Source organism: Pseudomonas sp. 02C 26, from assembly GCF_002843585.1.
Lineage (GTDB): Bacteria > Pseudomonadota > Gammaproteobacteria > Pseudomonadales > Pseudomonadaceae > Aquipseudomonas > Aquipseudomonas shirazensis.
In genome coordinates, this window is the sequence record NZ_CP025262.1 from 1,530,987 (window position 1) to 1,587,338 (window position 56,352).

The 56,352-nt window shown below is 62.3% G+C and carries 54 protein-coding genes (2 of these 54 running past the window's edge); 39 read left to right on the forward strand and 15 right to left on the reverse strand.

All coding sequences use genetic code 11. The annotated features are described in order from the left end of the window. The 7 genes in view from fliM to flhB are tightly spaced (at most 46 nt apart) and all read left to right on the forward strand, a layout consistent with a single transcriptional unit that may run on beyond the window. A protein-coding gene (gene fliM / locus CXQ80_RS07055; protein ID WP_101317862.1) for a flagellar motor switch protein FliM crosses the window boundary here: on the forward strand, nt 1–310 show its end. 659 nt of this gene lie to the left of the window's left edge; 310 of the gene's 969 nt are visible here — the last part of the coding sequence; its start codon lies off the left edge, out of view; it ends in the stop codon at nt 308–310. A gap of 46 nt (nt 311–356) precedes the next feature. Next, the gene (gene fliN / locus CXQ80_RS07060; RefSeq protein ID WP_101317864.1) at nt 357–815 is read left to right on the forward strand and encodes a flagellar motor switch protein FliN; all 459 of its coding nucleotides are present in this window, start codon (nt 357–359) and stop codon (nt 813–815) included. After that, nucleotides 816–1,271 (forward strand): flagellar biosynthetic protein FliO, encoded by a 456-nt coding sequence (fliO, locus tag CXQ80_RS07065; protein ID WP_101317866.1) that lies wholly within the window; start codon nt 816–818, stop codon nt 1,269–1,271. Then, nucleotides 1,271–2,026: a flagellar type III secretion system pore protein FliP gene (fliP, locus tag CXQ80_RS07070; protein ID WP_178080752.1), complete on the forward strand. Its 756-nt coding sequence runs from the start codon at nt 1,271–1,273 to the stop codon at nt 2,024–2,026. Before fliO ends, fliP begins: the two co-directional genes overlap by 1 nt. Before the next feature lie 21 nt (nt 2,027–2,047). After that, nucleotides 2,048–2,317 carry a flagellar biosynthesis protein FliQ gene (gene fliQ / locus CXQ80_RS07075; protein ID WP_101317868.1) on the forward strand — a complete coding sequence of 90 codons (270 nt, stop codon included), beginning with the start codon at nt 2,048–2,050 and terminating at the stop codon, nt 2,315–2,317. A 6-nt stretch (nt 2,318–2,323) separates the two neighbouring features. Continuing rightward, a complete protein-coding gene (gene fliR / locus CXQ80_RS07080; RefSeq protein WP_101317871.1) occupies nt 2,324–3,100 on the forward strand; it encodes a flagellar biosynthetic protein FliR in 777 nt (258 codons plus the stop codon). Nucleotides 3,101–3,102: 2 nt separating this feature from the next. After that, nucleotides 3,103–4,242: a flagellar biosynthesis protein FlhB gene (flhB, locus tag CXQ80_RS07085; protein ID WP_101317873.1), complete on the forward strand. Its 1,140-nt coding sequence runs from the start codon at nt 3,103–3,105 to the stop codon at nt 4,240–4,242. A gap of 180 nt (nt 4,243–4,422) precedes the next feature. On the opposite strand, the gene CXQ80_RS07090 is transcribed toward flhB, so the two are convergent. Next, nucleotides 4,423–4,689, reverse strand: coding sequence for a hypothetical protein (locus tag CXQ80_RS07090; protein WP_101317875.1), 267 nt, complete (start codon nt 4,687–4,689; stop codon nt 4,423–4,425). Between the two features lie 174 nt (nt 4,690–4,863). On the opposite strand from CXQ80_RS07090, the gene CXQ80_RS07100 reads away from it, so the two are divergent. Then, complete coding sequence (locus tag CXQ80_RS07100; protein ID WP_178080753.1) at nt 4,864–6,054, forward strand: D-alanine--D-alanine ligase family protein; 1,191 nt, start codon at nt 4,864–4,866, stop codon at nt 6,052–6,054. Here CXQ80_RS07100 and CXQ80_RS07105 read toward each other — a convergent pair. Further along, nucleotides 6,014–6,706 carry a GntR family transcriptional regulator gene (locus CXQ80_RS07105; RefSeq protein WP_256585706.1) on the reverse strand — a complete coding sequence of 231 codons (693 nt, stop codon included), beginning with the start codon at nt 6,704–6,706 and terminating at the stop codon, nt 6,014–6,016. The two genes, CXQ80_RS07100 and CXQ80_RS07105, sit on opposite strands and share 41 nt — an antisense overlap. Before the next feature lie 412 nt (nt 6,707–7,118). Between CXQ80_RS07105 and flhA the strand changes: the two genes are divergently transcribed. From flhA to CXQ80_RS07175, 14 genes are all read left to right on the forward strand, one after another. Further along, nucleotides 7,119–9,248 (forward strand): flagellar biosynthesis protein FlhA, encoded by a 2,130-nt coding sequence (gene flhA / locus CXQ80_RS07110; protein ID WP_101317879.1) that lies wholly within the window; start codon nt 7,119–7,121, stop codon nt 9,246–9,248. A gap of 11 nt (nt 9,249–9,259) precedes the next feature. Beyond that, nucleotides 9,260–10,570 carry a flagellar biosynthesis protein FlhF gene (gene flhF / locus CXQ80_RS07115; RefSeq protein ID WP_101317881.1) on the forward strand — a complete coding sequence of 437 codons (1,311 nt, stop codon included), beginning with the start codon at nt 9,260–9,262 and terminating at the stop codon, nt 10,568–10,570. Between the two features lie 92 nt (nt 10,571–10,662). Further along, nucleotides 10,663–11,496, forward strand: a complete 834-nt coding sequence (fleN, locus tag CXQ80_RS07120; protein ID WP_101317883.1) for a flagellar synthesis regulator FleN — start codon at nt 10,663–10,665, stop codon at nt 11,494–11,496. Further along, a complete protein-coding gene (gene fliA, locus CXQ80_RS07125; protein WP_101317885.1) occupies nt 11,493–12,233 on the forward strand; it encodes an RNA polymerase sigma factor FliA in 741 nt (246 codons plus the stop codon). Before fleN ends, fliA begins: the two co-directional genes overlap by 4 nt. Nucleotides 12,234–12,337: 104 nt before the next feature. Next, complete coding sequence (locus CXQ80_RS07130) at nt 12,338–12,712, forward strand: chemotaxis response regulator CheY (RefSeq protein WP_178080754.1); 375 nt, start codon at nt 12,338–12,340, stop codon at nt 12,710–12,712. A gap of 18 nt (nt 12,713–12,730) precedes the next feature. Continuing rightward, on the forward strand, nt 12,731–13,519 hold the full coding sequence (locus CXQ80_RS07135) for a protein phosphatase CheZ (RefSeq protein ID WP_101317889.1): 789 nt from the start codon (nt 12,731–12,733) through the stop codon (nt 13,517–13,519). A gap of 12 nt (nt 13,520–13,531) precedes the next feature. Further along, a complete protein-coding gene (locus CXQ80_RS07140) occupies nt 13,532–15,736 on the forward strand; it encodes a chemotaxis protein CheA (RefSeq protein WP_101317891.1) in 2,205 nt (734 codons plus the stop codon). Nucleotides 15,737–15,782: 46 nt separating this feature from the next. Further along, nucleotides 15,783–16,907: a chemotaxis response regulator protein-glutamate methylesterase gene (locus CXQ80_RS07145; RefSeq protein WP_101317893.1), complete on the forward strand. Its 1,125-nt coding sequence runs from the start codon at nt 15,783–15,785 to the stop codon at nt 16,905–16,907. Beyond that, a complete protein-coding gene (locus tag CXQ80_RS07150) occupies nt 16,907–17,647 on the forward strand; it encodes a flagellar motor protein (protein WP_101317895.1) in 741 nt (246 codons plus the stop codon). Before CXQ80_RS07145 ends, CXQ80_RS07150 begins: the two co-directional genes overlap by 1 nt. 3 nt (nt 17,648–17,650) lie before the next feature. Further along, nucleotides 17,651–18,508, forward strand: a complete 858-nt coding sequence (motD, locus tag CXQ80_RS07155) for a flagellar motor protein MotD (RefSeq protein ID WP_101317897.1) — start codon at nt 17,651–17,653, stop codon at nt 18,506–18,508. Nucleotides 18,509–18,586: 78 nt separating this feature from the next. Then, the gene (locus CXQ80_RS07160) at nt 18,587–19,375 is read left to right on the forward strand and encodes a ParA family protein (protein ID WP_101317899.1); all 789 of its coding nucleotides are present in this window, start codon (nt 18,587–18,589) and stop codon (nt 19,373–19,375) included. After that, nucleotides 19,375–20,280 carry a CheW domain-containing protein gene (locus CXQ80_RS07165; RefSeq protein ID WP_101317901.1) on the forward strand — a complete coding sequence of 302 codons (906 nt, stop codon included), beginning with the start codon at nt 19,375–19,377 and terminating at the stop codon, nt 20,278–20,280. Before CXQ80_RS07160 ends, CXQ80_RS07165 begins: the two co-directional genes overlap by 1 nt. A gap of 57 nt (nt 20,281–20,337) precedes the next feature. Then, entirely contained in the window at nt 20,338–20,817 is a 480-nt protein-coding gene (locus tag CXQ80_RS07170) for a chemotaxis protein CheW (protein ID WP_101317903.1), read from the forward strand. Nucleotide 20,818: 1 nt separating this feature from the next. Next, nucleotides 20,819–21,214, forward strand: a complete 396-nt coding sequence (locus CXQ80_RS07175) for a DUF2802 domain-containing protein (RefSeq protein ID WP_101317905.1) — start codon at nt 20,819–20,821, stop codon at nt 21,212–21,214. Between the two features lie 297 nt (nt 21,215–21,511). Here the strand turns inward: CXQ80_RS07175 and CXQ80_RS07180 are convergent, their stop codons facing one another. From CXQ80_RS07180 to CXQ80_RS07195, 4 genes are all read right to left on the reverse strand, one after another. After that, nucleotides 21,512–24,307 (reverse strand): dermonecrotic toxin domain-containing protein, encoded by a 2,796-nt coding sequence (locus tag CXQ80_RS07180; protein ID WP_101317907.1) that lies wholly within the window; start codon nt 24,305–24,307, stop codon nt 21,512–21,514. Between the two features lie 140 nt (nt 24,308–24,447). Beyond that, nucleotides 24,448–27,168 (reverse strand): dermonecrotic toxin domain-containing protein, encoded by a 2,721-nt coding sequence (locus CXQ80_RS07185; RefSeq protein ID WP_101317909.1) that lies wholly within the window; start codon nt 27,166–27,168, stop codon nt 24,448–24,450. Between the two features lie 59 nt (nt 27,169–27,227). Then, nucleotides 27,228–27,572: an EscU/YscU/HrcU family type III secretion system export apparatus switch protein gene (locus CXQ80_RS07190; protein ID WP_101317911.1), complete on the reverse strand. Its 345-nt coding sequence runs from the start codon at nt 27,570–27,572 to the stop codon at nt 27,228–27,230. Continuing rightward, the gene (locus tag CXQ80_RS07195; RefSeq protein WP_101317913.1) at nt 27,569–29,134 is read right to left on the reverse strand and encodes a flagellar hook-length control protein FliK; all 1,566 of its coding nucleotides are present in this window, start codon (nt 29,132–29,134) and stop codon (nt 27,569–27,571) included. Before CXQ80_RS07195 ends, CXQ80_RS07190 begins: the two co-directional genes overlap by 4 nt. A gap of 145 nt (nt 29,135–29,279) precedes the next feature. Here CXQ80_RS07195 and ccmA point away from each other — a divergent pair, with 145 nt between their 5' ends. From ccmA to CXQ80_RS07265, 14 genes are all read left to right on the forward strand, one after another. Then, complete coding sequence (ccmA, locus tag CXQ80_RS07200) at nt 29,280–29,912, forward strand: cytochrome c biogenesis heme-transporting ATPase CcmA (protein WP_101317915.1); 633 nt, start codon at nt 29,280–29,282, stop codon at nt 29,910–29,912. Next, nucleotides 29,909–30,577 carry a heme exporter protein CcmB gene (gene ccmB, locus CXQ80_RS07205; RefSeq protein WP_101322971.1) on the forward strand — a complete coding sequence of 223 codons (669 nt, stop codon included), beginning with the start codon at nt 29,909–29,911 and terminating at the stop codon, nt 30,575–30,577. The genes ccmA and ccmB overlap by 4 nt, the downstream gene beginning before the upstream one ends. A 56-nt stretch (nt 30,578–30,633) precedes the next feature. Next, nucleotides 30,634–31,401 carry a heme ABC transporter permease gene (locus CXQ80_RS07210; RefSeq protein ID WP_101317917.1) on the forward strand — a complete coding sequence of 256 codons (768 nt, stop codon included), beginning with the start codon at nt 30,634–30,636 and terminating at the stop codon, nt 31,399–31,401. Next, nucleotides 31,398–31,574, forward strand: coding sequence for a heme exporter protein CcmD (gene ccmD / locus CXQ80_RS07215; RefSeq protein ID WP_101317919.1), 177 nt, complete (start codon nt 31,398–31,400; stop codon nt 31,572–31,574). The genes CXQ80_RS07210 and ccmD overlap by 4 nt, the downstream gene beginning before the upstream one ends. Further along, nucleotides 31,571–32,026, forward strand: a complete 456-nt coding sequence (ccmE, locus tag CXQ80_RS07220; protein ID WP_101317921.1) for a cytochrome c maturation protein CcmE — start codon at nt 31,571–31,573, stop codon at nt 32,024–32,026. The genes ccmD and ccmE overlap by 4 nt, the downstream gene beginning before the upstream one ends. A gap of 11 nt (nt 32,027–32,037) precedes the next feature. Continuing rightward, a complete protein-coding gene (locus CXQ80_RS07225; protein WP_178080824.1) occupies nt 32,038–34,011 on the forward strand; it encodes a heme lyase CcmF/NrfE family subunit in 1,974 nt (657 codons plus the stop codon). Then, nucleotides 34,008–34,544, forward strand: coding sequence for a DsbE family thiol:disulfide interchange protein (locus CXQ80_RS07230; protein WP_101317926.1), 537 nt, complete (start codon nt 34,008–34,010; stop codon nt 34,542–34,544). The genes CXQ80_RS07225 and CXQ80_RS07230 overlap by 4 nt, the downstream gene beginning before the upstream one ends. Continuing rightward, the gene (locus CXQ80_RS07235) at nt 34,541–35,017 is read left to right on the forward strand and encodes a cytochrome c-type biogenesis protein (RefSeq protein WP_101317928.1); all 477 of its coding nucleotides are present in this window, start codon (nt 34,541–34,543) and stop codon (nt 35,015–35,017) included. The genes CXQ80_RS07230 and CXQ80_RS07235 overlap by 4 nt, the downstream gene beginning before the upstream one ends. Continuing rightward, on the forward strand, nt 35,010–36,206 hold the full coding sequence (gene ccmI / locus CXQ80_RS07240; RefSeq protein ID WP_101317930.1) for a c-type cytochrome biogenesis protein CcmI: 1,197 nt from the start codon (nt 35,010–35,012) through the stop codon (nt 36,204–36,206). Before CXQ80_RS07235 ends, ccmI begins: the two co-directional genes overlap by 8 nt. An 11-nt stretch (nt 36,207–36,217) precedes the next feature. After that, nucleotides 36,218–36,637 carry a hypothetical protein gene (locus tag CXQ80_RS07245; RefSeq protein WP_101317932.1) on the forward strand — a complete coding sequence of 140 codons (420 nt, stop codon included), beginning with the start codon at nt 36,218–36,220 and terminating at the stop codon, nt 36,635–36,637. A 117-nt stretch (nt 36,638–36,754) separates the two neighbouring features. After that, on the forward strand, nt 36,755–37,693 hold the full coding sequence (locus tag CXQ80_RS07250; protein ID WP_101317934.1) for a 2-hydroxyacid dehydrogenase: 939 nt from the start codon (nt 36,755–36,757) through the stop codon (nt 37,691–37,693). 39 nt (nt 37,694–37,732) lie between these two features. Next, nucleotides 37,733–38,521, forward strand: a complete 789-nt coding sequence (locus CXQ80_RS07255) for a PhzF family phenazine biosynthesis protein (protein ID WP_101317936.1) — start codon at nt 37,733–37,735, stop codon at nt 38,519–38,521. Nucleotides 38,522–38,549: 28 nt separating this feature from the next. Next, nucleotides 38,550–38,888: an FKBP-type peptidyl-prolyl cis-trans isomerase gene (locus CXQ80_RS07260; protein ID WP_101317938.1), complete on the forward strand. Its 339-nt coding sequence runs from the start codon at nt 38,550–38,552 to the stop codon at nt 38,886–38,888. A 164-nt stretch (nt 38,889–39,052) separates the two neighbouring features. Further along, nucleotides 39,053–39,712, forward strand: a complete 660-nt coding sequence (locus tag CXQ80_RS07265; protein WP_101317940.1) for a histidine phosphatase family protein — start codon at nt 39,053–39,055, stop codon at nt 39,710–39,712. A 15-nt stretch (nt 39,713–39,727) separates the two neighbouring features. On the opposite strand, the gene CXQ80_RS07270 is transcribed toward CXQ80_RS07265, so the two are convergent. The 3 genes from CXQ80_RS07270 to CXQ80_RS07280 form a co-directional block, all read right to left on the reverse strand. Then, nucleotides 39,728–40,456, reverse strand: coding sequence for an aspartate/glutamate racemase family protein (locus CXQ80_RS07270; protein WP_101317942.1), 729 nt, complete (start codon nt 40,454–40,456; stop codon nt 39,728–39,730). A gap of 16 nt (nt 40,457–40,472) precedes the next feature. Further along, nucleotides 40,473–42,005 carry an NCS1 family nucleobase:cation symporter-1 gene (locus CXQ80_RS07275; protein ID WP_101317944.1) on the reverse strand — a complete coding sequence of 511 codons (1,533 nt, stop codon included), beginning with the start codon at nt 42,003–42,005 and terminating at the stop codon, nt 40,473–40,475. Between the two features lie 470 nt (nt 42,006–42,475). After that, nucleotides 42,476–42,916: an Lrp/AsnC family transcriptional regulator gene (locus CXQ80_RS07280; RefSeq protein WP_101317946.1), complete on the reverse strand. Its 441-nt coding sequence runs from the start codon at nt 42,914–42,916 to the stop codon at nt 42,476–42,478. 132 nt (nt 42,917–43,048) lie between these two features. Between CXQ80_RS07280 and CXQ80_RS07285 the strand changes: the two genes are divergently transcribed. Together CXQ80_RS07285 and CXQ80_RS07290 are read left to right on the forward strand one after the other, a co-directional pair. Next, nucleotides 43,049–43,954, forward strand: a complete 906-nt coding sequence (locus tag CXQ80_RS07285) for a DMT family transporter (protein ID WP_101317948.1) — start codon at nt 43,049–43,051, stop codon at nt 43,952–43,954. 51 nt (nt 43,955–44,005) lie between these two features. Next, entirely contained in the window at nt 44,006–44,932 is a 927-nt protein-coding gene (locus CXQ80_RS07290) for a class I SAM-dependent methyltransferase (protein ID WP_101322972.1), read from the forward strand. A 42-nt stretch (nt 44,933–44,974) separates the two neighbouring features. Here CXQ80_RS07290 and CXQ80_RS07295 read toward each other — a convergent pair whose 3' ends face one another. Both CXQ80_RS07295 and CXQ80_RS07300 read right to left on the reverse strand, forming a co-directional pair. Further along, nucleotides 44,975–47,005, reverse strand: a complete 2,031-nt coding sequence (locus tag CXQ80_RS07295) for a mechanosensitive ion channel family protein (protein ID WP_101317950.1) — start codon at nt 47,003–47,005, stop codon at nt 44,975–44,977. Between the two features lie 126 nt (nt 47,006–47,131). Continuing rightward, entirely contained in the window at nt 47,132–48,130 is a 999-nt protein-coding gene (locus CXQ80_RS07300; RefSeq protein ID WP_101317952.1) for a sulfate ABC transporter substrate-binding protein, read from the reverse strand. A gap of 184 nt (nt 48,131–48,314) precedes the next feature. Here CXQ80_RS07300 and CXQ80_RS07305 point away from each other — a divergent pair, with 184 nt between their 5' ends. Next, nucleotides 48,315–52,802 carry an NEL-type E3 ubiquitin ligase domain-containing protein gene (locus tag CXQ80_RS07305; RefSeq protein ID WP_101317954.1) on the forward strand — a complete coding sequence of 1,496 codons (4,488 nt, stop codon included), beginning with the start codon at nt 48,315–48,317 and terminating at the stop codon, nt 52,800–52,802. On the opposite strand, the gene CXQ80_RS07310 is transcribed toward CXQ80_RS07305, so the two are convergent. From CXQ80_RS07310 to CXQ80_RS07325, 4 genes are all read right to left on the reverse strand, one after another. After that, nucleotides 52,775–53,599, reverse strand: coding sequence for an ion transporter (locus tag CXQ80_RS07310; protein WP_101317956.1), 825 nt, complete (start codon nt 53,597–53,599; stop codon nt 52,775–52,777). The genes CXQ80_RS07305 and CXQ80_RS07310 overlap by 28 nt on opposite strands. A gap of 45 nt (nt 53,600–53,644) precedes the next feature. Beyond that, nucleotides 53,645–54,523 (reverse strand): urea transporter, encoded by an 879-nt coding sequence (locus CXQ80_RS07315; protein WP_101317958.1) that lies wholly within the window; start codon nt 54,521–54,523, stop codon nt 53,645–53,647. A 161-nt stretch (nt 54,524–54,684) separates the two neighbouring features. Next, entirely contained in the window at nt 54,685–56,100 is a 1,416-nt protein-coding gene (pyk, locus tag CXQ80_RS07320) for a pyruvate kinase (protein ID WP_101317960.1), read from the reverse strand. After that, on the reverse strand, nt 56,097–56,352 hold the end of the coding sequence (locus CXQ80_RS07325; RefSeq protein ID WP_101317962.1) for a glycerate kinase. Its footprint extends 1,019 nt past the window's final position; the window shows 256 of its 1,275 coding nt (coding positions 1,020–1,275); its start codon lies beyond the right edge, outside the window; it ends in the stop codon at nt 56,097–56,099. The genes pyk and CXQ80_RS07325 overlap by 4 nt, the downstream gene beginning before the upstream one ends.

Sequence of the window (56,352 nt, forward strand, 5' to 3'; positions counted from 1 at the left end):
GATGATCGAGCCGGTGCGCGAGATGCTCGACGCGGGCTTCCAGTCCGACCTCGACGATCAGGACGAGCGCTGGGTCAAGGCCCTGCGCGAGGACGTGCTCGATGTCAGTGTGCCGGTCACCGCCACGGTTGCCCGCCGCCAGCTGAAACTGCGCGACATCCTGCACATGCAGCCGGGCGATGTGATCCCGGTTGAGCTGCCCGAGCACCTTGTGCTGCGCGCCAATGGCGTGCCGTCGTTCAAGGCGCGGCTGGGCTCGCACAAGGGCAATCTGGCCCTGCAGATCATCGATCCGATCGAGCGCCGCTGACGGCGTGCCGGTCGCAACCCCGAATTGAATGCTTGTCGAGGACACTATGGCTAACGAAAACGAAATCACCTCTGCCGAGGACCAGGCCCTGGCCGATGAATGGGCTGCCGCGCTGGAAGAAACCGGTGATGCCGGCCAGTCCGACATCGATGCACTGCTGGCCGCCGACAGTGGCGGCGCCGGGCGCCTGCCGATGGAGGAGTTCGCCAGCTCGCCCAAGCCCAATGAAAACGTCAGCCTCGAAGGGCCGAACCTGGATGTAATCCTCGACATCCCGGTGAGCATTTCGATGGAAGTCGGCAGCACCGACATCAACATCCGCAACCTGCTGCAGCTCAACCAGGGTTCGGTGATCGAGCTCGACCGCCTCGCCGGTGAGCCGTTGGATGTGCTGGTCAACGGCACCCTGATCGCCCATGGCGAAGTGGTTGTGGTCAACGAGAAGTTCGGCATCCGCCTGACCGACGTGATCAGCCCTAGCGAACGCATCAAGAAGCTGCGCTGAGTGAAGCCGGTGATACGCGCTGTGGCCGCTGTCGCCACGCTGCTGGTCAGCGAAGTGGTGGTTGCCTCGCAAGCGCCTGCTGCTGCCCCGGTTACCGCTGCGACGCCGCCAGGTGGTCTGGGCGGGCAACTGGCGCAGATGGTCTTTGGCTTGTTGCTGGTGGTCGGCCTGATCTTCGCGCTGGCCTGGCTGCTGCGGCGCATGCAGGGCGCCGCGCCGCGCGGTGGCCAGGTGATCGAGATCATCGGCAGTCGCACCATCGGCCCGCGTGACCGGCTGTTGCTGGTGCAGGTCGGCAAGGAACAGATCCTGCTCGGGCACAGCCCGGGCAGCATCAAGGCCTTGCATGTGCTGGCCGAGCCGGTCGAGGTGCCTGCCAGTGCCCGCCCGGCGACTCCAGAGTTCGCCCAGCGGCTGTTGGAGCTGATGGGCAAGGATCAGAAGGACACCAAGTGATGATCGGCGCCGTGCGCATGCTGTTGACCCTGGCGCTGCTGCTGGCCGCGCCGCTGGCCCTGGCCGCCGACCCGCTGTCGATCCCCGCCATTACCTTGTCCAGTGGCGCCGACGGCCAGCAGGAGTATTCGGTCAGCCTGCAGATCCTGATGATCATGACTGCGCTGAGTTTCATTCCAGCGTTCGTCATCCTCATGACCAGCTTCACCCGCATCATCATCGTCTTTTCGATCCTGCGCCAGGCCCTTGGCCTGCAGCAGACGCCATCCAACCAAGTGCTCACCGGCATGGCCTTGTTCCTGACCCTGTTCATCATGGCGCCGGTGTTCGACAAGGTGAACAAGGATGCCCTGCAGCCGTACCTGAGCGAGCAGATGACGGCTCAGCAGGCCATCGACAAGGCCCAGGGGCCGCTCAAGGACTTCATGTTGGCGCAGACCCGGCAGAGCGACCTGGATATGTTCGTGCGCTTGTCCAAGCGCACCGACATTGCCAGCCCCGAGCAGGCACCGCTGACCATTCTGGTACCGGCGTTCGTCACCTCGGAGCTGAAGACCGCATTCCAGATCGGTTTCATGATCTTCATCCCGTTTCTGATCATCGACATGGTGGTCGCCAGCGTGCTGATGGCGATGGGTATGATGATGCTGTCGCCGCTGATCATCTCGCTGCCGTTCAAGATCATGCTGTTTGTGCTGGTCGATGGCTGGGCACTGATCATGGGCACCCTGGCCGGTAGTTTCGGTGGCCTCTGACACCGTCAAGGAGAGCGTGGCATGACCCCTGAAGTTGCCGTTGACCTGTTCCGTGATGCGCTCTGGCTGACCGCCCTGATGGTTGCCGTGCTGGTAGTGCCGAGCCTGCTGGTCGGTCTGGTGGTAGCGATGTTCCAGGCTGCGACCCAGATCAACGAACAGACCCTGAGCTTTCTGCCGCGTCTGCTGGTGATGCTGGTGACGCTGATCGTGGTCGGGCCTTGGCTGGTGACCAAGTTCATGGAATACATGCTTGGTCTGTACACCAGCATCCCGCAGTTGATCGGTTAGCCGGCGATGCTGGAGCTTACCGACGCGCAGATCGGCACTTGGGTAGCGACCTTCATGCTGCCCTTGTTCCGCGTCACTGCGGTGCTGATGACCATGCCCATTTTCGGCACCAAGATGCTGCCGGCGCGGGTGCGCCTGTATGCCGCGCTGGCGATTACCGTGGCCATCGTGCCGGGGCTGCCGCCAATGCCGGAGTTCGACCCGCTGAGCCTGCGCGGGCTGATGCTGTGCGGTGAGCAGATCCTGGTGGGCGCGCTGTTCGGTTTCTCGTTGCAGATGCTGTTCCAGGCGTTTGTCATCGCCGGGCAAATTGTCGCGATCCAGATGGGTATGGCATTCGCCTCTATGGTCGACCCGGTCAACGGCGTCAACGTGGCGGTGGTCAGCCAGTTCATGACCATGCTGGTGAGCATCCTGTTTCTGCTGATGAACGGCCACCTGGTGGTGTTCGAGGTGCTCAGCGAAAGCTTTACTACCTTGCCGGTCGGCAATGCCCTGGTGGTCCAACACTTCTGGGAAATAGCCGGGCGTCTGAGTTGGGTATTTGGCGCTGGGGTGCTGTTGATTCTGCCGGTGGTCACCGCACTGCTGGTGGTCAACGTATCGTTTGGCGTAATGACCCGTGCGGCGCCGCAGTTGAACATCTTTTCGATCGGTTTTCCGCTGACCCTGGTGCTCGGCCTTGGCCTGTTCTGGGTCGGCCTGGCCGACATCCTCTCGCATTACCAGGCACTGGCCAGCGAAGCGCTGCAGTGGCTGCGTGATCTGGCACGGGCGCGCTGAGCATGGCAGAAAGCGAGAGCGGCCAGGACAAGACGGAAGACCCCACCGACAAGCGCAAGCGTGACTCGCGCAAGAAAGGTGAGATCGCCCGTTCCAAAGAGCTAAATACTGTGGCGGTGACCCTCGCCGGCGCCGGCGGCCTGCTGGTGTTCGGCGGCCATCTGGCTGACACCCTGATGGACCTGATGCGGATCAACTTCTCGGTGTCACGCGAGGTCCTGATCGACGAGCGCTCGATGGGTCTGTTTCTGCTGGCATCAGGCCAGAAGGCGCTGTGGGCGGCGCAGCCATTGTTGATCATGCTGTTCGTGATTGCCTTTGTATCGCCGATCATTCTGGGTGGCTTCATCTTCTCCGGCAGCCTGCTGCAACCCAAATTCAGCCGGATGAATCCTCTGGCCGGGATCAAGCGGATGTTCTCGCTGAACGCGCTGACCGAGCTGCTCAAAGCGATGGCCAAGTTTGTACTGATCCTGTTTGTGGGCTGGCTGGTGCTGCTCAATGACCGTATAGCGCTGTTGTCCATTGCCAACGAGTCGCTTGAGCAAGCGATCATCCACAGCGCGGTAGTGGTCGGCTGGAGTGCGTTGTGGGTCTCGGCGGGGCTGCTGCTGATCGCTGCGGCGGACGTGCCGTTCCAGCTCTGGCAAACGCAGAAAAAGCTCAAGATGACCAAGCAGGAAGTGCGCGACGAGCACAAGGACTCCGACGGTAAGCCCGAGGTCAAGCAGCGCATCCGGCAATTGCAGCGCGAGGTCTCGCAGCGGCGCATGATGGCGGCAATCCCTGACGCCGACGTGATCATCACCAACCCGACCCACTATGCCGTAGCCCTGCAATACGACCCGGAGAAGGGCGGGGCCGCGCCGTTGCTGCTGGCCAAAGGCAGCGACTTCATCGCCCTCAAGATCCGCGAGATCGGCGCCGCGCACAACGTGCAGATTCTCGAGTCGCCGGAGCTGGCGCGGGCGATCTACTACTCCACCGAGATCGAGCAGGAAATCCCTGCCGGCCTGTACCTGGCGGTAGCCCAGGTGCTGGCGTTCGTCTTCCAGGTCCGCCAGCACCGCGCCGGCAAGGGCAAGCGCCCTGATCCGCTGAACAAAGACCTGCCGATTCCGGACGATTTACGTCGGGATTAAAGTGCAGGTGTGGGGACGGAAAAGTAAACGAAACTGAGCGCCCCCAGTAGGTCGTTTAAAACTGTTGACATCCATCATTCTGTAACCTCTTTGCTGTGGCCCATTACAACATGCTGGCTACTTCGACGACTCCTGAGCTGCTCAGTTATATCGCGAAAGTTATGGGTGGCGATCGCTTGTTCACTTTTCAGCGAGCATGCGACTTGGTTGAAGATTGTTCAAGCGAATCACTAAATCATCAAACGCTATGCCGTGCTCTCGACATGCCTTTGGAAATAAGCTGTGGTTGGTTAGCCCAGGCAATGTATTGAGCTCGATTAGATGCGGATCTGAGTCATTAATAATGAAATCCGCACGGAAGTATTCGAGCTCCAAAATATCCGCCATGGCACTACAGTATCCAGTCAGTTTTTTATGAGTGTAGTCTTCGAGAGTGGTCCGCTGCACACCTGCAAGCGTTGAATAGGCTTACAGGATCACTGCTGTTCAGCGCTCTGCCTGACTTCGTGCCGCTGAGGCATTCGGGCGCAGATATGGCAATGGCTCGGATTTGTCGAGAAAAATCTCCACTTGTTGATTTGCGGCTACCCCTGACCGCTGGGTTTAGCTCAGAGCTCTGCAATGGCATGGACGACGATTCCTTTGGCCGGCAAGAAGCCGTTCTCTTTTTATTGGATATTGGATACAGTAGCCAAGAATATCGGCCTAGGAACCAAGAAGATGAAACAAAATGTAATCGCGCTGATTTTTGGGGGGAGGAGTTCGGAGCGCTCGGTTTCGCTGAAGTCGGCAGCTACAATTCATGCCGCGCTCATGGCGTTGGGGAAAGAAGTCCACTGCATAGGGATAGATGAGCAAGGCGTCTGGCGTTATCTAGGTCGATCCCACCTTTTTCCAGAAAGCTGGGAGCCGTCGGCTCCTATCGTCTCGCTGCGTCCTGGTTGCTGCTCCATTTTTCTGAGCAGCAGAGGCGCTATGGATGAGATCAATATCGACATACTTTTCCCGGCACTGCATGGCCGCTGGGGAGAAGATGGAACGATCCAAGGATTGGCAGCAATGTGCGGCATTCCCTGCGTGGGGTCCGGGGTGCTGGGCTCAGCCGCGTCGATGGACAAAGACATAACAAAGCGACTGCTCCAGTCCTGCGGCATTCGCGTAGCTCCATGGGTGTCTATGCGGTCAATGCATCCTTGGGATCGCCTAGTTGAGTGCCTGGGTAGCACGACACTTTTCATCAAGCCTGCCAACTCGGGTTCGTCCATTGGCATATCTCGGGTGACTGACGCTGCGGGATACGCCGAGGCTTATGCCTTGGCTGTGCAACATGATCGCAAGGTATTGGCAGAGGCTGAGATTGTGGGCAGAGAAATAGAATGCGGCTTGCTGGAGAGAAGCGACGGATTATTCGTCTCGTCACTGGGTGAAATCATTAAAAATGAAGGGCAAGCCTATTACGATTATGAGGCGAAGTATGACTGTCGTCGTGGTGCTGAGCTCCGCGTTCCAGCCCTGTTGCCTCTGGCCATCGCTGCGCGTATTCAGGAATGTTCCAAGCAAGTCTTCGAGTGTCTCGATTTGAAAGGCTTGGCAAGGGTGGACTTTTTTTTGACGGATGAAGGAGAGGTAATCCTCAATGAGGTCAATACCCTGCCTGGTTTCACAAGCGCCAGCATGTATCCGAGGATGCTGGAGTATTCCGGCCATCCGATGAGTCAGTTGGTCGAGGTTCTCTTGAGCAATGCCCGCTTGCCAGCAGACGGAGGGCGCTCTACGACAGGTCTGGCTGGCGGCGTTTCTCAAGGAATGTAACGATCGAATCTCGTCCTTCGGCCAGATGAGAAGCCAGGCATTTTTTTGCTGCCTCACGATCACCTCTAGAGCAGGCGCTCAAGATATTCTTGTGATCCTGCTGAGATTTATTGGTGTAGTCGAGATTGGTAAGCAAAAAACGAAGATGGCGATCGACAGAGTCGTGCAGCGTCTTTATCAATGCAAGCAGTCTTGGGCGCTGCGCTTTTGAATAAAGGAGATGATGAAACTGCTCATTAAGTAAGCTCAGCTGATAAGCATCCGTGGTGTTGTCCATTTCGGACAGGACTTCAGACATCTTTTCTACATCATCGTCAGTGATGTCGCTGAAGCCGAAATCAAGAGCAGCGCATTCGGCCATTATTCGCATATCATAAATTTCAACGATGTCTTCAATCGTCATGATGGCAACCGAGGCCCCTTTATGGGCCTCATAAGAAACCAGTCCCTCTGCTTCTAGCTGCCTTATTGCGTCTCTTATCGGCATGCGGCTCAAGCCGAATTTCGACGCGAGCTCCTCCTGGCGTAGAGGGGTGCCTTCAGCAATAGCGCCTGAAAGTATGCCCGTTCTCAGGGATTCCACAACAAAATCCATAGCAGTTTTATGACGGTGCTTGTCCGAAATGATGAAGCTATCAAGAGAACTTGCCAAAATAATCCCCAGCCGAGCAAGGTAGCAGTATCGCCGACGAAGGTAGCACAGACGCTAGCGCGCTGCCAGAATTCAGGAGGATGCCCTTGTCTTTATACACGTCGTTGATTTGGACTTTCCGATCGGTGTTTTAGAAGCACGCCTAGATCGCGAGATGACTTGTGTAGATGCTTCATATATAGCAGGACTGGGCTGAAATGGTAGAGCTCACAGGCCGGCACAGTTCAGATTTTGCTGCCACCGCCTCAGCGAGGACAAACGCACTGATCCGCTGAACAAAGACCTGCCGATTCCGGACGATCTGCGCCGCGACAGCTGATCGCAGGCATCCGTTGGCAAAGTTGGACAGCTTCTTGCAAAGGCAGCGCAGGCGCTCTACAGGCGTCAAAGTTTTGCTTGAAGAGGAATCGCGGTGGATCGCAGTCAGTTAATCAGCAACGCGCGCAGCAACCTGAGCGGACTCGGTCGGGGCAACCTGGGTGTGCCGTTGTTGCTGTTGGTGATGTTGGCAATGATGATGTTGCCGATCCCGCCGTTCCTGCTCGACGTGTTCTTCACCTTCAACATCGCCCTGTCGCTGGTGGTGCTGCTGGTCTGTGTATATGCCCTGCGGCCGCTGGACTTCGCCGCCTTCCCGACCATTCTGCTGGTAGCGACGCTGTTGCGCCTGGCGCTCAACGTCGCCTCGACGCGGGTGGTGCTGCTGCACGGCCACGAGGGGCATGGCTCGGCGGGCAAGGTCATCCAGGCCTTTGGTGAGGTGGTGATCGGCGGCAACTACGTGGTCGGTGCCGTGGTGTTCGCCATCCTCATGATCATCAACTTCGTGGTGGTGACCAAGGGCGCCGGGCGTATCTCTGAAGTCAGCGCGCGCTTCACCCTCGATGCCATGCCCGGCAAACAGATGGCGATCGACGCCGACCTCAACGCAGGCCTGATCGATCAGGCCCAAGCCAAGGCGCGCCGCGCCGAAGTCGCCCAGGAAGCCGAGTTCTACGGCTCTATGGACGGTGCCAGCAAGTTCGTTCGCGGCGACGCCATTGCCGGCCTGCTGATCCTGTTCATCAACCTCATCGGCGGCGTGCTGATCGGTATCCTCTCGCACGGCATGTCGGGTGGGGAGGCCGGTAAGGTCTATGCGTTGCTGACCATTGGTGACGGTTTGGTGGCGCAGTTGCCATCCTTGCTGTTGTCCACCGCCGCCGCAATCATGGTGACGCGCGCCTCGGGCTCCGAGGACATGGGCAAGCTGATCAACCGGCAGATGTTCGACTCGCCAAAAGCCTTGGGCGTGTCGGCCGGCATCATGATTGTCATGGGCCTGGTCCCGGGGATGCCGCATGTGGCCTTCCTCAGCCTCGGTGTAATGGCCGCCGGTGGTGCCTATCTGGTCTGGCGCAAACAGCAGGTCAAGGCGGTCAAGGCGCTGGAAGAAGTGCAGCGCCAGCAGGATCTGCTGCCATCCCCGCAGCGCGCAATGGACACCAAGGAGCTGGGCTGGGACGACGTCACGCCGATTGACATGATCGGCCTGGAAGTAGGCTACCGGCTGATCCCGCTGGTCGACCGCAACCAGGGCGGCCAGTTGCTGGCGCGGATCAAGGGCGTGCGCAAGAAGCTCTCGCAGGATCTGGGCTTCCTCATGCCGACCGTGCACATCCGCGACAACCTCGACCTGCAGCCAAGTGCCTATCGTCTGACCCTGATGGGGGTAATCCTCGCGGAAGCCGAGATCTACCCGGACCGCGAGCTTGCAATCAACCCAGGCCAGGTGTTCGGTACCCTCAACGGTATCGCCGCGCGTGACCCGGCGTTCGGCCTGGAGGCGGTTTGGATCGACATCGGCCAGCGCGCGCAGGCGCAGTCGCTGGGCTACACCGTGGTCGATGCCAGCACCGTAGTGGCGACCCACTTGAACCAGATTCTGCAAAAGCACTGCCACGAACTGATCGGTCACGAGGAAGTCCAACAACTGTTGCAAGTACTGGCCAAGGCCTCGCCGAAGCTTGCCGAAGAGCTGGTGCCGGGTGTCATTTCCTTGTCGGGGCTGCTCAAGGTCCTGCAAGCTCTGCTCTCCGAGCAAGTGCCGGTGCGCGATATCCGCAGCATTGCCGAAGCTATCGCCAACAACGCTGGCAAGAGTCAAGATAATGCCGCGCTGGTCGCCGCAGTGCGCGTCGGATTGTGTCGCGCCATCGTGCAAAGCATTGTCGGCGTTGAGTCCGAGCTGCCTGTTATCACCTTGGAGCCAAGGTTGGAACAGATTTTGCTCAATAGTCTGCAAAGGGCCGGGCAAGGTCAGGAAGATGGTGTTCTTCTTGAACCGAGCATGGCCGAAAAGCTACAGCGTTCGCTTATCGAAGCGGCCCAGCGTCAGGAGATGCAAGGTCAGCCAGCTATCCTTCTGGTAGCCGGGCCGATCCGGGCGATGCTGTCGCGCTTCGGCCGCCTGGCTGTACCGAATTTGCATGTTTTGGCGTATCAGGAAATACCTGACAACAAGCAAGTCACCATCGTTGCCACCGTGGGCCCGAACGGCTGAGGTAGTGGAGTATGCAAGTTAAGCGTTTTTTCGCCGCAGATATGCGTCAGGCCATGAAGCTGGTCCGCGATGAGCTTGGCTCCGATGCCGCTATCATCGGTAACCGGCGCATCGCCGGCGGCGTTGAGCTGACCGCTGCACTGGACTACAAGCTGTCGGCGCTGGCGCCGCGGGTGCCCAACCCTGAGCTTGAAGACGAGCTGCGCAAGACCCAGTCGCGCATCGCTACCGCCCAGGCCGAACTGAGCAGCCGCAGCGATGCCGATGACGGCAACCGTCAGTTGTTTGCCGGCCTCTCGCTGACCGCTTCCGAGCCCTTGGTCGAGCCGCACGTCGAGCAGCCCGCCGCCCCGGCTGCGCCGGCAGTGGCGCCGGTTGATCCGCGCCTGTTCGATGCCATGCGCTCGGAGCTGTCCGGCCTGCGTGAACTGCTCGAAGTACAGCTCGGCTCGCTTGCCTGGAGCCAGTTGCAGGGCAGCAAACCGCTGCAGGCCAACCTCTGGCGGCGCCTGCAGCGTGTTGGCCTGACCGGTGCCTTGGCCCGTGAACTGCTCGACCTGACCGGCGAAATCGACGAGCCGCGGCAAGCCTGGCGGATGATCCTCGCGCACCTGGCGCGAATGATCGATGTACCCGAGATCGAACCGATCGAGGAGGGCGGGGTAATTGCCATGGTTGGCCCGGCCGGCATGGGCAAGACCACCACCCTGGCCAAGCTGGCAGCGCGTTATGTGCTCAAGTACGGCGCGCAGAACCTGGCGCTGGTGAGCATGGACAGCTTCCGTATCGGCGCTCAGGAGCAACTCAAGACCCTGGGCCGCATCCTCAACGTGTCGGTGACCTACGTCGACCCGGGCGAGTCCCTCGCCCAGGCCCTGGAGCCGCTGCTGCGCAAGCGTGTGGTGCTGATCGATACCGCCGGCCTGCAGGCCAGTGATCCGGCCCTGCGCATGCAGCTGGAGACGCTCGCCGGGCGCGGTATCGCTTCGAAGAATTATCTGGTCCTGGCAACCACCAGCCAGAAACAGGTGCTGACCGCCGCCTATCACAGCTACAAGCGCTGTGGCCTGGCTGGCTGCATCCTGACCAAGCTTGATGAAACCGCTTGTCTCGGTGAAGTACTGAGCCTGGCGATCAGTCATGAACTGCCCGTGGCCTATCTTACCGACGGCCCGCGTATTCCTGACGACCTGCACCTGCCGCGCAAGCACCAACTGGTCAGCCGCGCCGTCAGCGTGCAAATGCAGGAAGACCCCAGCGAAGAGGCCATGGCCGATATGTTCGCTGATCTGTACCACAACTCCGGCAAACGCGTGGGTTGAAGATGAACACAATGCAAAGTACCTACAGCAAGGGCTTTAATCACAGCCCTCCATGTGGCCTCGGTTCAAGCGCGACAAGGTAAAGAACAAATATGGGTAGCATGCATCCCGTACAGGTTATCGCCGTGACCGGTGGCAAAGGTGGCGTCGGCAAGACCAACGTTTCAGTCAACCTGTCCCTGGCGTTGGCCGAACTCGGCCGCCGGGTCATGTTGCTGGACGCCGATCTGGGTCTGGCCAACGTCGACGTGCTGCTGGGGCTGACGCCCAAGCACACCCTGGCCGACGTTATCGAAGGCCGCTGCGAGTTGCGCGACGTGCTCCTGCAGGGGCCTGGCGGGGTACGCATCGTGCCGGCCGCCTCGGGCACCCAGAGCATGGTCCACCTGCAGCCGGCGCAACACGCCGGGCTGATCCAGGCCTTCAGCGAGATTGGCGACAACCTCGACGTGCTGGTCATCGACACCGCTGCCGGTATCGGCGATTCGGTGGTGAGCTTTGTCCGCGCCGCGCAGGAAGTGCTGCTGGTGGTGTGCGACGAGCCGACCTCGATCACCGACGCCTACGCGCTGATCAAACTGCTCAATCGCGACTATGGCATGAACCGTTTCCGCGTCCTTGCCAACATGGCCCAGAGCCCGCAGGAAGGGCGCAACCTGTTCGCCAAGTTGACCAAGGTCACGGACCGCTTCCTTGACGTCGCACTACAATACGTCGGCGCCGTGCCGTACGACGAATGCGTGCGCAAGGCGGTGCAGAAGCAGCGTGCAGTTTACGAAGCCTTCCCTCGCTCCAAGTGTGCGCTGGCGTTCAAGGCCATCGCGCAGAAGGTCGATAGCTGGCCGCTGCCTGCCAACCCTCGTGGGCATCTGGAGTTCTTCGTCGAGCGCCTGGTGCAGCCCACCAGTGCGGGACCAGTGCTATGAGTGCAAGCGGTTTTCAGATGTACAGCAAGGCTTCCAAGGACGCCCAGTACGAGTTGGTCGAGCGTTACGCGCCGCTGGTCAAGCGCATCGCTTACCACCTGCTGGCGCGCTTGCCGGCCAACGTGCAGGTCGAGGATCTGATCCAGGCCGGCATGATCGGCCTGCTCGAAGTGTCCAACAAATACGATGCCAGCAAGGGCGCCAGCTTTGAAACCTACGCCGGTATCCGCATCCGTGGCGCCATGCTCGACGAGGTCCGCAAGGGTGACTGGGCGCCACGTTCGGTGCACCGCAATACCCGTATGGTCAGCGACGCGATGCGCGCTGTTGAAGCAAGAACCGGTCGCGACGCTAAAGATCACGAGGTTGCTGCCGAACTCCAATTAGGTCTCGATGATTATTACGGGATTCTGAACGATACCCTGGGCAGCCGACTGTTCAGTTTTGACGACCTGTTGCAGGACGGCGAACATGAAGGTCTGCACGAGGATGGCGCCAGTGCGCAGGTCGAACCGTCGCGGGATCTGGAAGAAGAACGCTTCCAGACGGCGTTGACCGATGCGATCGCCAACCTGCCGGAACGCGAGCGGTTGGTGCTGGCGCTGTACTACGACGAAGAGCTCAACCTCAAAGAAATCGGTGAGGTGCTGGGGGTCAGCGAGTCGCGTGTCAGCCAGCTGCACAGCCAATGCGCGGCACGTCTGCGCAGCCGGCTGGGTGAATGGCGAGCGCGTTGAAACCGGGGTCGCTGCAGTCGTTTTGACGGTGTACCGAATTGATTGAATGCGCGCTCGGGGCCGAGCGCGTTTAAGACTGCTTGGAGGTCTAATTGAACAAAGACATGAAAATCCTCATCGTTGACGACTTTTCGACGATGCGGCGGATCATCAAGAACCTCTTGCGTGATCTGGGCTTCACCAATACCCAGGAAGCCGACGATGGCCTGACCGCCATGCCGATGCTCGAAAGCGGCCACTTTGACTTCCTCGTCACCGACTGGAACATGCCCGGCATGTCCGGCATCGACCTGCTGCGCAAAGTGCGTGCCGATGAGCGTCTCAAGCATCTGCCGGTGCTGATGGTAACTGCCGAAGCCAAGCGTGATCAGATCATCGAAGCGGCCCAGGCCGGCGTCAATGGTTACGTGGTCAAGCCGTTCACCGCCCAGGTGCTCAAAGAGAAGATCGAAAAGATCTTCGAACGCGTGAATAGCTAAATCACGCCAGGGGGCGCCATGGACTCTAACAACAACTCTTTGGGTGAGTTTGAAAACACCCTGAAGAAGCACGCTCAGGAACTGGTCGAGAGCCTTGAGCGCGGCCGGTTTGGCGATGCGGTGCAGCTGATTCATCAGCTCAATCAGACACGCGACCGTGGCCTGTACCAGGAAGTCGGCAAACTGACCCGCGAGCTGCACAGTGCGATCGTCAGTTTCCAGATCGACCCGGCAATGCCGCAGGCTGAGGAAGTCTCGCAGATCACCGATGCCACCGAGCGTTTGTCCTACGTGGTCAAGCTGACCGAGGGTGCCGCCAACCGCACCATGGACCTGGTCGAAGCGAGCACCCCGGTACTCAACGACCTGGCCGGTGAGGCCCAGGCGCTGAGCACTGACTGGCAGCGCTTCATGCGCCGTGAAGTGGCCGCGCCGGAGTTTCGCGATCTGGTCAAACGAGTCGACAGTTTCCTGACGCACAGTGCCGAGAGCAACCGCAAGGTGTCCGGGCACCTCAATGACATCTTGCTGGCTCAGGACTATCAGGACCTGACCGGGCAGGTGATCAAACGCGTCACCGCGTTGGTCACTGAAGTAGAAAGCAATCTGCTCAAGCTCGTGCTGATGGCCAGTCAAGTCGACCGCTTTGCCGGTATCGAACATGACCACGATCAGTTGCGTGCTGAAAAAGATCAAGAAAAACATCCGACTCGGGGTGAAGGTCCGCAGATTCATGCCGATAAGCGTGAAGACGTTGTGTCCGGTCAGGACGATGTCGACGATCTGCTGTCCAGCCTTGGTTTTTAGGGAGCACGTTTAATGAGCTTCGGCGCCGATGAAGAAATCCTTCAGGATTTCCTGGTAGAAGCCGGGGAAATTCTTGAGTTGTTGTCCGAGCAATTGGTCGAGCTGGAAAGCCGACCGGATGATGCCGACCTGCTCAATGCGATTTTCCGCGGTTTTCACACTGTAAAAGGGGGCGCCGGCTTCCTCCAGCTCAATGAGCTGGTGGAGTGCTGCCACATTGCCGAGAACGTCTTCGACATCCTGCGCAAAGGTGAGCGCAGGGTCGACGCCGAGCTGATGGACGTGGTTCTGGAAGCGCTGGATTCGGTCAACAGCATGTTCGGCCAGGTGCGCGAACGCACCGAGGTGACCCCGGCTTCCCGCGAGTTGCTGGCAGCGCTGTCGCGTCTGGCCGAGCCGGGTGCGGCGCCCGCGCCTGCCGCGGTGGTCGAGCCTGAGCCAGCGGTGGTCGAGGAAGACATCACCGACACCGAGTTCGAACAACTGCTCGACTCGCTCGATGCGGTCAAGGCCGAGGCCGAGGCTGCTGAACAGCCGCAGCCAGGTGCAGCCAGCGCCGAGTCGGATGAAATCACCGACGCCGAATTCGAATCTCTGCTCGATCAACTGCACGGCAAGGGCCAGTTCTCGGTCGAGGCGGCCACGGTCGCTCCCGAGGCTGTCGTGCCAGCGCCGGCCGGTGACGAGATTACCGACGACGAATTCGAAGCATTGCTCGACCAGTTGCATGGCAAGGGCACCTTCGCTGCCGATGCGCTGCCGACTGCTGCGGTTGCCGAGGCTGCAGCCAGCCCCGCGCCGGCTGCCAGCGGCGACGAAATCAGCGAGCACGAGTTCGAAGCGCTGCTCGATGAGCTGCACGGCAAAGGCAAGTTCTCGACCGACGCTGCCGAAGCGGCTGCTGTGGCCGTTGCGCCGGCAGCAGCCAAGGCTGAGGTGAAAGCTGCGCCCAAGCCTGCTGCACCCGCAGCAGCTGCCAAGCCTGCGCCAGCGGCCCCGGCACGTGCGCCAGCGCCAGCAGCGCCCGCAGAAAAGCACGCCAGCGAAGCCGAGACGACCGTACGCGTCGACACCGCGCGGCTGGATGAGATCATGAACATGGTTGGCGAGCTGGTGCTGGTGCGTAACCGGCTGGTGCGCCTGGGCCTGAACAGCGGCGACGAAGCCATGTCCAAGGCTGTGTCCAACCTCGATGTGGTCACGGCCGACCTGCAGACTGCGGTGATGAAGACCCGCATGCAGCCGATCAAGAAAGTCTTCGGGCGGTTCCCGCGACTGGTTCGCGACCTTGCCCGCCAGCTCAAGAAGGAAATCAATCTGGAGCTGGTCGGCGAAGAAACCGACCTCGACAAGAACCTCGTCGAGGCTCTGGCCGACCCGTTGGTCCACTTGGTGCGCAACGCGGTCGACCACGGCATCGAAATGCCCGACGAGCGCGACGCCTCAGGCAAGGCTCGCACCGGCAAGGTGGTGCTGTCGGCCGAACAGGAAGGTGACCATATCCTGCTGTCGATCTCGGACGACGGCAAAGGCATGGACCCCAACGTGCTGCGTGCCAAGGCCGTGGAAAAAGGCCTGATGGACAAGGACGCCGCCGAGCGCCTGAGCGAATCGGACTGCTACAACCTGATCTTTGCCCCGGGCTTCTCGACCAAGACCGAGATTTCCGACGTGTCCGGCCGCGGCGTCGGCATGGACGTGGTGAAAACCAAGATTTCCCAGCTCAACGGCTCGATCAACATCTACTCGGCCAAGGGCCAGGGTTCGAAGATCGTCATCAAGGTGCCGCTGACCCTGGCGATCATGCCGACCCTGATGGTGATGCTGGCCAACCAGGCGTTTGCCTTCCCGCTGGTCAACGTCAACGAGATCTTCCACCTCGACCTGTCGCGCACCAATGTCGTCGACGGCCAGGAAGTGGTCATCGTCCGCGACAAGGCGCTGCCGCTGTTCTACCTCAAGCGCTGGCTGGTCCAGGGCCAGGTGCATGAAGAGCAGCACGAGGGCCATGTGGTGATCCTCTCGGTCGGCACCCAGCGCATCGGCTTTGTGGTCGACCAGCTGGTCGGCCAGGAAGAGGTGGTGATCAAGCCGCTGGGCAAGATGCTGCAGGGCACCCCGGGCATGTCTGGCGCGACGATCACTGGCGATGGCCGGATTGCGTTGATCCTCGACGTCCCGAGCATGCTCAAGCGTTACGCCGCCAAGCGTTATTGATTTTCGGTGGCGCAGCCTCGCGGTTGCGCCATCTAATGGAGTGTTTATGGCAGTCAAGGTCCTGGTGGTGGATGATTCCGGTTTCTTCCGCCGGCGCGTTTCGGAAATTCTCTCGTCCGACCCGACGATCCAGGTTGTGGGTACCGCGACCAATGGCAAGGAAGCAATCGACCAGGCGCTGTCGCTCAAGCCCGATGTCATCACCATGGACTATGAAATGCCCATGATGGACGGCATCACCGCGGTGCGGCACATCATGCAGCGCTGCCCGACGCCGGTGTTGATGTTCTCGTCGCTGACCCATGAAGGCGCCCGGGTAACCCTCGACGCGCTGGATGCCGGGGCGGTCGACTACCTGCCGAAAAACTTCGAAGACATTTCGCGTAACCCAGAAAAGGTCAAACAGATGCTCTGCGAGAAGGTACATACCATCTCGCGCAGCAACCGCCGCCTGAGCAGCTATGCCGCACCGGCGCCCGCGCCAGCCGCGAGCAGCCCTGCACCGGCCAGCAGCCTTGGCCACACACCTGCAGCGCGCACTCCGACGCCTGCTCCCGTGCGTAGCCCGGCAGCGCCTGCTGCGGCGCATTCGCCGGCGCCTAAGCGCAAGCCCTACAAGCTGGTGGCGATCGGCACCTCGACCGGTGGCCCGGTTGCGCTGCAGCGTGTCCTGACGCAACTGCCCGCCAACTTCCCGGCACCGATCGTGTTGATCCAGCACATGCCCGCGGCGTTCACCAAGGCTTTTGCCGAACGCCTCGACAAGCTCTGCCGGATCAACGTCAAGGAAGCTGAAGACGGCGACATGCTGCGCCCAGGTCTGGCGCTGCTGGCGCCTGGCGGCAAGCAGATGATGGTCGATGGCCGCGGCATGGTGAAAATCCTGCCGGGCGACGAGCGCCTCAACTACAAACCATGTGTGGATATCACCTTCGGCTCGGCGGCCAAGTCCTACGGTGACAAGGTCCTGTCGGTAGTACTTACCGGCATGGGCGCGGATGGCCGTGAAGGTGCGCGCCTGCTCAAGCAGGGCGGTAGCACGGTGTGGGCGCAGGACGAAGCCAGCTGCGTGATCTATGGCATGCCCATGGCCATCGTCAAGGCCAACCTGGCTGATGCGGTGTACAGCCTCGACGATATCGGCAGGCACCTGGTCGAGGCCTGCGTCTGATGGACGTACTCAGCCTGATCGGCCTGATCCTCGCTTTCGTCGCCATTGTCGGCGGCAACTTCCTCGAGGGCGGGCATGTCGGTGCGCTGCTCAACGCGCCAGCTGCGTTGATCGTGCTCGGCGGCACCCTCGGCGCGGCCATGCTGCAGGCACCGCTGCCGTCGTTCAAGCGTGCGCTGCAGATCGCTCGCTGGATCATCTTCCCGCCGCGGGTCGACCTGGCCGGTGGTATCGATCGGGTAGTCAACTGGAGCCTGACCGCACGCAAGGAGGGCCTGCTCGGCCTGGAAGGCGTAGCTGACGGCGAGCCTGATCCGTATGCGCGCAAGGGCTTGCAACTGCTGGTCGACGGCGCCGAGCCGGAGGCTATCCGGAGCATCCTCGAGGTGGATTTTCTGACCCAGGAAAGCCGCGATATCCAGGCGGCAAAAGTGTTCGAAAGCATGGGCGGCTATGCGCCGACCATCGGCATCATCGGTGCTGTGATGGGCCTGATCCATGTCATGGGCAACCTGGCCGACCCGTCCCAACTGGGCAACGGCATCGCCGTGGCGTTTGTCGCCACCATCTATGGCGTGGCCAGTGCCAACTTGATCCTGCTGCCGGTCGCCAACAAGCTCAAAGCCATCGTCATGCGTCAGTCACGCTACCGCGAGATGCTCCTCGAAGGCCTGCTGTCGATCGCCGAAGGCGAAAACCCACGCTCGATCGAGCTGAAGCTGCAAGGCTTCATGGAGTAAGCCATGCGTCGCCGTCGCCATACCGAAGAACCCGAGAATCACGAGCGCTGGCTGGTGTCGTACGCCGACTTCATCACGCTGCTGTTTGCTTTTTTCGTGGTCATGTATTCGATCTCTTCGATCAACGAGGGCAAGTACAAGGTCGTCTCGCAGGCCTTGCTCGGCGTGTTCAATGACCCTGAGCGGGCCATGCGGGCCATCCCGATCGGCGAAGAACAGCCGCTCAGCATCAAGCCAGCCGAGCCGTTGATCAAAGACAGCGAGCAGACCGATGCGGGCCTCGGCCAGACCAGCGCCGACCCGCTGCAGACCATCAGCGATGATGTGCGCAGCGCTTTCGGCGATTTGATCAGCTCCAACCAGATGACCGTGCGCGGCAACGAACTGTGGGTCGAGGTTGAGCTCAATTCGGCGCTGTTGTTTGGCAGTGGCGATGCCATGCCCAGCGACGCTGCATTCGCGATCATCGAGAAGGTGGCGAATATCCTCAAGCCGTTCGCCAACCCGGTGCACGTCGAGGGCTTTACCGACAACCTGCCGATCCGCACTGCGCAGTACCCGACCAACTGGGAACTGTCGGCCTCGCGTGCGGCCAGTATCGTCCGCCTGTTGGCCATGAACGGCGTCAATCCCGGGCGCATGGCCTCGGTCGGCTATGGCGAGTATCAACCGGTCGCCAGCAACGATACGGCCGAAGGCCGTGCGCGCAATCGACGGGTCGTGCTGGTGATTTCGCGCAACCTGGAAGTACGCCGCAGCCTGACCGCAACCGGCAGCGCCAATGCAACCCCGGATGCGGCGATGCGCCGGGCTGGCACACAAAGTGCACCGCCAAGCGCAGTAGCGGCGGGAGGGGGCTAGCCCCGTCAAATCCCCGTCACAGAATTTCACACCGTTCCCGGGAGGGCAGGCGGCCATACCGGGAGGAAGCAGCGCACCATGAGAGTCTGGGCAGTAGCCAATCAAAAAGGTGGCGTCGGCAAGACCACCACAACCATCGCCCTGGCCGGCTTGCTGGCCGATGCGGGCAAGCGCGTGGTCGTTGTCGATCTCGACCCGCACGGCTCTATGACCAGCTATTTCGGGCATAACCCGGATGCGCTGGAGCACAGCTGCTACGACCTGTTCCTGCACAAGGGCACGGTGCCCGAGGGCTTGCCGGGGCAGTTGCTGCTGCCGACCAGCCACGAACGTATCTCCCTGCTGCCGTCGAGCACAGCGCTGGCGGTGCTCGAGCGACAGTCGCCGGGCCAGAGTGGCCTGGGCTTGGTGATCGCCAAGAGTCTGGCGCAGCTGTGGCAGGATTTCGACTTTGCCCTGATCGACAGCCCGCCGTTGCTCGGCGTGCTGATGGTTAACGCGTTGGCGGCCAGCCAGCAGTTAGTGATCCCGGTGCAGACCGAGTTCCTCGCCGTCAAAGGCCTGGAGCGCATGGTCGGCACCTTGGCGATGATCAACCGCTCGCGCAAGCAGGCGCTGCCGTATCAGATCGTGCCGACCCTGTTCGACCGTCGCACCCAGGCATCACTGGGCACCCTCAAGGTGCTGCGTGATACCTATGCCGACAGCGTCTGGCAGGGCTATATCCCGGTCGACACGCGCCTGCGCGATGCCAGCCGGGCCGGGGTCACGCCATCGCAGTTCGATGGCAAGAGCCGCGGCGTAGTGGCCTATCGGGCCTTGCTCAAACATATGCTCACCTACAAACCCGCATTGCAGGTGGCCTGATGAAACACGCGCAACAGCTTGCCAGCAAACCGCAACTGGCCTTGCAGAGTTACCTCGATGGCCTGTTGCAGGAGGCTACCGAGCCGTTCGACCTTGACCTGCCAGCGGTAGTGGTCGAGGAGGCGCCAAGCAGCGACTTCGAAGCCGCCGTGCGCGAAGAGCAGGCACGTGATGCCCAGCGCAAGGCTGCTGTTGTCGACGTAGCTGGCGCCAGGCCGTTTGCCGAGCCGCAGGCCAAGCTACTGCCGACCGTGCTGGCCCCTGCTGTGGTAGCGCCAGAACCGCTGCTCAGCGTTGTCGAGACTACCGTGGTGGCGGAGGCGAGCATTCCGTTGCTGACCGAGGTCGAAGCACCTGAGCCGGCCGCGCCGCTGGTCGAAGTGCACTTGCCGGCAGCCAATGTGCCGACGCCGCCTACGACCAGCGATGGTCGTCCGGCCTGGGCCGCGGAGCCGTTCGAATGCCTGTTGTTCGATGTAGCCGGGCTGACCCTCGCGGTGCCGCTGGTGTGCCTGGGCTCGATCTACACCCTGGCCGGGCAGGAGCTGACCCCACTGTTCGGTCAGCCGGACTGGTTCCTGGGCATCCTCACCTGCCAGGCGGGCAACCTCAAGGTACTCGATACGGCGCGTTGGGTGATGCCCGATCGCTACCGCGACGACTTCCGCCAGGGCTTGCAGTACGTGATTTCGGTGCAGGGCTACGAATGGGGGCTGGCGGTGCATCAGGTCAGCCGCTCGTTGCGCCTGGACCCCAACGAGATCAAGTGGCGTAGTCAGCGCGGGCAGCGGCCCTGGCTGGCTGGCACGGTCATCGAACACATGTGTGCGTTGCTCGACGTCGCTGAACTGGCCGAGTTGATCGCCAGCGGCGCCGTCAAGCAGATGCACGCCAAACACCAATAATTCGCGGCCACGGCCGCACCGAGCACACCGCCGCTGGCGGCATTTGAGGGTAGGGGAATGAAAAAGTCGTCCGCACAGGGTTCTGAAGATCCGATTCTGCAGTGGGTTACCTTCCGTCTGGACAACGAGTCCTACGGCATCAACGTCATGCAGGTGCAGGAAGTTCTGCGTTACACCGAGATCGCGCCAGTGCCGGGTGCGCCGAGCTATGTGCTGGGCATCATCAACCTGCGCGGCAACGTCGTCACCGTGATCGACACCCGCCAGCGCTTTGGCCTGGTGCCGACCGAGGTCACCGACAATACTCGTGTGGTGATCATCGAAGCCGACAAGCAAGTGGTCGGCATTCTGGTCGACAGCGTTGCCGAAGTGGTTTACCTGCGTCAGTCGGAAATCGAAACCGCGCCGAACGTGGGTAACGAAGAGTCGGCCAAGTTCATCCAGGGCGTGTGCAACAAGAACGGCGAGCTGTTGATCCTGGTCGAGCTGGACAAGATGATGACCGAGGAAGAATGGTCAGAGCTGGAGAATATCTGAGTTGATTTTCGAAGCTGCTGTCATCTTCCTGGCGCTGCTTTGGGCGCTGAGCCTGTGGTTTTTTCTCAATTACAGCAAGCGCCAGCGTGAGCTGGCTGCGCAACAGGCTCAAGGTGATGCCGTGCGTGACCAGCGCATCAAGGAGCTGGCCAAGCGGGTGGACGATTACCAGAACGGCACGGTGCGCATGGGCGAGGCGATCCATGAATTGCGCGCTGTGGTCGCGCCGTTGCCGGACAAGCTGCAACAACTGGAGCAGCGCGATCCCAATGATGTGACCTTTTCCCAGGCGGCCAAGCTGGTTGGCATGGGCGCCAGTGTCAGCGAGCTGACTCAGACCTGTGGTTTGACCCAGGCCGAGGCCGAGCTGATGCGCAAGTTGCATCGTAGCGAGTAGCGTGAAAAGGCGCCCTGGGGTTAGTGCCGTCGGTTGGCGTAATCAGGGCTGCTGCGCAGCCCAGCCCTGGCAAGCCAGCTCCCACAGGTACGGCGCAGGGCTCAAGGACTGCGGCATTCCACTCGTTGGGAGATGCAGCGCAGGCCTCAAGAACTGTCACAGCCCAACTTTGTGAGATGCGGCACACACTCCACCCTATGGGAGCCGGCTTGCCGGCGATGGGCCGCACAGCGGCGCCAAATCGCTTGCCTGGCTGGCATCGGACCTGAGGCAGCAGGTGCTTGCTGAGCCTGCCGCTCAGGGCCTGGCCCAAGAATTGTATCCGCCGATCCTGGCTATGCGGTTGAGTGGAAGCAGCTGCCGTTGCACTGCGTCAAACTCGGGGAGGCTGACGAACTGCCAGGAGTTGGTGCGAGGGAACGCATACAGGTTGATGATCTGACGCATCACGCCGAGTTCAGGCAACAGCCGGTCGACCACGTCGGTGAGCAACTTCGGCCCGGTGAGGCGGCTCAGGGACTGGGCATATTCATAGAAAGCTTGCGGGTCGGTTTGCAGGGAGGGCCTGCTGTTGTAGAAGCCAGGCTCTTGCTGGAAGCGCGCCTGCATTTCTTCGAGGATTGCCCTGAGCGTCGGGTTATCTGCATGGCTGCCTACCAGGCTGCCGTTGTACAGGCAGTTCATGCCTAATCTTTCATTTGATACCGCCGGGTGCAGCAGCAGTCCATTTGCAGTGGTGGCGAGTGCCACGTCATCCAGGTGCTCTCCCGGCATGCCCCTGGGAGCGCCGTCGATTAACACAGGGTACTCGCCAGGCGCCAGCAGGGTGTCGTCGACGTCCATGTACAGGCCACCCTCCTGATCCAGCAGGGCATAGCGCAAAACGTCCGAGGCCGACGAAAAATTGCTCCCCACTCCACCGTTGCCGTGAATCGCCGCCTGGTATTGGGCGAAGTTGGCGCTCTCGCTGAAGCGCTTATAGAACGGCTGGTCCTCAAGGGGCAGTACCTCTACCCCGGGTGCATGCTCCGTCAACAGCCGAAGGTTGGCCTGGAAGGCAGCCGGCTCGGCCCTGGAGAGATACAGGCGATGAACATACTGAGTGTTCTGCAGTGTACGGGCGTTGCGGGCGATATTGTCGATCAGGCTTTGCTCGATCACCTTGTCGCCCACCCAGAGATTCAGGACTTGTTTAGGGATGGGTCGCAGTCCATCGGTGCGTATGGCCGGTAGAACGAAGGGCAGGTTCAGATCGACGCCCAATGCACGCAGGGTCGCCATGCGCATCTTATCGGTAACCTGCCGCGTTCGGGCATCCACCTCGACCAGATTGAGCGAGCCCGGCGCTGCGATGTAGCAGGTGCGCTCAACCTCATTGAGGTCGCTCTCCAGGCCAAAGGCATCGGCCTCCATGTCATAGAACAGATCCGCTTGATAACCGCCGATCATCGCCGTGAGCAGGTCGGGCGAACCGTCGTAGCGAGGGGTCCTGATCACTGCTCCGGCCACAGAGTCGTCGCCACCGGGCAGAGGTGCAATAGGGTCCGGGGTCTGGAAAAAATCCGCCACATCGGCCAGCGCCAGATGCGGTGGATTGATGGGGCTCAAAGGGTAGCCGATCTGTTCGTTGACCCTGCTGGGGACCACAAAGTCGTCACTCTTGAAGCGCAGCAGCACAGGTGCCCTGGACAGTCCGGCAGTCACCAGCGGTGCTGCATTGAGCACCCCGAAGACCGACATGCTGATGCCTTCGGCGCTTTGTCGGACGTTCCTGGCGTGGATGGCCTGGTCCAGACCCAGGCCAAACTGCGCGATGCCGCCGAGGGCGAACAGCGGTGCCAGTTCGGGCACCACCAGGGCCAAGGGAGCCAGCAGGTTGATTGCTGAGTTCAAGTAGCCGCGCCATTTGGCCTTGGTCACCTCGCTGTCACTGGTGATGATGAAGTGTGCGTCTTGGTAACTGCGCTGTTTCTGCCGCCTGGCAAGGGAAAGGAACAGGTCGCCTTCGATCAGGGGGCTATATTCCTTGGCCTTGTAGTTGATGTAGTCCTGTGGGGGCCAGATGCCTTGCGCCGTGAATCCGGGGCGGTTGCTGTCGAGGTGGTAGGGGGCTGGGTAGCTGCCCAGGCCGCATAGTGCGGTGTGAAGGCCGCTGTAACTCAAACCGTCTTCGTGATCGGCCAGGGCGAAATGGTCCTGCAAGGCATCGCGCGTGCGAGGGTCGCGGCACTGGCTGGCAAACCAGTCCAACATGGCCTGTTTGTCGCGGAATTCGTGCAGGGGCGAGGCGTTACCCGCAATATAGAGCAAGACCAGGCCGCTGACGGCGTCGTGCAGGCACAGCAGGTCAGTGGCGCGGTAGCCATATACATTCAGCCACCTGGCGCGCAGCCTCGGTTTGCTGCTGGTTTTGCCGTTACTGGGCGCCGTCGGCGATGAAGCCAGCACGCCGCACGCCTGCCAGGCCAGCTGTCTGCCGGCATCACTCAGACTGCCCTCGGTGATTTGCTTGTTGCATGCGGCGAGGAAGTTGATCTTTGCGCTGACACGGTAGCGTTCCAGATTGGCATCCCAGTAACTGTCGAGCATCGACTTGTACTGCACCTGCAAGTCCAGGCCCCAGATGAACGACTGGAATTGCTCGGCCGCCAGCGCTACATGCGTATCTGCGTTGTATAGCGGCTGGTCGCTGTGCCTGAACAGCCCGTTGTAGATGCTGTAGGGGGCATGGTAGTCAAACAGGCTGCGCTCGCGCAGCGTTTGGACAATGGTCAGAGGCCCTTCGGGCAGTTCGCCGGCCCAAGGGGCACTGAACGCAGCCCCCAGCCAGTTGTTGGCCGATTCGCCATGCCAGTTCGAGAGGACGGACTGGGTCAGGGTCATTTGTTGCGCGACGATCGCAATCCAGCCGAGCTTGGGGCTGAACTGATAGTGCAGGGTGACCGCGTCGACGCGGTCGGGGTCCAGTTCTATGGACTGTTCGTGGGCCCACTGACGTATGGCGGCGGCTGCCGCGCGGTCCGGGCGTGGAAAACCGACAAGGCTGTCGCGCACGAATTGAGTGCCCTTGGCATTGATGTACTGGGTTGTCATGGAGGTCACCTTTGAGTCCGTAAGGGCTGGCAAAGGTGACCTGCGTGCAGGTAGGGATGGCACTATTTATGTAGGTGCATCGCAGGACTCGCGTACCTCGGCCAAAACAGGCCGGCTCTAACGAACCGCCCGTGGATGGCTCAGGTGTGGGCCCAACTGTGCTCGCGGCCAATGCGAGCAACCCGGTCAAGTGGAACATGCTGCTGCAGCACTGCATGGAACAGGCGCAGGTTCAGCGTTGCATGGATGTCGTAGACCGGGGACATCAGCAGATGACAGATTTCCCGCAGCTCTTTGAGTCGCGGCAGTTGTTGGTCAACTACGTCATTGAGCACTGCTGGGCCGGTCAACTGACTCAGGCGTCGGGCATAGGCCCGGAACAGCAGCGGCGCCTGGCGGGGGTCTGGGCGGCTGTTGTAGAAGTTGGGTTCCAGGCCGTAGCGGCGCAGGATTTCTTCGGAAATTGCGTCCAGCGTCGGGTTATCCGGGTGGCTGCCAATCATGCTGCTGTTGAATTTGACGTACATGCCCAACTGGTCGTTCGACACCGGTGGCGAGAGGAGCAGACCATCCTCTGTGGTCTCGAGTGTCAGGTTGGCCAGGGGTGGGCTGAACTGGCCGCTGCTGGCGTCCAGCAACCGATCGTCGGCATCCAGGTAGAGCCCACCATAGTGCTTGAGCAAGCGGTAGCGCAGGATGTCGCAAGCGGAGGCAAGGTTGCGGCCGCGTCCGCCATTGCCGGCGATGGCGGCCAGGTATTGCGGGTAATAGGCTGACTGGGTGAATGCCTGGAAGAAGCCTTGAGTTTCCAGCGGCAGCAACTGTGCGCCCACCGCTCGCGCGCGCAGCAGCTGCATATTGCGCTGAAACACCTGGGGGGCGTTTTGCGAAAGCAGTATCTGGTAGCGGTAGCCACTGATGAGGGCCACCCGCGTGTTATGCACCAGCGCTTCGAGGAATTCGCCATGCAACACACTGTCGCCGAGCCAGACGCTACTGATCAGCCGAGGGATCGGCGTGCATTGCAGCTGCTCATAAGGCGCGTAGTCAATGGGCACCTCCAGGTCGATACCCAATGCCCGAAGGGTGCTGGTGCGCTGGGCGTCGGTGGCGATATGCCGCTGGGTGGACAGGGTCAGGGCTGTGTTGTGGCCATCGGCGAGCCGCCAGCGCAGCGGAGCGATCATGTGCGCGTCTCGGGCGCGGACGAAGCTGTCGCTGGCAAACTCATACTCGACCCAATCACCGACCACGCCCTTGGGCGTCTGCAGCCATGCCATGAAGCGGTGCTCGAGGTTTTCGTCGACGCGCGTCACCACGGCCGCGAGGCTCGAGGACAAGACCGCCTGATCCCGGAATGCCAGCTCCACCGAATCGCTCGCCTGGGCAACAGGCGCCGCGCCGACAGGGGCGTCCAGCAGATCCGCAAGGCGCGCGGAGCTGAAGAATCCTGGACGTGAGCATCGAAACACCGCTGCCTCGCTGGCTAAGCCCTGCCCGGCCACGGGCACGGCGTTGAACAAGCCGAATGCCTGGTTGGCGACACCAGCATCCCTGATCTCCAGGCTCTTGCCATTGATTGCCTGGTCGAGGCCCAGGCTGAACTGGACCAGGCCGCCGATCACCAGCAACGGCGCAAGCTCGGGCAGGACGACGACCAAAGGCGCCAGCAGGCCGGTCACCAGCGTGAGGTAGTTGCCCCAGCGGGACTTGTCGATCTCGTGGTTGCTGGTGATCTGGCTGTCCGCATCGGCATAAGTGCGCTGCTTGCGCTGCAAGGTCAGATGCTCGAAAAGGTCACTGGTGATCGGAGGGGAATAGGTGTCTGGGCGGAAATCGATGATCTCTTGCGGGTCCCAATAGCCGCTGGTGGCAAAGCCTGGGTGATGGGAGCTGAAGCGATGTGCGACCGGGTACATGCCCAGCCCCGTCAAAGCCGTGCGCAGGCCGCTGAAATCCAGGCCGTCGGGCCAGTCGGCGCGGGCGAAGTGCCCCAGCATTGCCCTGCGTTTGTCTGGGGCCTGGCACTGGCGTGCAAACCAGTGCTTCATGGCTTGCGCGTCGGGGAACGCATGAAATGGCGACGAGTTGCCGGGGATGTACAGGATGGTCTCAACGCCGGTGCCCTGCTTGATGTACACGATGTCGGTCGAGGTGTAACCGTAGACGTTGAGCAACGACACGCTGAGGTCGCCGTAAGGCAGCAAGCCGCAAGCTCGCCAGACCAGACGGCGCTGGGAATCGGACAGGCTTCCCTCTGCCACCTGGCGGTTGCAGGCGGCAATGAAGGCGATGTGAATGGCCCGCCGGTAATGGCTTTGGTGCTGCTCCCAGTAGGTGTCGAGTTGCTGTTTGAACAGGGTGTGAAAATTCAGCTTCCAGGCAGCGGTCTGAAAGTCCTCGGCCCGTATCGGCAAGCGCGTGTCCGGTGCGTACCGGGGAGGCTCGGTGCGCTTGTACAAGGCGTTGAACACTTGGTAAGGCGATGCATTGGATAGCGGGTCGATTGGCTCGAGTCGTTCAACGACAGTCAATGGGGCCTGTGGCGGGAGGCCTGCCCAGTCGCCATAGTGAAAACCTCCGTAGCCTGCCGCGGACTCGCCCTGCCAGTTGGCGAGCAATGCTTCGACCATGTTCATTTTCTGGGTGATTACCGCTTTGGTACAGGTACTGGCGCGGCCCTCGCCCGCCGGTTCGGTCCGGTAATGGAAAGTGACCACATCGGTCAGCAATGGCGATTGCGCGACGCCCTGGGAGGTGAGCCAGTTGGTGAGTACCTGTTGGGCCAGCAGGTCAGGGCGCGGTAAACCTTTCAACGCCTGGCGGATCAGGGCCGGGCTGGGGGAAGGCGCGGGATTCATGGGGTTACCCTTCTGTCGAGGAAGGGGCACACGGTGGTGGAGCGGGGCGGTAAACGGCGTCAGGTAACGCTACCACCGGTGGGCAGGCGCAGCGGCGTTGGCGTGACGTCGCGGGGCGCTGCAGTGTCGTCGGCGAAGCCTGCCGGCACACGGCCGCGCAGTTGCCAGGCGAAGGCAATGATTTCGGCGATGGTCAGGTACAGCGCCTCGGGGATCTGCTCGCCCAGTTCCAGGCGAGCCAGCAGGCGTACCAGCTCGGCATTTTCGTAGATCGGCACCTCATGCTCGCGGGCAATCGCCAGGATCGCCTCAGCCAGCTCATCGTCACCCTTGGCGCTGAGGGTAGGGGCCTGCTGGCCGTCGTAGGTCAGGGCAATCGCCTGGCGTGGTGGTTTCTGTGTCATGCGTTTTCGTCTACCCAGCGTTGTTCCACCTGGGTGCGCGGGCCTTGAGGGGGGATGCCCGGGTGGCATTCCAGGTCGCCAACTTCAAGGCCGCGGTCCAGCAGGCGCTGGCGCAGGGCGCCGATCTGGCTATCGATCAGCCTTGCAGTTTGTTCACGCTCCGCCCACAGATGCCCGCTCAAGCGGCCTTGGCTGAGCTGCGCCTGCACCTGCAACGGGCCGAGCGGCGGCAGGTCGAAGGCCAGCTCGATCCGCCACAACGACTCGAGCGGATCGCGTTGCTCGCGCTGCCCGTCAGCCTGTTGCTGCGGGGTTTCTTCGCGCTGCAGCTTGGCTTGCAAAGGGATGAACTCCTGGCCGTGGCGGATCGGGATTTCGGCCTGCCAGGTGGTCTGCAGGTTACCGTTTTCGCTCACACCGGTCTGTTGCAGGCTGCTCAGGGCGTGGCTCTGCAAGCGCGACACGGCAGCCGCAGCCAGACGCAGCAGTTGCTCCAGATCGCCTTCCTGCTCCAGGCTCTGCAGCAGCCGTGACGGTAGCGGGAAACTGCCTGGTTGCGGTCGGGGGCTGACCCGGTCAAGCATGCCCAGTGCACTGCGGGCGAAGCCGGGCATCACCTGTGCCAAGGTATTGGCAGCAACGGTGGGGTTGCTCATGGGGTTGGCGGCGTTCGGCAGCGCCTGCGCAACCAGCCTGATCAACTGCGCTTTGAGGTCTGGGGCGATACCTGCAGGCAAGCCGGCCAACAGCTTCGCCTCAAGAAAACCACCACTGTTGCTCAATGCCTGCGCCACGCCTTTGGGGTCGCTGAGCTGACGCGCATCCGGCAGGCTGGCCAGCAGGCGCTCGGCGCTGGCGCGCAGTAGGCTGCCCGTGTCGGGATCGCTGGCGAGCTGCTGCAATGCGCTGAGCACACCGGGCAGCGAAGCTTGCCGAGCCTGCTGGTTGGCCAGTTGCTGGCTGATCAGCAACTGATCCTGACGCCCGCTCAACGGCACGAAGCGCAGTGACTGGTCGCCCTGCACCAAAGCGCTGAGCAGGCTGCCCACCGGCAATGGGCGCGGGCTCTCGATACTCAGGGTGGCGCCGGCCTGGCTGCTGTTGAGCAGGCTGACCAACGCGCGAAAACTGGCAGTTTCACCGGGGTTGACTGGCAATGCCTGGTTGCTCAGGACCTTGCCCTGCAGCAGGGTACCGATCGGCACCTGGCTGGTGTCGAGGCGGGTGAGGGTGGTGACATTGTTGGCGTTGGCCTGCTGCACCATGACTGCCAGGCGATTGCTGTCGGCCTGGCTCAGCAGCAGCTGGCTGCCCGGAGCCAATGGTTGGCTGGCGGTGGTCTGGACCTGGGTCTGAGTACCGTTGGCGGCAGTCAGGCGCAGCAGCAACTGAAAGTCGACGCCAAGCTGGCGCAGCGACATGACCTCGGCCTTGGCAGTCTCGCCGGGCGCGATCAGCCCGGGCTGCGGTTGCAGCAGGCGCAGCAGTTCGCCGGTCATGGCAGCTTTGGCTGCCTGCGGGGCGATTGCGCTTTGTGCGCCGAGACTATTGATTTCAGTCATGATTGTATACAACCTGTCGAAGCAGCCCTCTTGGCAGCGCGGCGGCGCGTGTAATAATGCCGGCCACGTCGCCCACCACTGTCAGTATAACGGCAGGCCAGGGGGCGACTTGAGACTCAGGCTCCACACAGAATAAGGCGGTACCGTGACCCTTGACCTTCGAGCCACCGGCCTGGCGTGCGAGCGCGACTGGCGCCTGCTGTTTGAACACCTGGATTTTCAGCTGGGCCCAGGCGACATGCTGCAGATCAGCGGCCCCAACGGCAGCGGCAAAACCAGCCTGCTGCGGCTGTTGGCCGGGCTGATGCAGCCCACCGCCGGGCAGATCCAGCTCAATGGCCAGCCGTTGGCCGAGCAGCCGCAGGCACTGGCCAGCATCCTGCTGTGGATCGGCCATGCGGCGGGTATCAAGGATTTGCTCACGGCCGAAGAGAACCTCGCCTGGCTCTGCGCGCTGCATCAGCCGGCCAGTGTCGAGGCGATCTGGCAGGCCCTGGCCGCAGTCGGCCTGCGCGGTTTTGAAGATGTGCCCTGCCACACCCTATCCGCCGGCCAGCAGCGGCGGGTGGCGCTGGCGCGGCTGTACCTGGCCGGGCCGCCACTGTGGATTCTCGATGAGCCGTTCACCGCCCTCGACAAACAGGGCGTTGCGCAGCTTGAAGCGCACCTGGCCGCGCACTGCGAGGCGGGCGGCACAGTGGTGTTGACCACGCACCACAGTCTCACGCTCAAGCCTGCCGGCTATCGTGAACTGAATGTGGGGCAGTGGGCCGCATGAGTGTATTCGTCCTGTTGTTGCGCCGCGAAGCGCGCCTGCTGTTCCGCCGCCCGGCCGAGCTGGCCAACCCGTTGGTGTTTTTCGCCATTGTGGTGGCGTTGTTCCCCCTTGCCGTCGGCCCCGAGACGCAATTGTTGCAAACCTTGTCGCCTGGCCTGGTCTGGGTAGCCGCGCTGCTTGCGGTACTGCTGTCGTTGGACGGCTTGTTTCGCAGCGATTTTGAAGACGGCTCGCTGGAGCAATGGGTGCTGTCGCCGCATCCACTGGCGTTGTTGGTGCTGGCCAAGGTGCTGGCGCATTGGATCTTTTCCGGGCTGGCGCTGGTATTGTTGGCGCCGCTGCTGGCGCTGATGCTGGGCCTGCCGGCGAGCTGCCTGCCGGTGCTGCTGGCCTCGCTGCTGCTGGGCACGCCGGTGCTGAGCCTGCTCGGTGCAGTGGGCGCGGCGCTGACCGTGGGCCTCAAACGCGGTGGTTTGTTACTGGCGCTACTGATTTTGCCGTTGTATATCCCAGTATTGATCCTGGGCAGTGGCGCCTTGCAAGCGGCGTTGCAGAATATGCCCGCCACTGGCCACCTGTTGTGGCTGGCCAGCCTGACTGCCCTGGCTGTGACCCTGGCACCCTTTGCGATAGCGGCCGGCCTGAAGATCAGCGTCGGCGAATAACGAGATCTGGGCCTACGGCAGAATGCTCAAGGCCCAGCCAAGACCGGATGTACCTGATGAAAATAAGCTGGACGTGGTTCCACAAGCTCGGCTCGCCCAAATGGTTCTACGCCATCAGCGGGCGCATGCTGCCCTGGCTGACGGTGGCCGCTGTGCTGTTGCTGACAGTCGGCATGGTCTGGGGCCTGGCCTTTGCGCCGCAGGACTATCAGCAGGGCAACAGCTTCCGCATCATCTATATCCATGTGCCGGCGGCCATGCTCGCGCAGTCCTGCTATGTGCTGCTGGCGGTGGCTGGTGTGGTCGGGCTGGTGTGGAAGATGAAGATCGCCGACGTTGCCCTGCAGTGCGCGGCGCCCATCGGCGCCTGGATGACCGCCGTGGCGCTGGTCACCGGGGCCATCTGGGGCAAGCCGACCTGGGGTAGCTGGTGGGTCTGGGATGCGCGCCTAACGTCGATGCTGATCCTGCTTTTTCTGTACTTCGGCATCATTGCGCTGGGCCAGGCGATCAGTAATCGTGACAGCTCGGCCAAGGCTTGTGCGGTGCTGGCGATCGTGGGCGTGATCAACATCCCGATCATCAAGTATTCGGTGGAGTGGTGGAACACCCTGCACCAGGGCGCGACTTTCACCCTCACCGAAAAGCCGGCGATGCCCGCAGAAATGTGGCTGCCGCTGCTGCTCACCGGGCTTGGCTTCTACTGCTTCTTCGGCGCTGTGCTGCTGCTGCGCATGCGCCTTGAGGTGCTCAAGCGCGAGGCCCGCGCCAGCTGGGTTCGTGAAGAAGTGCTGAACAGCCTGGGGCGGAGGGCAGCATCGTGAGTTTTGCCTCGTTCAGCGAGTTTCTCGCCATGGGCCACCACGGCCTGTACGTATGGTCGGCCTACGGCATCTGCCTGGCAGTGCTGGCGCTCAATGTCGCCGCACCACTGTTGGCCCGCCGTCGTTATCTGCAAGAAGAGGCGCGTCGTCTGCGCCGGGAGAACAATCAGTGAATCCGCAGCGCAAGAAACGCCTGTTGCTCATCGGCGCCCTGCTGGTCGGGGTCGGCGTCGCCGTTGGCTTTGCCCTGAGTGCCCTGCAGCAGAACATCAACCTGTTCTACACCCCGACCCAGATCGCCACCGGCGAAGCGCCGCTGGACACGCGCATTCGCGCCGGTGGCATGGTCGAGAAGGGCTCGGTGCAGCGCTCGGCTGACTCGCTCGACGTGCGCTTTGTGGTCACCGACTTCAACAAGTCGGTGCCGATCACCTATCGCGGCATCCTGCCGGACCTGTTCCGTGAAGGGCAGGGCATCGTTGCCTTGGGCAAGCTCAATGCCGATGGCGTGGTGGTGGCGGATGAAGTGCTGGCCAAGCACGATGAAAAGTACATGCCGCCTGAGGTGACCAAAGCACTCAAGGAAGGCGGCCAGGCGGCCAGCGGCGCGGAGCAGAAGCCATGAATGCTGCCCTGATAGTGCCCGAACTGGGTCAGTTGGCGATGATCCTGGCGATCTGTTTCGCCGTGGTTCAGGCCAGCGTGCCGCTGCTCGGCGCCTGGCGCGGCGACAGCCTGTGGATGAGCCTGGCGCGACCTGCCGCCTGGGGCCAGTTCGCTTTTCTGGTGTTTGCGTTCGGCTGCCTTACCCATGCGTTCATGACCGACAATTTCTCGGTAGCGTACGTTGCCAGCAACTCCAATACCGCTTTGCCGTGGTATTACAAATTCAGCGCAGTGTGGGGCGCGCATGAAGGCTCGTTGCTGCTGTGGGCATTGATTCTGGGCGGCTGGACCTTCGCCGTGTCGGTGTTCTCGCGCCAGTTGCCACAAGTCATGCTCGCCCGCGTACTGGCGGTGATGGGCATGATCAGCGTGGGCTTCTTGTCGTTCCTGATCGTCACCTCCAACCCGTTCCAGCGCCTGTTGCCGCAGGTGCCGGGCAACGGCCGTGACCTCAACCCGCTGCTGCAGGACTTTGGCCTGATCGTCCATCCGCCAATGCTGTACATGGGCTACGTCGGCTTCTCGGTGGCCTTCGCCTTCGCTATCGCCGCCTTGCTCGGTGGCCGCCTGGATGCCGCCTGGGCGCGCTGGTCGCGGCCATGGACCATCGTCGCCTGGGCGTTCCTCGGGGTCGGTATCACCTTGGGCTCGTGGTGGGCGTACTACGAACTTGGTTGGGGCGGCTGGTGGTTCTGGGACCCGGTCGAAAACGCCTCGTTCATGCCCTGGCTGGTGGGCACCGCGCTGATCCACTCGCTGGCCGTCACGGAAAAACGCGGCGTGTTCAAGAGCTGGACGGTATTGCTGGCGATCGCCGCATTCTCGTTGAGCCTGCTCGGCACCTTCCTGGTGCGCTCCGGCGTGCTGACGTCGGTGCACGCCTTTGCCGCCGACCCGGAGCGCGGTGTATTCATCCTGATCTTCCTGCTGTTTGTCGTGGGTGGCTCGCTGACCCTGTTCGCTCTGCGCGCGCCGGTGGTGAAAAGCCAGGTCGGCTTTGCCCTGTGGTCGCGAGAAACCTTGCTGCTGGCCAACAACCTGGTGCTGGTGGTGGCTGCATCGATGATTCTGCTGGGTACGCTGTACCCGCTGGTGCTCGATTCCCTGACCGGGGCCAAACTGTCGGTCGGCCCGCCGTATTTCGATGCGCTGTTCCTGCCGTTGATGGCATTGCTGATGGTGGTGCTCGGGATCGGCGTGCTGGTGCGCTGGAAGGACACGCCGGGCAAATGGCTGGCGGGCATGCTCACACCGGTATTGATTGGCAGCGCTATTCTGGCGCCGATTGCCGGGCTGATTGCCGATGACTTCGACTGGCCGGCGCTGGCGACCTTTGCCCTGGCGGCGTGGGTAGTGCTCGCCGGCCTGCGCGACATCTTCGACAAGACCCGCCACAAAGGCCTGGGCAAGGGCGTGCGCGGCCTGTCCCGCAGCTATTGGGGCATGCAGGTCGCGCATCTGGGCCTGGCTGTGTGCGCCCTGGGCGTGGTGCTGTCGAGCAACAACAGCGCCGAGCGCGACCTGCGCATGGCGCCGGGCGAGACGGTCGAGCTTGGCGGCTATCACTTCCTGTTCGAAGGCGCCAAGCACTTCGAAGGGCCAAACTTCATCTCCGACCGTGGCACCGTGCGGGTTTCCAAGGACGGTCGCGAGGTCAGCGTGCTGCACCCCGAGAAGCGTCTGTACACCGTGCAGCAGTCGATGATGACCGAGGCCGGGATCGATGCCGGTTTCACCCGCGACCTCTACGTGGCCCTCGGCGAGCCGCTGGAAAACGGCGCCTGGGCCGTGCGCGTGCACATCAAACCGTATGTTCGCTGGATCTGGCTGGGCGGTCTGCTGACCGGCCTGGGCGGGCTACTGGCAGCCTTCGACCGGCGTTACCGGGTCAAGGTCAAGAGCCGCGTGCGTGAAGCCCTCGGCGCGACTGGAGCAACTGCATGAAGCGTTGGATGATGGTCCTGCCGTTGGCGGTGTTTCTACTGCTGGCGGTGTTTCTCTACAAGGGCTTGTTCCTCAAGCCAGATGAGCTGCCGTCGGCGATGATCGGCAAGCCATTCCCGGCCTTCTCGCTGGCCTCCACCCAAGGCGAGCGCAGCCTGACCCAGGCCGACCTGCTCGGCCGGCCGGCGCTGGTCAACGTGTGGGCCACCTGGTGCCCGTCGTGCAAGGTTGAGCATCCTTACCTGAACAAACTGGCCGAGCAGGGCGTGGTCATCCATGGCGTCAACTACAAGGACGATAACGCTGCGGCGTTGAAGTGGCTCGCCGAGTTCCACAATCCGTATCAGCTGGATATCCGCGACGAGCAGGGCACTCTGGGTCTGGACCTTGGTGTGTATGGTGCGCCGGAGACCTTTCTGATCGATGCCAAGGGTATCATCCGCTACAAGCACGTCGGCATCGTCGATGCCACGGTCTGGCGCGAGCAGCTGGCGCCGCTGTACCAGGGCCTGGTCGATGAGGCCAAGCCATGAAGCGCTGGTTGGCAGCAGCCGTGCTCGGCCTGAGCCTGGTGAGCGTGGCCAAGGCCGCGATCGACACCTATCAGTTTCGTGACGACGCCGAGCGCGAGCGCTATCAGCAACTGACCAAGGAGCTGCGCTGCCCCAAGTGTCAGAACCAGGACATCGCTGACTCCAATGCGCCGATTGCCGCCGACCTGCGTCGGGAGATCTTCCGCATGCTCGGCGAAGGCCAGAGCAATCAGCAGATCGTTGCCTTCATGGTTGATCGCTATGGCGACTTCGTCCGTTACAAACCGGCCTTGAGCGGGCGCACCTGGCTGCTCTGGTTCGGCCCGGCAATTCTGCTGGCGGGGGGCTTTGTCATGTTGGCGGTGATTGTCCGCCGGCGCCGGCAGCCGGTGGCAAGCGGCAGCGCGCAGCTGTCGGTGGAAGAACGCGAACGTCTCGCCAAACTGTTGGATAAAGAAGCTACCCATGACTGAATTCTGGCTTGGCGCGGGCCTGTTGTTGCTCGCCGCCCTCGGCTTTCTGCTGATCCCGATCCTGCGTGGCCGTGGCCGCCAGCAGGAACAAGACCGTACCGCCCTGAACGTGGCGCTGTATCAGGAACGTGTCGCCGAACTGAGCGCGCAGCAGGCTGCCGGCGTACTCGATGCCGAGCAACTGGCCAGCGGCCGTGATGAAGCCGCGCGGGAACTGCTGGCCGATACCGAAGGCGCCGGCGAACCGCGCCAGGGTCATCTGGGGCGGGCGGTACCGCTGTTGGCAGCGTTGCTGGTGCCGGTGATGGCGGTGGGGCTGTATCTGCATTTTGGTGCGGCGGACAAGGTCGAGCTGACCCGTGAGTTTGCCCAGGCACCGAAAACCATGGACGAGATGACCAGCCGCCTCGAGCGCGCGGTGCAGGCCCAGCCGGATTCAGCTGAAGGCCTGTACTTCCTCGGTCGTGCGTACATGGCTGACCAGCGCCCGGCTGATGCGGCGCAGATCTTCGAGCGTGCCGTTGCCCTTGCTGGTCGCCAGCCAGAGCTGCTCGGGCAGTGGGCCCAGGCGCTGTACTTTGCTGCCGACAAACAATGGAGCGCACAGCTGCAGGAGCTTACCGACGAAGCGCTCAAGGCTGACCCCAAGGAAGTCACCAGCCTCGGCCTGCGCGGCATCGCCGCGTTCGAAGGCGAACGCTATCAGGAGGCCATCGACTACTGGCAGCGCCTGCTGGCGCAATTGCCTGAGGGTGATGCCTCGCGCGCCGCGTTGCAGGGCGGTATCGATCGCGCCGCCGACAAGCTCAGCGCCGCGCCAGGCAAAGCGGCCGCACCAGCTGTATCGCCCGCGCGCTTGCAGGTACGGGTCGAGCTGGCCACAGCGCTGCAGGGCAAGGTTCAGCCGAGCGACACGGTGTTCATCTTCGCCCGCGCCAAAAGCGGCCCGCCGATGCCGTTGGCGGCCAAGCGGGTGACGGTGGGCCAGCTGCCGATCGAAGTTGAACTGTCAGACGCTGATGCCATGATGGCGCAGATGAAACTGTCCGATTTTGCCGAAGTCCAACTGGTTGCACGGGTGTCCCGCGCAGGCCAGCCGACTCAAGGCGAATGGATCGGCCAGAGCGCGCCGATGAGCAATCGCACGCCGGGCATTCAGCACCTGACAATCGACAGCCCTGACCAATAAGAGAGCCCACCATGAAGCATGCCGTCCGCTTGACCCTGATCACCCTGGCCCTGGGTCTGTCTGCGTGTACGGTGCGCGAGCCGGTCCAGCAGCCGCTGCCACCGGTCGAAGGCGTGCCGCCGCGCCAAGGGCCGGCGGTCACGCCATTGCCGGGTAGCAAGCCGGGTACGCAGCCGAGCAAGCCAACCGCAGCACCGAAGGCCATGCCGCGCACTTCGGCCAGCTTCGCGCCACCGCCAGGTGGTGCCAGCCACTGGGACCCGAAAATGGGCGTGTATGTGCTGGAGAAAAAACCCAACACCTTCTACCGTCAGCGCACCTATTACCGCTATGACGGCGGCTGGAGCTGGTCGCTGAGCCCGGAAGGTCCATGGCAGGAAACCGACAGCAGCGGTGTGCCGGGTGGCCTGGGTCGCGCCTTCGCGCATTAAGCATCTGCAGCACCTCTCTACCAAGGCCGGTACAGTACAGTTGAAGGGCAATTCTTCGATTGACTGTACTTGCCCCTGACCCCGCATAATCCCTCCTCGCATAGAGCCGGAGGGTGCATGAGCAAGACAGTCCTGGTACTGGTTGAAACCGTCGACGATTACCTGCCGCTGCTGGAGCAGGCGGGCTATCGACTGATTCGTGCGCCGAATGCGCAGCTGCGCGCTGCGGCCATCGCTCAGCAGGCCGATGAGATCGACGCGGTGCTCACCCGCGGCCCACTTGGTCTGACTGCCAGCGAGATTCAGGCGCTGCCACACTTGCAGATCATCTGTGTGATCGGTGCCGGCTATGAACAGGTCGATCTGACCGCCGCTGCAGCTCGTGGCATCACCGTCACCAACGGCGCCGGCGCCAACGCTGCAGCAGTCGCCGATCACAGCCTGGCCCTGCTGCTGGCCTTGTTGCGCAATATCCCCAACGCTGACGCAAGCACTCGCCGCGGTGAGTGGAACCGGGTGATCAGCCCGTCGGTGTCGGGCAAGCGCCTGGGCATCATCGGCCTCGGTGCTGTTGGCCAGGCGATTGCCAAACGCGCGTCGCTGGGCTTCGACATGCCGGTCAGCTACCACAGCCGTACACCTCGTAAAGAGCTTGCCTACACTTGGTACGACAGCCCACTGCGTCTGGCCGAGGCGGTCGACATCCTCGTGATTGCTACACCCGGCGGCGCTGCGACGCAGCATCTGGTCGACGCCGATGTGCTCAAAGCACTCGGTGCAGAGGGCTACCTGGTCAATATCGCCCGCGCCAGTGTGGTCGACAGCGCCGCCTTGCTCGAGGCGCTGGAGCAGGGCTGGATCGCTGGCGCGGCACTCGATGTATTCGACGACGAACCCAACGTACCCGACGCCTTCAAGGCACTCGGCAACACCGTGCTGACCCCGCATGTGGCCGGGCAGTCGCCCGAGGCCGCACGCGATACGGTGACCCTGGTGCTGCGCAATCTGCAGGCGTTTTTTGCTGGCGAACCGGTGCTGACCCCCGTTCGCAGCTGAATTTTTACCCGGCCAGTCATGGACAGTGGAGCTTATTGCATGCAACTCGAGATCTTTCAGGTAGACGCTTTTTCCAGCAAACCTTTCGGCGGTAACGCGGCAGCAGTGATCCCGCTGGAGCAGTGGCTGGACGATGCCACCCTGCAGCGCATCGCCGAAGAGAACAACCTGTCCGAGACTGCCTACTTCGTCAAGCACGGCGACGGCTACCAGCTGCGTTGGTTTACCCCGGCGGTGGAAGTCGACCTGTGCGGGCACGCCACCCTGGCCTCGGCCTGGGTGTTGTTCGAGCAACTTGGCGAGCAGGCTGAGGTGCTGCGCTTCAGCACCCGCAGCGGCGAGCTGCGGGTCAGCCGTGGCGCTGACGGCAGGCTGGAAATGGACTTTCCGGCCAAGCAGCCGCAGCCGGTAGCGACCCCGCCAGGCTTGCTGGAGGCGCTCGGTCTGGACAGCGCACGTGAGGTGTACCGCAGCGATGACTACCTGGTGGCGATTGACGACGTGTCGTTGATCGAGACCCTGCGTCCGGACTTCGTCGCGTTGGCAGCCTTCGATGTGCGCGGTATTGCGGTGACTGCGCCGGGCCGCGGTTTTGACTTCGTCACCCGCTGGTTCGGCCCTCGGGTGGGCGTCAACGAAGACCCGGTGACCGGGTCGGCGCACACTTCGCTGGCACCGTACTGGGCGCAGCGTCTGGAGCAAAGCAGCCTGCGCTGCGAGCAGGGCGGTGCGCGCAAAGGCCAGTTGCACTGTGAGGTGCTCGGCAACGGCCGGGTTATCATCAGCGGCCACGGCGCGCTGTACCTCAAGGGCAGCGTGTTCATCTGAGTGCAGCGCAGCTTTCCCAAGGAGCTTCATGAACAACGAATTACAGATCACCGACCTGCTCGAAGGCGACGGCAAGGCTGTGGTCAAGGGCGCATTGATCACCACCCAGTACACCGGCTGGCTGGCCGATGGCAGCGAGTTTGATTCGTCCTGGTCGCGCGGTAAGCCGTTCCAGTGCGTGATCGGCAGCGGCCGGGTGATCAAAGGCTGGGATCAGGGCCTGATGGGCATGCGTGTCGGCGGCAAGCGCAAGCTGCAGGTGCCGGCGCACCTGGCCTACGGCGAGCGCAGCGTCGGCGCGATTCCGGTCAATTCCGACCTGACCTTCGAGATCGAATTGCTCGAAGTGCTGACCCGCGACGACTGAAACTGTAACAACTTCACCCGGCAAGTTTGCCCCGGCGAATGAATTTCGTTCACATTTCTAGGTCAAGATGGTCCCGCTTGCACGGCTGGCTCGCCAGCCTGTGCAGGTGATCACGAAATGCAGGCACGGACGCCTTCCTTCTTTTGTCGGATGAGTCCATCGCCATGAAGTTGCTGCAGTCCTTGCGACGCCGTCATCTCTACCTTGCCACTGCGTTTGCGGCAGTCCTGGTGCCCCTGACCTATGCCATGGTGCACAACCATGAAGAGCCGGTCGATGGCACCCAGACTCTGGTGTTTCTGCGCCACGCAGAGAAGCCTGGCGAAGGTCTTGGCCAGCTGAATTGCCAGGGTCTGAATCGGGCCATCGAGTTGGCCAGTGTGCTGCCGGAGCGGTTCGGCGATGCCGATTATGTCTTCGCTGCCAACCCCTCGCGGCACGTCGAAGAGGGTAGCCAGGACCAGCGCTACAGCTACATTCGCCCGCTGATGACCATCAGCCCCAGCGCCATTCGCCTCGGTCTGCCGGTCAATATCGACTTCGGCGCCAATGACTACGACGAGTTGGCCGACGAGCTGCTGACCGACAAGTACCGCAACGCCACCGTCTATACCGCCTGGTCGCACGGTTACCTGCCTGATCTGATCAATGCCGTGGCCGGCAAGGCCCTGGGTGACGAGCGAGTCATCACCGAGGACTGGAGCAACGAGGATTTCGACAGTTTGTATGTGATTACCCTGACCTGGCACGACGGCAAGGCGAGCATGCTCAGCCGTAACGTGCGTCAGGGTCTGGATGGTGGCAACAAGGCCTGCCCGACCTGAGCCGGGCAGGGCTGATCAGCGGCCCAGGCGCATTGGCCAGCCGACGACCTTTTTCACCCGCGGGGTCGCGTAGGTGCGTACCTTGGAGGTGCTCAGGCCAAGCCGCACCAGCGACTCGGCAATGGTTACCGCAGCGCTGACACCATCCACCACCGGCACCCCGGTGCGCTGGCGAATCTGCTCGTCGAGGCCGGCCATGCCGCCGCAACCAAGGCAGATCACCTCGGCTTTGTCTTCGCGCACAGCGCGCTCGGCCTGTTCGACGATGGCGTCCACCGCCCGTTGCGGGTTCTCTTCAAGCTCCAGCACCGCCAGGCCGCTGGCGCGCACCGAGGCGCAGCGGTCATACAGCCCGGAGAGTTTCAGGCGATCTTCGATCAGCGGTACGGTGCGGTCCAGGGTGGTTACCACCGAGTAGGCGTGGCCGAGGTACATGGCGGTGCTGGCGGCGGCGTCGGTGATGTCTACCACTGGCACATCGAGCAACTCCTGCAGCCCCTCGCGGCCATGCTCGCCGTAGCCTGCCTGGATCACCGCATCATAGGGCTGGTCGTAAGCCAGCACGCGGTCCATCACGGCGATGGCCGCCAGATAACTTTCGAAATTGCCCTCCACCGACTCGGCGCCAAAGTACGGCGTCAGACCGACGATCTCGGTGCCTGGCGCGGCGACGCTGCGGGCTTGCTCGGCAATAGCCTCGGTGATGGCTGCGGTAGTGTTGACGTTGACGATAAGAATGCGCATGCAGATTCTTCCTTGATCAATGGCTGCTGTGGTCGACGGCGATGCACTCGCCGCTGACGTCGTGGTATTGGCGATTGCGCGGGGCAATCAGCAGGTACAGCGCAGCCGCGATGCCCGCACCGATCAGCCAGGAGAACGGCGCCACGCCGTGGAAGTTGGGTACCAGCGCAAGGATGATGGCCAGCAGCGCCGCCGGTGCGAAGGCCGCCATCGCCCGCCAGTTGATGCCGCGGGTGTAGTGATAGGCGCCAGCCGGGTTCTCGCTGTACAGCTCAGGCACGTTGATCTGGCCTTTGCGCAGCAACCAGTAGTCGGCCATGATCACCCCGTACAGCGGGCCGAGCAGGGCGCCCAGGCCGGACAGGAAGTAGACGATCACCAGTGGGCTGTTGTAGAGGTTCCACGGCAGGATCAGTACTGCCAGCGTGGCGCTGATCAGGCCGGCGCGGCGGAAGTTCAGGTGGCGCGGGGCGAGGTTGCTCAGGACAAATGCCGGGGCGACGAAGTTGGCCATGATGTTCACCGCGACGGTGACGATCAGGAACGCCAGGCAACCCAGTACCAGAAACAGCGTATTAGGGATGGTCGCAACGATCTGGGTGGGGCTGTCGATGATGTGGCCGTTGATCTTGAACTGTGCACCGCTGAGCACCACGGTGATCACCGCGAACACCAGGATGTTCACCGGCAGCCCCCAGAAGTTGCCGACGCGGATGGTCTTGCGGCACGGCGATGAGCGGGCGAAGTCGCAGAAGTTCAGCACCAGGGTGCCGTAGATCGCCAGCCACAAGGCGCCACCGGCAAAGATATTGCGCCACATTTCGTATCCGGTCAGCGGCTCGGCCACCGACCAGGCGATGCGTGTGTCGGCCTGGAAGTACATCCAACCGGCCAGGCTCGCGACTGTCAGCAGAATCACTGGGCCGGCGAAGCCTTCATAGCGGCGCACCATTTCCATGCCGTAGGCAAGGATCACCAGCTGCACCAGCCAGATCGCGACGAAGCACACCCAGCCCAGGCTCGACAGGCCAAGGATGCTGTCTTGATCGTATGCGGCCACCTGCGGCCAGATGGCGGTGAGCAATACCCGCAGCACCACCGAGGCGAGATAGGTCTGGATACCGAACCAGGCGATGGCGATCACGGCGCGAATCAATGCCGGCAACTGTGCGCCGTGGATGCCGAAGGCGATGCGGCTGATGACCGGGAAGGGCACACCCGTCTTCTGCCCCATGTAGCCAGACAGGTTCATGAAGAAGTACACCAGCACTGCGCCGATCGCCAGCGACAGGAGAATCTGCCAGCCACCCAGGCCGAGCGCGAACAGGCCCATGGCGAACGAGTAGTTGGCGATGTTGTGCACATCGTTGGTCCACAGCGCGAAGATGCTGTAACCGCCCCAGCGTCGGCCCTCGAGACGGGTCGGCGCGAGGTCGCGGTTGTGCAGGCGCGGGCTGAGTTCGAGGGCCGGCGATGCGCCGGTCAAGGTTGACGGCTGGGCGGTGCTGGCGACGGATAGTTCAGGGGCAAGGTCGAGGCTGCTACTCATTCCGGCGGCTCCTGATGCGCAGGTTGCAGTGAGGGGCGAGAGTGCACGGTCTCGTCTGGTCACGGCTGAACCTTGACATCACTAGGTTCTGGAGGCTGCGGCCTGCTTGGGGCAGGCGCTGCGCGTTGTTGTGTATTTAGGTTTTGTTCAAGTTGTATACAAAACACAAGCACAGCAAAGCCAGTTCCATGCCATCGGGTGTGCAAGTTCACAATTTACTGTTCCGTGAACTCTTTATTTAAATCTATAACTTACTGAATTTATTTGTTTATAAGTTGACCGATTGAACAAGTTAAATTTTTTACCAACTTACTTTACTGATCAATCGGTCAAATTATCTCGCGCCGCGCATGTAACGTCTTGGTGCTGTGCTTCCCAGAAGTGCACACAAAAATGGCACCTTAGGTGACAATCCTGTGTACAAAAAATAAGCAGCACAATCTGGCCGTGCCGGTCTGCAGGAAAGCCGCTCACTCGGCCATCGGCGGCAGGCGGCGTTTCACCGGGCTCTTCTTGATGATCGCGGTGTTGGTTTCGGCCAGGACATTGATGCGGTCGAGCAAGCTGTCCAGTTGCTCCATCGAGCGCACATGCAGGCGGGCGATAAAGCAGTCCTCGCCGGTCACCTTGTCGCACTCGGTGAACTCGGCAATCGCGATGATCTGGCGCTCGACTTCCTGCAGTTGGCCGGGCAGTGGGCGGATGCGCACAATCGCCTGCAACTGATAGCCGAAACAGCGCGGGTCGATCTCGACGGTGTAACCGCGGAGCACGCCGCGCTCTTCCAGCCGGCGCAGCCGCTCGCTGACGCTGGGCGCCGAAAGCCCGCTGATCTGCGCCAACGCCTTGAGCGAGCGGCGCGAATCCTCCATCAGGGCGGTGATCAGGAGTTGGTCGATGGCATCGGTCATAAGTACCTCGTTAGGCAAAGCTTCTGATTTGCCTTGATCGTAAAGGTGAATGGCGATTTTTGCCTTGGTTATCCGCTGGAAGGCGGCAGCCAGCCTTCGTCATACTGTTGCCATCATCAACGGAGGTGGCCGATGGACAGTTCAATGCGCCGTGGTTCGCTGGAAATGATCGTCGCCATGCTTATTTCCGGGACGATTGGCTGGTTCGTACTGGTGTCCGGGCAACCGGTACTGGAGGTGGTGTTCTGGCGCTGTGTGTTCGGCGCGGGGGCGTTACTGGTGATCTGCGCGAGCCTGGGCCTGCTCAAGTCCGGCGTGATCAGCCGCGGCGCCGTGTTGCTGGCGATTGTCAGCGGGGTGGCCATCGTCGGTAACTGGGTGCTGCTGTTCGCCTCGTATTCGCGGGCGTCGATTGCCATCGGTACTGCGGTATACAACGTACAGCCGTTTCTGTTGGTCGGCCTGGCTGCGGTGTTTCTCGGCGAGAAGATCACCCTGGCCAAACTGAGCTGGCTGGGGGTGGCGTTCGTCGGCATGCTGGCCATCGTCAGTGCCCACGGCAACGGCCAGAGCAGTGGCAGCGACTATCTGCTGGGGATTGCCCTGGCCCTTGGGGCGGCGTTGCTGTATGCGGTTGCGGCGTTGATCATCAAGCGCCTGAGCGGTACGCCGCCGCACTTGATCGCGCTGATCCAGGTCAGCACCGGCATCGTCCTGTTGGCGCCGTGGGTCAAGCTTGGTGGGTTGCCCGCTGAACTGCCGGCGCTGGCCAGTTTGCTGACCCTGGGCATCGTCCATACCGGGCTGATGTATGTGCTGCTGTACAGCGCGATCCAACGTCTGCCGACTGCATTGACCGGCGCGCTGTCGTTCATCTACCCGATTGCGGCGATCCTGGTCGACTGGTTCGCCTTTGGCCATCGGCTGGCGCCGTTGCAGTGGCTGGGGGTGGCGTTGATTCTGCTGGCCGCGGCCGGCATGCAACAAGGCTGGTGGTTTCGCGCCCCGGGCAAAGCGGCGCCAAGCCCATGCGACTGAGCGCAGTTGAAGCGGGTAGAATGCCCTCTTTTGATCCTCAGCGACGCGCCCATGACCTCCGTGATTGATACCCTCGAGCAGCACCTGCTCACCGCTCTCGACCCTGCTCCGTTGGAAACCCGGCGCCTGTTCCATGGCCGTGGCCGCTGCTGGGCAGGGCTTGAGCAGATCACGGTCGACTGGCTGCAAGGGGTGTTGCTGGTGGCGTTGTTCCGCGAGCCACCCGAGGGCCAGCTGGCTGAGCTCGAGGCGATGCTGCGGGCACTGGCCGAGCGCCCACTGTGGACCGGCGAGGCGATTTTGATTCAACACCGTTACCTGCCCGACAGCCCCGGCCAGTGGTTGCTCGGCGAGCCGGTGCAGCAGCGTGAGGTGGTCGAAGACGGCCTGACCTACCTACTCGATCTGGGCGTGCGCCAGAACAACGGTCTGTTTCTGGACATGCGCTATGGCCGGCGCTGGGTGCGTGAGCACGCCGCTGGCAAGCGGGTACTCAATCTGTTCGCCTATACCTGCGGTTTCTCGGTGGCGGCAATCGCCAACGGCGCTGCTCAGGTGGTCAATCTGGACATGGCCAAGTCGGCACTGTCGCGTGGACGCGAGAACCATCGGCTCAATGGCCATGATGTGGGCCAGGTGGCGTTTCTGGGTCATGAACTGTTCAAGTCATGGGGCAAAGTGCGCAAGTACGGGCCGTATGACCTGATCATCATTGACCCGCCGACGTTCCAGCGCGGCAGCTTTGTGCTGACCCAGGACTACGCGAAAATCCTGCGCCGCTTGCCCGAATTGCTCAGCGCAGGCGGCACGGTGCTGGCGTGTGTCAACGACCCGGCGATTGGCTCGGACTTCCTGATCCAGGGTATGGCCGAACAGGCGCCGGGCTTGCAGTTCATCGAGCGTCTGCAGAATCCGCCGGAGTTTGCCGATGCTGATCCTGAGGGTGGCTTGAAGGCGCTGGTGTTCCGCCAACTATGAGCTGCCGCCCTCGACAGCGAGGGCGACAGTGCTTGGCAGGGTTCAGGCAGGCAATGCGCGGGCCTGGGCGGGCATCGGGTAGACCTGGGCGAAAGCAACGTTGTCGGTTTGATCGACGCGCTTTTTCAGGCGTTCGTTGAAGGCCCGGCTGACCGCGTACTGGCCACCGGAAATGGTTCGGAACTGCGCGGTCAGGACGAACCCGTTGAGGTCCATACGGTCGACGCCGAACACCTGCAGCGGCCCTTGCAGGTTGATCCGCAGCAGTGGGTCTTCGCTGATCGACTTGCCCACTTCGTGAATCAACGCCAGCGACTGATCGACGTCACTGTCGTAGGTGAACTGCACCGAGAAGAACGCATAGGCAAACTGCCGCGACTGGTTGGTAACCGCCTTGATCTGGCCAAACGGCACCGAGTGGACGAAGCCCTTGCCGTCGCGCAAGCGCAGGGTGCGGATGGTCAGGCTCTCGACCGTGCCGGCGTGGCCGGAGTCGAGCACCACCCAGTCACCGATCGAAATGGTGTCTTCGATCAGGATGAACAGCCCGGTGATCACATCCTGCACCAACTGCTGCGAACCAAAGCCGATGGCCAGGCCAATTACCCCGGCACCGGCCAGCAGCGGCGCAACGTTGATGCCCAGGTTGGCCATGGTGGTGATGGTGCAGATCACTACCAGGATAACTTTCACCGCATTGCGCAGCATCGGCAGGATGGTGCGCACGCGAGTGCTGGGCTGGCGCGAGCTGCGCTTGCCGACGGGTGGCTTCAGCGCCTCTTGAATGGCGGTGTCGAGCACCACCCACAGCAGCCAGGTCACCAGCAGGATCAGGCCGATACTTGAAATCGAGTTACTGATGGCCTGGCCGAGGCGGTTGCTCAGGGCAAAGTCGATCACCGAGAAACCCCAGATGCGCCCGAGCAGCTCGATAAAGGTAATCGCCATGGCGATGCGCAATAGCGCATGGGCGAGGCTGCGTAGCAGCTCCTTGTAGGGGCGGACCTTCTGCTGCGTATCAACCTTGCGTGACGCCAGCAGGTGTTGCAGCAGGGTGCTAAGGAACAGCGTGGCCACCAGCAGCACGGTGGTCAGCAGGGCATTCTGCAGGGCTTTCTGGCTCTCTTCGCCGGCACCGATCAGGTTGATCGCCGAGACCAGAATCATCATCAGGATCGGCAGATACCACAGCTTGGAGAAGATCCGCAGGGTCTCCTGCACTGCGCGGTGGTGCAGGCGATCATGCAGGTCGCGGTTGCGGATCAGGTGACCCACCGGCCGGCGCAGGCGCAGGACCAGGCTGGCAAAGATGAAGGTGGCGATCAGGCCGGTGATCACGGCGATGCTGGCGGTGATATTGCCGCCGACCTGGCGAGCGATCTGCGGGCTGGTCAGCGCGTCGCTCCAGGCCGCGAGAAAGCCGATCATGAACAACGCGCGCGGTGCCATCTGCCTGATCACGGCGACGGCAGGGCGTTTGTGGCCTGCATCGAACAGGGTGATCAGGCAGAGGATGATCGACGTCGAGAACAGGCCGCTGCTGGTCGCGTAGGCCAGGCTCAGGCCGAGTGCGCGGGCAATCGACGGGTCGAGAAAGCGGCTGGCATACAGCGTCAGCGGCAAGCTCGCCAGGGCCGGCAAGGTATAGGGCAGCAAGTACCTCAGCAAGCCACGCAGGCGCTTGCGCCGTTGCAGCAGGGCGGTGCGCGCGCAGCGGGCGGCGAGCCAGCGGCCGAGCAGGCTGAGCAGCGAGAAACTGGCGGCCCAGGCTATCGTCAGCAGAACAAAATCGCCGATCAGTTGCAGGCCGTCGTGCCCCGAGTGGCGGTCGACCAGGCGCTCCACCTCTTTGCTGGCGCGGTCGGTGCGCAGGCGCCAGGTGTCCAACACATGGGCATCGAGGTCGAGGTCTTTGGCTGCACTGTCCAGGCCATCGGCCAGGGCACCCAGCAAGCCACCCTGCAACACCGGAGCAGGTTCTTCGGCGGGAGCTTCGGCAGGCGCGGGGTCAGCGGCGTAGAGTGAGGTGCTCAGCAACAGGCTGAGAAGTAGCGGGGTTAGCAAGCGCAGCACTGGAGTACTCCTTGGGCCGTGGCGGGCGTGGGGGGTTACTCAAGGAACTGATTGCCGAAGGCGAGGGAAGTTCGATGCAATCCGGGCCATGGCCTGGCCCGGATTGCTCTGGCAAGCGTCAGGCGATCACTGGCCGGTGTAGATCTGGTCGAACACGCCACCGTCGTTGAAGTGGGTCTTCTGCACCGTGCGCCAGTCACCAAAGGTCTTCTCTACCGAGAGGAAGTCGACTTTCGGGAAGCGGTCGGTGTACTTGGCCAGTACCGCTGGATCACGCGGGCGCAGGTAGTTGTTGGCAGCGATTTCCTGGCCTTGTGGCGACCACAGGTACTTCAGGTATTCTTCGGCGGCGGCGCGGGTGCCCTTCTTGTCGACCACCTTGTCAACCACGGTGACCGGCGGCTCGGCTTCGGCCGATACGCTTGGGTAGACTACTTCGAACTGATCGCGACCGAATTCGCGGGCGATCATTTCGGCTTCGTTTTCAAAGGTGACCAGCACGTCGCCGATCTGGTTGGTCATGAACGTGGTGGTAGCCGCCCGGCCGCCGGTATCGAGCACTGGCGCCTGCTTGAACAGCTTGCCGACAAAGTCCTTGGCCTTGTTTTCGTCGCCGCCGTTTTTCAGCACGTAGCCCCAGGCCGAGAGGTAGGTGTAACGGCCGTTACCGGAGGTCTTGGGGTTGGGCACGATCACCTGGACGCCGTCCTTGAGCAGGTCAGGCCAGTCTTTCAGCGCTTTCGGGTTGCCTTTGCGCACGATGAACACGGTGGCCGAGGTGAACGGCGCGCTGTTGTTTGGCAGGCGCGTGACCCAGTTGTCCGGGACCAGCTTGCCGTTGTCGACCAGGGCATTGATGTCGGTCGCCATGTTCATGGTGATGACGTCAGCCGGCAGGCCATCGATCACCGAGCGCGCTTGCTTGCTCGAACCGCCGAAGGACATCTGCAGGTTGATCTTCTCTTTGTGTTCGGCTTCCCAGTGCTTCTGGAAAGCGGCGTTGTAGTCTTTGTAGAAGTCACGCATCACGTCATAGGAAACGTTGAGCAGCGTCGGCGCGGCCTGGGCCAGGTTGCCCAGCGCCAGGCCGGCAGCCAGTAGCGAGGCGGTGAATAGCTTTTTCACGAAGCATTCCTTGTTATGGTTCAGAGGGTTGGCAGTGTGCCACTGACTATAGCCGTTCGCTTCGCGGCGATTAAAGACCGAATAGCTCTTTGCTTATGCGCGCTTCCAGGCGGGTGTTAGGTATCTAACCACTTTCACTCCCGTGCCATACCTAAGCTCACGCCTCCCGAAGGAGGAGCGAGCCATGACTTACCAAACCGACCAGCAGCCCGATGGACTTGCCCTGGAACAGGCCTTCCAGGATCAACTGATTGCCGCACGTCTGCCACAGTGGCTGCGAGCAGCCCGCGTCGAACACTTGCCGGACCTGAGTGAGGCGTTGCGTCAGAGCCTGGTCTTGCGCCACCAAATCAGTGCAGTGCTTGCACGCCTGGAAGGTGTCGACAGCTTTGCGAAAAGCCGTCTGGAGCAGGCATTGGAAGGGCCCGATGGCGAGCCTTTCAATGTGCATCTCTGGTCCTTCATTGTCGGCCACCGTGAACCGGTGATCAACGCACAGCCTGTGGGCGTGCACCTTACCGAACTGGTGTATGACGACATGCCGCTGCTGGAAGCTGCGCTGCGCAATTTCACCAAAGATCAAGCCGAGGAGGGCGGTCAACCGCGGGGTAACCGGTTGACCAGTGCGCGTGGAGGCGCTGTCAAACCGCCGTCGGCCGTGACGTTTGCCAAGCTTTGCCGCAGCCTTGACCTGGGCGGTCAATATCAGATTCACCTGAACAGCGTGCTGCTGGCGCCGACAGCCCAGGGTGCAAGCGTCGCGATGCTGTTGGGTAACGCCCAACTCCAGCAGATGCTGGTGGAGGCCTATAAGGCCAGGCAGGAAGGGGTACTCGGCGACGACGAACTGCAGATGATTGTGGGGTTATGCCGCGACGGCACGCCGCCGCGCCTGCAAGGCGATCCGGTGGTGGCCAGGCAACTGAGTCTGTTGGGCTGCAATCTGGAGCAGATAGTGCTGCTGGATGTCATCGATGAGGGCTGGGTACGCAACACCACCCGGCGTTTGCTGGCGTACGTGCCGGATGATCCCCATGGGCCGTGGTGTGCAGCCAGCAGTCTGCGGCAGCTGGCCAATGACCTGGGGCGGCGGTTACGCACGCGTGACTACCAGCGGTTCTTCAGCCGCTTCGTGCGGCGCCGGGACAGCCAGGCATTTTTCTCTGTGATCATCCCGGCTTACGCTGATCTGGCGGATTGGGCCAACTACGACCTCAGTGAGCACATGCAGGCCGTACGCCTGCCATTGTTCGAAACCCTGGGCGCGGCGCGTATCGCGCAGATCAAGGATGACGCGGCGATGATCGCCGCCCCTGTCGCTAACATCGACCGGGCCGTGCAGCAGGCGCACGACAGACGTCTGGCCGCAGAGGGCTGGGCGCTGCTGAACCTGGCTGGCCTGTTCATTCCGGTGATTGGCTCAGGTTTGCTGGCATTTACTGCATGGGGCTTGCTCAAGGAAGTGTTCCATGGCGTCGAGGCCTGGCATGAAGGCGACACCAGCGCGGCGCTCGATCACTTGACCCATGTCGCTACCGACCTTGCCGTGATGGGCGCCACTGCCGTCGGTGTGGGGGTGGCACTGCGTACCTGGCGGCGGTCGCAGATGGTGGACAGCTTGCTGCCTGAGCAACTGGAAGACGGTAGTACCCGGCTGTGCCGTCCGGTATTGGCCGATTACCGCAGCGTGCCACCCCTGCAGGCGCAAGTGGATGAAGAGGGCGTGCATCGGCTCGATGGCCGCGCCTGGGTCGAAATGGACGGCCACTGCTATCCCGTGCTGCAGCATGGCGCACAGGGTGAGTGGCAGCTACGACCGCGTGGCGGGTATGGCCCGCAGCTGAGCCACAACGGTGCTGGGGCGTGGCGCCTGTGGTTCGAGCAGCCGGCACAGTGGGACGACACCTACCGACTGTTTCGCCGGCTTGGTGGACGCCTGCATGAGTTGGATGACGAGCAGATCGAGCAGATTCTGATGGTTCACAATCTGCAGGCCGATTACCTGCGCGCCCTGCATGTCGAGGGCCGGCCACCCGACGCTGTGCTACTCGACAGCGCCGAACGCTATTTACTGGACCGACGTATCAGTGTGCTGATCGAGCGTTTACGCGCCGGGCAGCCGTTCGATGATGCTGCACTCTTGGAGCAAGCACGCGCATTGCCTGGTGGCCAGGGGCTGGCCGATCAGGCGTTGGCCGAGCTGGCCGCCGCTCGCCGTCGGTTGCTCTTCCAGCAGGCCTACGCGGCTACCCAGCCTCCATCGAGTGCAGAAACCGCAGTATTGCGTCGACTCTTTCCAAGCCTGCATGAATCTGCGGCACGCGCTTTGTGGCGCACTGCTCCCTTGGCAGACCGCCAGCGACTGGTCGACAACGGGCGCGTGGCGTTGAGGCTTGCTGAGGCGGCGCAGGTGCATGTCCGGCGGATTCGTCAGGTCAGGGTGTTCGAGGCGTTCTACCTTGAGGTGGAGCAGCAGTTGGACCTTGCCCGGGTGGCGCTTTCCATGCTCAGGCACTTGCCAGCGGGCGGTGGCGTGCGCTGGGCCTTGTTCGATGGCGATGCCGGTGCTCCCTTGCTGGTTACCGGGGAACGCGGCCCTGAATGTGCGATCCGCCATGAAGATGGCCAGTTTCGCCGCCTGGATGGCGCAGGCCAGCCGCTGGGCCTGGCTGGCGAGCTGTTTGAGGTCATGGCCTCTGCCTATGACGACCATCTGCGCGATACGTTGGGGGTCGGGGAGCCATTCGCCCACAACTTGCGTGTACTGCTCAGCCGCCAGGCCGTAGCGCATCGCGCTGAGGTTATTCAGCTGTTGGGTGAACAACCCTCGCGCGGCTGGTTTCGCCTGCCGCAGCGCCAGCTCGATGGCCGTCTGGGCTACCCGCTGAGCGGGCGGCGTGGAAGGCCTCCACAAGGGTTGTTTGCCTCAGTGCGCAATTTGTATCCAGGCTTTTCCGACGAGCAGGTACTGGCCTGGATTGAGGGCCAGCGCACCTCAGGCAGCGATGTCCATGGGGAAATCACCCGGCTGGGCAACGAGCTTGCGGCGTTGCGTGAACGGCTGCAGCAGTGGGAGCGTCAGGCAACATCACGTGGCCTGCGAGAAGAGCGCCGTTATTTCCGGCGTTGCCTGATCGACTGCTGGCAGCGGCGGATCACTGCGGGGGTGAACGATATCCAGGCGCCGCAGAGTTTCCGCTTTGCCATGTTCGCTGCCATGCCCGGCCAGTTGCCTGAGCTGCCCACCCAAGTCAGGTTTTCTCATATTTTTGAACTGGCGTTGCTGGGGATGCAGCTAGAGGATATTCCTGTGGCATTCCTGGGCGCTTTTCCAGAGCTTCGTATCCTTGAGCTCAGTGGCAATCGCCTGAGCCAAGTGCCGGCGGCGATCGCGCAGATGCCCAGCCTGAACGAGCTGGACCTGTTCAACAACCGCATCGTGCTCGACCCGGAACAGGCGGGCATCCTGGCCCATTGCGAATCCCTGGAGTACCTCAATCTGTCGTTCAACCCATTGGGCCGCGGTTTTTCTCTGCACGCACTGCCTCGGCTGCGACGGCTGTATTTGCGCAATACCGGCCAGACGGAGTTGCCGCCCGGGATACTGCGTTGCCCCGACCTGCTGCAAGCCGACTTGCGCGACAACCGTATCGCCACATTGCCTGCAAGCTATTATCGGGCACCGGTATGGAGCCGGCGCATGCTCATGCTCTGGGGCAACCCGTTGAATGATCACGCCCTTAATGCCCTGCAAACGTCGATGCCACACCTGGACATGGAAGCGCAACCGGGGACCACTTTCTTGCGTCAGCGCTGGCTGGACAGTGCCAACGTGCTGGCACGTGACGAATTGTCGGCGTGCTGGGAGGCGCTGGAGATGGAGCCCGGTGGCGACGACTTCTTCCGGATGCTGGGCCGCTTGCTGGACACCGCAGAGTTCAGGCAGAACGGCGAAGCACTGGCGGAGCGGGTGTTCATCATGCTGCAGACCATGCAAGAGCACGCCAGCCTGCGAGAGATGTTGTTTCATCAGGTCAACCAGCACCTCACTTGCCAGGACAGCGTGGCGTTGTGCTTCAGCAACCTGGAACTGAGCATGCTGGTCTGGCGTGCGCGTATCGAGGCCGGGAGTGGCGATCAGCAGGGCGCCTTGCTCCACCTGGGCCGACAACTCTGGCGGTTGGATGAGGTCGATCGCATCGTTGTGGAAGACATTCAAGCTCGCCGCGCCGCAGGCGCCGATCCGGATGAGATCGAAGTTGGCCTGGCCTATCGCGTGGCATTGCGTGATGCACTCGATCTGCCCGCCCAACCTGGGAGTATGCTGTTTACCGCAGTCGCCGGAGTGGGGCCTGAACGCGTCGAGGCGGCGCGAGCGCGGGTGCAGGCTAACGAGACAGATGAGCAGATTGCCGTCTCGCTGGCTCAGCGCGAATTCTGGCAGGAGCATCTGCAACGCACGCAGGCAGTACGCCTGGAGGCGGCCGATGCGCCATTTCACGAGCGCATGCAAGCATTGCTGGAGAGCGCCGAATCGGTACCCGAGGCCGAGTACCTGGCCAGGGTCGGGGTAGTCCACGGCGAGCGCCAGGCAGCACGCAACGACCTGCTGCTGGCGCTGACACGCGAGGCGCTGGCGCAGGATCAGTCGCGCTTGCTGAACAGTGCGTGACCACAGCGCGAGCAGAATGCCGCATCGTGGCCATGCGTGCCCTTGTGGCAGTTTGGGCAGTCATGCCGCAACTGTTCGCCACGCATGGCATTAGCCAGTTCGGCAGTGAAAATCCCGGTGGGCACGGCGATGATCGAGTAACCGGTGATCATTACCAGTGACGACAGCACCTGGCCCAGCGGCGTCTTCGGCACGATATCGCCAAAGCCCACGGTGGTCAGGGTGACGATCGCCCAGTAGATGCCTTTGGGGATGCTGGTGAAGCCATGCTCGGGCCCTTCGACCACGTACATCAAGGTGCCGAACACGGTCACCAGAGTCGATACGCTGACCAGAAACACGATGATCTTCTGCTTGCTGCCGCGCAGCGCGCTCATCAGGTAGTTGGCCTGCTTGAGGTACGGGCCCAGCTTGAGCACGCGGAAGATCCGCAGCATGCGGATCACGCGGATGATCAGCAGGTACTGGGCGTCGCTGTAATACAAGGCGATGATGCCCGGCACGATGGCCAGCAGATCGACCAGGCCGTAGAAGCTGAAGGCATAGCGCAGCGGCTTGGGCGAGCAGTACAGGCGGGTCAGGTATTCAGCGAGAAAGATCGCCGTAAAGCCCCACTCGATGGCGGCGAGCAGGCCTGAATAGTTCTGGTGAACCTCATCGATACTGTCGAGGATCACCACCACCAGGCTGGCCAGAATGATCAGCAGCAGGGTCTTGTCGAAGCGTCTGCCAGCGGTGGTGTCGGATTGAAAAACCAGAATGTAGAGCCGCTCGCGCAGGCTCGCCGGGGAGTTCATGGGGTGCGTTCCATTATGCAATGGGCAGAGCCTAGGGCTTGCCCCTCAGCTGTGCAAGCGGCGTGGCTTACCGCCCGCCAGCCCGCGCGGCAGGCGGCTGCTCAGGTGCAGCAACCAGCAGGCGGCCACAAACGGCGCGGTCAAGGCGGCCACCGGCAGCAGGTTGAACAGCGGTTGCAAGGCGATGGCCAGGATGATCGCCAGCAGCGGCAACCACGGCCGTTCGCGTTGGCCGCAAAAGGCCAGTGCCGCCAGCGCGGCATTGAAACCGAGCAAGCCCATCCCGGCGCTGTGGACATCGCCCATGAGCAGCGCAACGCAGGCGCCCAGGCCTGAGCCGAACAAAGCCCAGAGTGCAGCGCTGCGATTGGACAGGAACAAACCGATGGCAATCAGCAGCCCCGCCAGCGGCTGCTCCAGCAGAAACACCTGGCCCAGGCCACGCGCCAGTGCCTGCAGAGGCTCGGCAGTGACCGCTGTGCCGGCGGCAGACGGCTGCGCAGCCAGCAGCGCGGCCCAGCCGAGCAGGACGAACGGTGCGGTATAGGCCGGCAGCAGGCAGGCGCCGCGTTTGCGCCATTGATGGACGAGGATGCTCGACAGGCCACTGGCGGCGATGATCAGCGGCGGCAGAATCACTGACCATGGCAACACTGCGCTGAACAGGATGCCGATCAGGACGCCGTTGTAGCTGTACAGGCCGGCCTGGCGATCAGCCCGGTCGTAGCCGCGCCGCTGCGCCGTGAGCAACCCTGCCAGCGCGCCCAGCAGGGCACCACCGACCAACTGCGGGGCGGTCAGGAGGATGGCGAGCAAACAACACAGGCCGCACAGCGGGCTACGCTGCAGCAATACCTGGCTGAAGCCGTTGAGAAGCGCCGTGGCCCAGTCGGGGCACGGGGTGACGAAATTTTGTGTGTACATGGGCAGTCAGTAGGTTGAAGTTGGCGGTGGGCCTCTTTGGGCCTCGGTTCCGCGGTTGGTCTTTTGGGCCGCTCTGCGGCCTTCGCGGGTGAACCCGCTCCCACAGGGTTTTGTGTGGGAGCGGGCTTGCCCGCGAAGGCTGCAAACAGTCCAATACGGTCCTAGATCAAAGTCTCGATGCGCAGCGTGTTGGTCGTGCCCGGCTTGCCAAACGGCACCCCGGCGGTGATCAGCAGCGTATCGCCGATGCTGGCCATGCCTTGCGCCTGGGCGATTTCCAGTGCGGTCGAGCAGATTTCGTCGACCTGGCGCAGGCGGTCGTTGACCACAGAGTGCACGCCCCAGGTCACGCTCAGGCGGCGCGCCGTCACCAGATTTGGCGTCAGGTTGAGAATCGGTGCCCGTGGCCGTTCGCGGGCGGCGCGCAGGGTCGAGGCCCCGGACTCGCTGTAGTTGACCAGCACCGCCACCGGCAGAATGCCGCTGATACGGCGGATTGCACAGCTGATCGCATCCGAGGTGGTGGCCTCGGCTTTTGGCCGGCCAACGTCGAGCTGTGCCTGGTAATCCGGGCCGTTTTCCACCTGGCGGATGATCTTGCTCATCATCTGTACGGCTTCCAGCGGATAGTCACCGGAGGCGGTTTCCGCCGACAGCATCACCGCATCGGCGCCTTCGGCGACCGCGTTGGCGACGTCGGTGACTTCGGCGCGGGTTGGCGCAGGCGAGAAGCGCATCGATTCGAGCATCTGCGTTGCCACCACCACCGGGCGGCCGAGCTGGCGGCAGGTGTTGATGATGTGCTTCTGGATCTGCGGCACGCTCTCGGCGGGGACTTCCACGCCCAGATCGCCACGGGCAACCATGATTGCGTCGGACAGCTCGGCGATGGCCTGCAGCTGGTCGACCGCCGACGGCTTCTCGATCTTGGCCATGAGGTAAGCGCGGTCGCCGATCAGCTCGCGCGCTTCGATGATGTCCTCAGGGCGCTGCACGAACGACAGCGCCACCCAGTCCACCCCAAGCTCCAGGCCGAAGGCCAGGTCACGGCGGTCTTTCTCGGTCAGCGGGCTCAACTCGAGCACCGCCTGCGGTACGTTGACACCCTTGCGGTCGGACAGCTCGCCGCCGGCCAGCACTTCGGTATCGATGGCGTCGTCATGCTTGGCGGTCACGCGCAGGCGCAGCTTGCCATCGTCGAGCAGCAAGTCCATGCCAGGCTGCAATGCAGCGATGATTTCCGGGTGCGGCAGGTTGACCCGGTGGCTGTCGCCCGGGGTGCTGTCCAGGTCCAGGCGCAGGGCCTGGCCACGCTGCAGCTGGACCTTGCCTTCGGCAAAGCGACCGACGCGCAGCTTGGGCCCTTGCAGGTCCATGAGGATGCCCAGCGGGTAGTTCAGCTGTTGCTCGACTTCGCGGATCCACTGATAGCGCAGGGCGTGGTCGGCGTGCTCGCCGTGGCTGAAGTTGAGGCGAAAGATATTCACCCCGGCTGCGACCAGCTGGCGTACATCGTCGATGCCGTTGATGGCAGGGCCGAGGGTGGCGAGGATTTTGACTTTTTTATCAGGCGTCATGATTGGGCAGTCTCGAGAATCAGAATGGCGCGGAAGTCGTTGACGTTGGTACGGGTCGGCTCGGTGACGATCAGGGCGTCGAGCGCGGCGAAGTAGCCATAGCCATTGTTGTTGTCCAGCTCATCGCTGGCCGAAAGCCCCAGGGCAGCGGCGCGGGCATAGCTGGCCGGGGTCATGCTGGCGCCGGCATTGTCTTCCGAGCCATCGATGCCGTCGGTGTCGCCGGCCAGGGCATACACGCCCGGCAGGCCT

Excerpts from the sequence above, each read along its gene's own strand:
- CXQ80_RS07280 (WP_101317946.1), bottom strand. The coding sequence starts at position 42,916 with ATGACCGATGCCATCGACCAACTCCTGATCACCGCCCTGATGGAGGAT.
- CXQ80_RS07185 (WP_101317909.1), bottom strand. The coding sequence starts at position 27,168 with ATGAATCCCGCGCCTTCCCCCAGCCCGGCCCTGATCCGCCAGGCGTTG.
- flhF (WP_101317881.1), top strand. The coding sequence starts at position 9,260 with ATGCAAGTTAAGCGTTTTTTCGCCGCAGATATGCGTCAGGCCATGAAG.
- fliA (WP_101317885.1), top strand. The coding sequence starts at position 11,493 with ATGAGTGCAAGCGGTTTTCAGATGTACAGCAAGGCTTCCAAGGACGCC.
- CXQ80_RS07130 (WP_178080754.1), top strand. The coding sequence starts at position 12,338 with ATGAAAATCCTCATCGTTGACGACTTTTCGACGATGCGGCGGATCATC.
- motD (WP_101317897.1), top strand. The coding sequence starts at position 17,651 with ATGCGTCGCCGTCGCCATACCGAAGAACCCGAGAATCACGAGCGCTGG.
- ccmI (WP_101317930.1), top strand. The coding sequence starts at position 35,010 with ATGACTGAATTCTGGCTTGGCGCGGGCCTGTTGTTGCTCGCCGCCCTC.
- CXQ80_RS07160 (WP_101317899.1), top strand. The coding sequence starts at position 18,587 with ATGAGAGTCTGGGCAGTAGCCAATCAAAAAGGTGGCGTCGGCAAGACC.
- CXQ80_RS07260 (WP_101317938.1), top strand. The coding sequence starts at position 38,550 with ATGAACAACGAATTACAGATCACCGACCTGCTCGAAGGCGACGGCAAG.
- CXQ80_RS07250 (WP_101317934.1), top strand. The coding sequence starts at position 36,755 with ATGAGCAAGACAGTCCTGGTACTGGTTGAAACCGTCGACGATTACCTG.
- flhB (WP_101317873.1), top strand. The coding sequence starts at position 3,103 with ATGGCAGAAAGCGAGAGCGGCCAGGACAAGACGGAAGACCCCACCGAC.
- CXQ80_RS07210 (WP_101317917.1), top strand. The coding sequence starts at position 30,634 with ATGAAAATAAGCTGGACGTGGTTCCACAAGCTCGGCTCGCCCAAATGG.
- CXQ80_RS07315 (WP_101317958.1), bottom strand. The coding sequence starts at position 54,523 with ATGTACACACAAAATTTCGTCACCCCGTGCCCCGACTGGGCCACGGCG.
- CXQ80_RS07255 (WP_101317936.1), top strand. The coding sequence starts at position 37,733 with ATGCAACTCGAGATCTTTCAGGTAGACGCTTTTTCCAGCAAACCTTTC.
- CXQ80_RS07275 (WP_101317944.1), bottom strand. The coding sequence starts at position 42,005 with ATGAGTAGCAGCCTCGACCTTGCCCCTGAACTATCCGTCGCCAGCACC.
- CXQ80_RS07145 (WP_101317893.1), top strand. The coding sequence starts at position 15,783 with ATGGCAGTCAAGGTCCTGGTGGTGGATGATTCCGGTTTCTTCCGCCGG.
- fliN (WP_101317864.1), top strand. The coding sequence starts at position 357 with ATGGCTAACGAAAACGAAATCACCTCTGCCGAGGACCAGGCCCTGGCC.
- CXQ80_RS07265 (WP_101317940.1), top strand. The coding sequence starts at position 39,053 with ATGAAGTTGCTGCAGTCCTTGCGACGCCGTCATCTCTACCTTGCCACT.
- pyk (WP_101317960.1), bottom strand. The coding sequence starts at position 56,100 with ATGACGCCTGATAAAAAAGTCAAAATCCTCGCCACCCTCGGCCCTGCC.
- CXQ80_RS07305 (WP_101317954.1), top strand. The coding sequence starts at position 48,315 with ATGACTTACCAAACCGACCAGCAGCCCGATGGACTTGCCCTGGAACAG.
- ccmB (WP_101322971.1), top strand. The coding sequence starts at position 29,909 with ATGAGTGTATTCGTCCTGTTGTTGCGCCGCGAAGCGCGCCTGCTGTTC.
- CXQ80_RS07270 (WP_101317942.1), bottom strand. The coding sequence starts at position 40,456 with ATGCGCATTCTTATCGTCAACGTCAACACTACCGCAGCCATCACCGAG.
- fliR (WP_101317871.1), top strand. The coding sequence starts at position 2,324 with ATGCTGGAGCTTACCGACGCGCAGATCGGCACTTGGGTAGCGACCTTC.
- CXQ80_RS07100 (WP_178080753.1), top strand. The coding sequence starts at position 4,864 with ATGGCATGGACGACGATTCCTTTGGCCGGCAAGAAGCCGTTCTCTTTT.
- CXQ80_RS07190 (WP_101317911.1), bottom strand. The coding sequence starts at position 27,572 with ATGACACAGAAACCACCACGCCAGGCGATTGCCCTGACCTACGACGGC.
- fliQ (WP_101317868.1), top strand. The coding sequence starts at position 2,048 with ATGACCCCTGAAGTTGCCGTTGACCTGTTCCGTGATGCGCTCTGGCTG.
- CXQ80_RS07245 (WP_101317932.1), top strand. The coding sequence starts at position 36,218 with ATGAAGCATGCCGTCCGCTTGACCCTGATCACCCTGGCCCTGGGTCTG.
- fliP (WP_178080752.1), top strand. The coding sequence starts at position 1,271 with ATGATCGGCGCCGTGCGCATGCTGTTGACCCTGGCGCTGCTGCTGGCC.
- CXQ80_RS07285 (WP_101317948.1), top strand. The coding sequence starts at position 43,049 with ATGGACAGTTCAATGCGCCGTGGTTCGCTGGAAATGATCGTCGCCATG.
- CXQ80_RS07135 (WP_101317889.1), top strand. The coding sequence starts at position 12,731 with ATGGACTCTAACAACAACTCTTTGGGTGAGTTTGAAAACACCCTGAAG.
- CXQ80_RS07140 (WP_101317891.1), top strand. The coding sequence starts at position 13,532 with ATGAGCTTCGGCGCCGATGAAGAAATCCTTCAGGATTTCCTGGTAGAA.
- CXQ80_RS07235 (WP_101317928.1), top strand. The coding sequence starts at position 34,541 with ATGAAGCGCTGGTTGGCAGCAGCCGTGCTCGGCCTGAGCCTGGTGAGC.
- CXQ80_RS07195 (WP_101317913.1), bottom strand. The coding sequence starts at position 29,134 with ATGACTGAAATCAATAGTCTCGGCGCACAAAGCGCAATCGCCCCGCAG.
- CXQ80_RS07170 (WP_101317903.1), top strand. The coding sequence starts at position 20,338 with ATGAAAAAGTCGTCCGCACAGGGTTCTGAAGATCCGATTCTGCAGTGG.
- CXQ80_RS07180 (WP_101317907.1), bottom strand. The coding sequence starts at position 24,307 with ATGACAACCCAGTACATCAATGCCAAGGGCACTCAATTCGTGCGCGAC.
- CXQ80_RS07290 (WP_101322972.1), top strand. The coding sequence starts at position 44,006 with ATGACCTCCGTGATTGATACCCTCGAGCAGCACCTGCTCACCGCTCTC.
- CXQ80_RS07230 (WP_101317926.1), top strand. The coding sequence starts at position 34,008 with ATGAAGCGTTGGATGATGGTCCTGCCGTTGGCGGTGTTTCTACTGCTG.
- CXQ80_RS07310 (WP_101317956.1), bottom strand. The coding sequence starts at position 53,599 with ATGAACTCCCCGGCGAGCCTGCGCGAGCGGCTCTACATTCTGGTTTTT.
- CXQ80_RS07150 (WP_101317895.1), top strand. The coding sequence starts at position 16,907 with ATGGACGTACTCAGCCTGATCGGCCTGATCCTCGCTTTCGTCGCCATT.
- CXQ80_RS07165 (WP_101317901.1), top strand. The coding sequence starts at position 19,375 with ATGAAACACGCGCAACAGCTTGCCAGCAAACCGCAACTGGCCTTGCAG.
- fleN (WP_101317883.1), top strand. The coding sequence starts at position 10,663 with ATGGGTAGCATGCATCCCGTACAGGTTATCGCCGTGACCGGTGGCAAA.